The sequence below is a fragment of the Caproicibacter fermentans genome (genome assembly GCF_014303955.1).
GTDB lineage: Bacteria > Bacillota > Clostridia > Oscillospirales > Acutalibacteraceae > Caproicibacter > Caproicibacter fermentans.
Window position 1 is genome coordinate 3,726,743 of the sequence record NZ_CP060286.1, and the last position, 57,671, is coordinate 3,784,413.

55 protein-coding genes, 1 tRNA gene and 3 pseudogenes (1 of these 59 cut by a window edge) are annotated in these 57,671 nt (G+C 51.6%); 50 read left to right on the plus strand and 9 right to left on the minus strand.

Annotated features, from left to right (window positions below; genetic code table 11):
* Window positions 1-2 precede the first annotated feature (2 nt).
* Window positions 3-770: a sulfite exporter TauE/SafE family protein gene (locus HCR03_RS18480; RefSeq protein WP_187035834.1), complete on the minus strand. Its 768-nt coding sequence runs from the start codon at window positions 768-770 to the stop codon at window positions 3-5.
* Between the two features lie 527 nt (window positions 771-1,297).
* Window positions 1,298-2,248, minus strand: a complete 951-nt coding sequence (locus tag HCR03_RS18485) for a LacI family DNA-binding transcriptional regulator (RefSeq protein WP_187035836.1) — start codon at window positions 2,246-2,248, stop codon at window positions 1,298-1,300.
* Between the two features lie 176 nt (window positions 2,249-2,424).
* Here HCR03_RS18485 and HCR03_RS18490 point away from each other — a divergent pair, with 176 nt between their 5' ends.
* From HCR03_RS18490 to HCR03_RS18510, 5 genes are all read left to right on the plus strand, one after another.
* On the plus strand, window positions 2,425-3,756 hold the full coding sequence (locus HCR03_RS18490; RefSeq protein ID WP_187035838.1) for a carbohydrate ABC transporter permease: 1,332 nt from the start codon (window positions 2,425-2,427) through the stop codon (window positions 3,754-3,756).
* Window positions 3,757-3,760: 4 nt separating this feature from the next.
* Entirely contained in the window at window positions 3,761-4,588 is an 828-nt protein-coding gene (locus HCR03_RS18495; protein ID WP_187035840.1) for a sugar ABC transporter permease, read from the plus strand.
* 126 nt (window positions 4,589-4,714) lie between these two features.
* Window positions 4,715-6,007, plus strand: coding sequence for a sugar ABC transporter substrate-binding protein (locus tag HCR03_RS18500; RefSeq protein WP_187035842.1), 1,293 nt, complete (start codon window positions 4,715-4,717; stop codon window positions 6,005-6,007).
* A gap of 92 nt (window positions 6,008-6,099) precedes the next feature.
* Window positions 6,100-7,818 (plus strand): glycoside hydrolase family 13 protein, encoded by a 1,719-nt coding sequence (locus HCR03_RS18505; RefSeq protein WP_187035845.1) that lies wholly within the window; start codon window positions 6,100-6,102, stop codon window positions 7,816-7,818.
* Window positions 7,819-7,893: 75 nt separating this feature from the next.
* The gene (locus HCR03_RS18510; RefSeq protein WP_228725020.1) at window positions 7,894-9,444 is read left to right on the plus strand and encodes an alpha-amylase family glycosyl hydrolase; all 1,551 of its coding nucleotides are present in this window, start codon (window positions 7,894-7,896) and stop codon (window positions 9,442-9,444) included.
* Window positions 9,445-9,724: 280 nt separating this feature from the next.
* Here HCR03_RS18510 and HCR03_RS18515 read toward each other — a convergent pair whose 3' ends face one another.
* Entirely contained in the window at window positions 9,725-10,501 is a 777-nt protein-coding gene (locus HCR03_RS18515) for an IclR family transcriptional regulator (RefSeq protein WP_066643162.1), read from the minus strand.
* A 290-nt stretch (window positions 10,502-10,791) separates the two neighbouring features.
* Between HCR03_RS18515 and HCR03_RS18520 the strand changes: the two genes are divergently transcribed.
* The 16 genes and pseudogenes from HCR03_RS18520 to HCR03_RS18590 all read left to right on the plus strand — a co-directional run bounded on the left by HCR03_RS18520 (window position 10,792) and on the right by HCR03_RS18590 (window position 28,906).
* Window positions 10,792-11,976, plus strand: coding sequence for an acetyl-CoA C-acetyltransferase (locus HCR03_RS18520; RefSeq protein WP_187035847.1), 1,185 nt, complete (start codon window positions 10,792-10,794; stop codon window positions 11,974-11,976).
* A 256-nt stretch (window positions 11,977-12,232) separates the two neighbouring features.
* A complete protein-coding gene (locus HCR03_RS18525; RefSeq protein ID WP_187035849.1) occupies window positions 12,233-12,532 on the plus strand; it encodes an OadG family protein in 300 nt (99 codons plus the stop codon).
* Between the two features lie 52 nt (window positions 12,533-12,584).
* A complete protein-coding gene (locus HCR03_RS18530; protein WP_187035851.1) occupies window positions 12,585-12,986 on the plus strand; it encodes a biotin/lipoyl-containing protein in 402 nt (133 codons plus the stop codon).
* Window positions 12,987-12,998: 12 nt separating this feature from the next.
* Window positions 12,999-14,141 carry a sodium ion-translocating decarboxylase subunit beta gene (locus tag HCR03_RS18535; protein WP_066643154.1) on the plus strand — a complete coding sequence of 381 codons (1,143 nt, stop codon included), beginning with the start codon at window positions 12,999-13,001 and terminating at the stop codon, window positions 14,139-14,141.
* A 59-nt stretch (window positions 14,142-14,200) separates the two neighbouring features.
* Window positions 14,201-15,163, plus strand: coding sequence for a glutaconate CoA-transferase subunit A (gene gctA / locus HCR03_RS18540; protein WP_156991141.1), 963 nt, complete (start codon window positions 14,201-14,203; stop codon window positions 15,161-15,163).
* The gene (gctB, locus tag HCR03_RS18545) at window positions 15,163-15,954 is read left to right on the plus strand and encodes a glutaconate CoA-transferase subunit B (RefSeq protein WP_066643148.1); all 792 of its coding nucleotides are present in this window, start codon (window positions 15,163-15,165) and stop codon (window positions 15,952-15,954) included. The genes gctA and gctB overlap by 1 nt, the downstream gene beginning before the upstream one ends.
* 16 nt (window positions 15,955-15,970) lie before the next feature.
* Window positions 15,971-17,735, plus strand: a pseudogene (locus HCR03_RS18550) (acyl-CoA carboxylase subunit beta).
* Between the two features lie 375 nt (window positions 17,736-18,110).
* Window positions 18,111-19,361 (plus strand): sodium/glutamate symporter, encoded by a 1,251-nt coding sequence (locus HCR03_RS18555; RefSeq protein ID WP_156991143.1) that lies wholly within the window; start codon window positions 18,111-18,113, stop codon window positions 19,359-19,361.
* 222 nt (window positions 19,362-19,583) lie between these two features.
* Window positions 19,584-20,366 (plus strand): (R)-2-hydroxyglutaryl-CoA dehydratase activase HgdC, encoded by a 783-nt coding sequence (gene hgdC, locus HCR03_RS18560; protein ID WP_066643139.1) that lies wholly within the window; start codon window positions 19,584-19,586, stop codon window positions 20,364-20,366.
* Between the two features lie 184 nt (window positions 20,367-20,550).
* Complete coding sequence (locus HCR03_RS18565) at window positions 20,551-21,837, plus strand: 2-hydroxyacyl-CoA dehydratase subunit D (RefSeq protein ID WP_066643136.1); 1,287 nt, start codon at window positions 20,551-20,553, stop codon at window positions 21,835-21,837.
* Window positions 21,837-22,979 carry a (R)-2-hydroxyglutaryl-CoA dehydratase subunit beta gene (gene hgdB / locus HCR03_RS18570; RefSeq protein WP_187035853.1) on the plus strand — a complete coding sequence of 381 codons (1,143 nt, stop codon included), beginning with the start codon at window positions 21,837-21,839 and terminating at the stop codon, window positions 22,977-22,979. The genes HCR03_RS18565 and hgdB overlap by 1 nt, the downstream gene beginning before the upstream one ends.
* A 267-nt stretch (window positions 22,980-23,246) precedes the next feature.
* Complete coding sequence (locus HCR03_RS18575) at window positions 23,247-25,760, plus strand: SH3 domain-containing protein (RefSeq protein WP_187035854.1); 2,514 nt, start codon at window positions 23,247-23,249, stop codon at window positions 25,758-25,760.
* A gap of 61 nt (window positions 25,761-25,821) precedes the next feature.
* Window positions 25,822-26,736: a S66 peptidase family protein gene (locus HCR03_RS18580; protein ID WP_066643126.1), complete on the plus strand. Its 915-nt coding sequence runs from the start codon at window positions 25,822-25,824 to the stop codon at window positions 26,734-26,736.
* Window positions 26,737-26,896: 160 nt separating this feature from the next.
* Entirely contained in the window at window positions 26,897-27,718 is an 822-nt protein-coding gene (locus HCR03_RS18585; protein WP_228725021.1) for a M20 metallopeptidase family protein, read from the plus strand.
* 99 nt (window positions 27,719-27,817) lie between these two features.
* Window positions 27,818-28,093, plus strand: coding sequence for a M20/M25/M40 family metallo-hydrolase (locus HCR03_RS19935; RefSeq protein WP_267459198.1), 276 nt, complete (start codon window positions 27,818-27,820; stop codon window positions 28,091-28,093).
* A gap of 15 nt (window positions 28,094-28,108) precedes the next feature.
* On the plus strand, window positions 28,109-28,906 hold the full coding sequence (locus tag HCR03_RS18590) for a M55 family metallopeptidase (protein WP_187035856.1): 798 nt from the start codon (window positions 28,109-28,111) through the stop codon (window positions 28,904-28,906).
* 164 nt (window positions 28,907-29,070) lie between these two features.
* Here the strand turns inward: HCR03_RS18590 and HCR03_RS20395 are convergent, their stop codons facing one another.
* Window positions 29,071-29,193: a magnesium chelatase subunit ChlI family protein gene (locus HCR03_RS20395; RefSeq protein ID WP_330601194.1), complete on the minus strand. Its 123-nt coding sequence runs from the start codon at window positions 29,191-29,193 to the stop codon at window positions 29,071-29,073.
* Between the two features lie 97 nt (window positions 29,194-29,290).
* A pseudogene (locus tag HCR03_RS18595) lies at window positions 29,291-30,583 on the minus strand (YifB family Mg chelatase-like AAA ATPase); the annotation flags it as partial.
* 190 nt (window positions 30,584-30,773) lie between these two features.
* Here HCR03_RS18595 and HCR03_RS18600 point away from each other — a divergent pair.
* Both HCR03_RS18600 and HCR03_RS18605 read left to right on the plus strand, forming a co-directional pair.
* A complete protein-coding gene (locus tag HCR03_RS18600) occupies window positions 30,774-31,373 on the plus strand; it encodes a sigma-70 family RNA polymerase sigma factor (RefSeq protein WP_228725022.1) in 600 nt (199 codons plus the stop codon).
* Between the two features lie 93 nt (window positions 31,374-31,466).
* Window positions 31,467-31,751: a zinc-ribbon domain containing protein gene (locus tag HCR03_RS18605; RefSeq protein ID WP_066643116.1), complete on the plus strand. Its 285-nt coding sequence runs from the start codon at window positions 31,467-31,469 to the stop codon at window positions 31,749-31,751.
* A gap of 36 nt (window positions 31,752-31,787) precedes the next feature.
* Here HCR03_RS18605 and HCR03_RS18610 read toward each other — a convergent pair whose 3' ends face one another.
* Entirely contained in the window at window positions 31,788-32,267 is a 480-nt protein-coding gene (locus HCR03_RS18610; protein WP_066643114.1) for an acyl-CoA thioesterase, read from the minus strand.
* A 131-nt stretch (window positions 32,268-32,398) separates the two neighbouring features.
* On the opposite strand from HCR03_RS18610, the gene ispD reads away from it, so the two are divergent.
* The 8 genes from ispD (at window position 32,399) to HCR03_RS18650 (ending at window position 38,775) form a co-directional block, all read left to right on the plus strand.
* Window positions 32,399-33,112: a 2-C-methyl-D-erythritol 4-phosphate cytidylyltransferase gene (gene ispD / locus HCR03_RS18615; RefSeq protein WP_066643268.1), complete on the plus strand. Its 714-nt coding sequence runs from the start codon at window positions 32,399-32,401 to the stop codon at window positions 33,110-33,112.
* Complete coding sequence (gene ispF / locus HCR03_RS18620) at window positions 33,109-33,600, plus strand: 2-C-methyl-D-erythritol 2,4-cyclodiphosphate synthase (protein WP_187035858.1); 492 nt, start codon at window positions 33,109-33,111, stop codon at window positions 33,598-33,600. The genes ispD and ispF overlap by 4 nt, the downstream gene beginning before the upstream one ends.
* A 64-nt stretch (window positions 33,601-33,664) precedes the next feature.
* Window positions 33,665-33,895: a putative Se/S carrier-like protein gene (locus HCR03_RS18625; RefSeq protein WP_228725023.1), complete on the plus strand. Its 231-nt coding sequence runs from the start codon at window positions 33,665-33,667 to the stop codon at window positions 33,893-33,895.
* Window positions 33,892-35,028 carry an aminotransferase class V-fold PLP-dependent enzyme gene (locus HCR03_RS18630; RefSeq protein ID WP_066643112.1) on the plus strand — a complete coding sequence of 379 codons (1,137 nt, stop codon included), beginning with the start codon at window positions 33,892-33,894 and terminating at the stop codon, window positions 35,026-35,028. The genes HCR03_RS18625 and HCR03_RS18630 overlap by 4 nt, the downstream gene beginning before the upstream one ends.
* A gap of 182 nt (window positions 35,029-35,210) precedes the next feature.
* Window positions 35,211-36,104 carry a diadenylate cyclase CdaA gene (gene cdaA / locus HCR03_RS18635; RefSeq protein ID WP_066643110.1) on the plus strand — a complete coding sequence of 298 codons (894 nt, stop codon included), beginning with the start codon at window positions 35,211-35,213 and terminating at the stop codon, window positions 36,102-36,104.
* The gene (locus tag HCR03_RS18640; protein ID WP_066643108.1) at window positions 36,101-37,378 is read left to right on the plus strand and encodes a CdaR family protein; all 1,278 of its coding nucleotides are present in this window, start codon (window positions 36,101-36,103) and stop codon (window positions 37,376-37,378) included. The genes cdaA and HCR03_RS18640 overlap by 4 nt, the downstream gene beginning before the upstream one ends.
* Window positions 37,379-37,403: 25 nt before the next feature.
* A complete protein-coding gene (locus HCR03_RS18645) occupies window positions 37,404-37,742 on the plus strand; it encodes a DsrE family protein (protein ID WP_083209932.1) in 339 nt (112 codons plus the stop codon).
* Window positions 37,743-37,857: 115 nt separating this feature from the next.
* Complete coding sequence (locus tag HCR03_RS18650) at window positions 37,858-38,775, plus strand: hypothetical protein (RefSeq protein ID WP_187035861.1); 918 nt, start codon at window positions 37,858-37,860, stop codon at window positions 38,773-38,775.
* 54 nt (window positions 38,776-38,829) lie between these two features.
* Here the strand turns inward: HCR03_RS18650 and trmB are convergent.
* Window positions 38,830-39,515, minus strand: a pseudogene (gene trmB / locus HCR03_RS18655) (tRNA (guanosine(46)-N7)-methyltransferase TrmB).
* Between the two features lie 147 nt (window positions 39,516-39,662).
* Window positions 39,663-39,998, minus strand: coding sequence for a YbaK/EbsC family protein (locus HCR03_RS18660; RefSeq protein ID WP_407926823.1), 336 nt, complete (start codon window positions 39,996-39,998; stop codon window positions 39,663-39,665).
* Window positions 39,999-40,242: 244 nt separating this feature from the next.
* Between HCR03_RS18660 and HCR03_RS18665 the strand changes: the two genes are divergently transcribed.
* The 8 genes from HCR03_RS18665 (at window position 40,243) to HCR03_RS18700 (ending at window position 46,794) form a co-directional block, all read left to right on the plus strand.
* Window positions 40,243-41,292: an FAD:protein FMN transferase gene (locus tag HCR03_RS18665; RefSeq protein ID WP_187035863.1), complete on the plus strand. Its 1,050-nt coding sequence runs from the start codon at window positions 40,243-40,245 to the stop codon at window positions 41,290-41,292.
* 125 nt (window positions 41,293-41,417) lie between these two features.
* Window positions 41,418-42,758, plus strand: a complete 1,341-nt coding sequence (rsxC, locus tag HCR03_RS18670) for an electron transport complex subunit RsxC (protein WP_187035865.1) — start codon at window positions 41,418-41,420, stop codon at window positions 42,756-42,758.
* Entirely contained in the window at window positions 42,758-43,714 is a 957-nt protein-coding gene (locus tag HCR03_RS18675; protein ID WP_066643099.1) for an RnfABCDGE type electron transport complex subunit D, read from the plus strand. The genes rsxC and HCR03_RS18675 overlap by 1 nt, the downstream gene beginning before the upstream one ends.
* Window positions 43,698-44,261, plus strand: a complete 564-nt coding sequence (locus HCR03_RS18680; RefSeq protein WP_066643096.1) for an FMN-binding protein — start codon at window positions 43,698-43,700, stop codon at window positions 44,259-44,261. The genes HCR03_RS18675 and HCR03_RS18680 overlap by 17 nt, the downstream gene beginning before the upstream one ends.
* Window position 44,262: 1 nt before the next feature.
* Complete coding sequence (rsxE, locus tag HCR03_RS18685; RefSeq protein ID WP_066643093.1) at window positions 44,263-44,970, plus strand: electron transport complex subunit RsxE; 708 nt, start codon at window positions 44,263-44,265, stop codon at window positions 44,968-44,970.
* Window positions 44,967-45,578 (plus strand): electron transport complex protein RnfA, encoded by a 612-nt coding sequence (locus HCR03_RS18690; RefSeq protein ID WP_066643091.1) that lies wholly within the window; start codon window positions 44,967-44,969, stop codon window positions 45,576-45,578. The genes rsxE and HCR03_RS18690 overlap by 4 nt, the downstream gene beginning before the upstream one ends.
* Window positions 45,579-45,592: 14 nt before the next feature.
* Window positions 45,593-46,387, plus strand: coding sequence for an RnfABCDGE type electron transport complex subunit B (locus HCR03_RS18695; RefSeq protein ID WP_066643088.1), 795 nt, complete (start codon window positions 45,593-45,595; stop codon window positions 46,385-46,387).
* Window positions 46,388-46,708: 321 nt separating this feature from the next.
* Window positions 46,709-46,794: transfer RNA gene (locus tag HCR03_RS18700), tRNA-Leu, on the plus strand.
* A 27-nt stretch (window positions 46,795-46,821) separates the two neighbouring features.
* On the opposite strand, the gene HCR03_RS18705 is transcribed toward HCR03_RS18700, so the two are convergent.
* Complete coding sequence (locus HCR03_RS18705) at window positions 46,822-47,694, minus strand: tyrosine-type recombinase/integrase (protein WP_066643082.1); 873 nt, start codon at window positions 47,692-47,694, stop codon at window positions 46,822-46,824.
* 188 nt (window positions 47,695-47,882) lie between these two features.
* On the opposite strand from HCR03_RS18705, the gene HCR03_RS18710 reads away from it, so the two are divergent.
* The 11 genes from HCR03_RS18710 to HCR03_RS18755 form a co-directional block, all read left to right on the plus strand.
* Window positions 47,883-48,638, plus strand: coding sequence for an alpha/beta hydrolase family protein (locus HCR03_RS18710; RefSeq protein WP_228725024.1), 756 nt, complete (start codon window positions 47,883-47,885; stop codon window positions 48,636-48,638).
* Entirely contained in the window at window positions 48,628-48,831 is a 204-nt protein-coding gene (locus HCR03_RS19940) for a hypothetical protein (protein WP_228725025.1), read from the plus strand. The genes HCR03_RS18710 and HCR03_RS19940 overlap by 11 nt, the downstream gene beginning before the upstream one ends.
* A gap of 52 nt (window positions 48,832-48,883) precedes the next feature.
* A complete protein-coding gene (locus HCR03_RS18715) occupies window positions 48,884-49,501 on the plus strand; it encodes a TetR/AcrR family transcriptional regulator (RefSeq protein ID WP_187035868.1) in 618 nt (205 codons plus the stop codon).
* A 647-nt stretch (window positions 49,502-50,148) separates the two neighbouring features.
* Window positions 50,149-51,069, plus strand: a complete 921-nt coding sequence (gene yhfZ / locus HCR03_RS18720) for a GntR family transcriptional regulator YhfZ (protein WP_083209928.1) — start codon at window positions 50,149-50,151, stop codon at window positions 51,067-51,069.
* Window positions 51,070-51,086: 17 nt separating this feature from the next.
* Entirely contained in the window at window positions 51,087-51,458 is a 372-nt protein-coding gene (locus HCR03_RS18725; RefSeq protein ID WP_066643078.1) for a PRD domain-containing protein, read from the plus strand.
* A 21-nt stretch (window positions 51,459-51,479) separates the two neighbouring features.
* The gene (locus HCR03_RS18730) at window positions 51,480-51,845 is read left to right on the plus strand and encodes a DUF2620 family protein (protein ID WP_066643076.1); all 366 of its coding nucleotides are present in this window, start codon (window positions 51,480-51,482) and stop codon (window positions 51,843-51,845) included.
* A 27-nt stretch (window positions 51,846-51,872) separates the two neighbouring features.
* Window positions 51,873-53,177 (plus strand): YhfT family protein, encoded by a 1,305-nt coding sequence (locus HCR03_RS18735; protein ID WP_066643073.1) that lies wholly within the window; start codon window positions 51,873-51,875, stop codon window positions 53,175-53,177.
* A 98-nt stretch (window positions 53,178-53,275) separates the two neighbouring features.
* Window positions 53,276-54,178 carry a phosphotriesterase family protein gene (locus HCR03_RS18740; RefSeq protein WP_066643254.1) on the plus strand — a complete coding sequence of 301 codons (903 nt, stop codon included), beginning with the start codon at window positions 53,276-53,278 and terminating at the stop codon, window positions 54,176-54,178.
* Between the two features lie 33 nt (window positions 54,179-54,211).
* Window positions 54,212-55,318 carry an aminotransferase class V-fold PLP-dependent enzyme gene (locus tag HCR03_RS18745; RefSeq protein WP_156990975.1) on the plus strand — a complete coding sequence of 369 codons (1,107 nt, stop codon included), beginning with the start codon at window positions 54,212-54,214 and terminating at the stop codon, window positions 55,316-55,318.
* A gap of 7 nt (window positions 55,319-55,325) precedes the next feature.
* Complete coding sequence (locus tag HCR03_RS18750; protein WP_066643067.1) at window positions 55,326-56,480, plus strand: YhfX family PLP-dependent enzyme; 1,155 nt, start codon at window positions 55,326-55,328, stop codon at window positions 56,478-56,480.
* Window positions 56,481-56,498: 18 nt separating this feature from the next.
* Window positions 56,499-57,671: the 5' portion of a phosphopentomutase gene (locus HCR03_RS18755; protein WP_066643064.1), read on the plus strand. It continues 39 nt past the right edge of the window; the window shows 1,173 of its 1,212 coding nt (coding positions 1-1,173); the start codon lies at window positions 56,499-56,501; its stop codon lies beyond the right edge, outside the window.

Here is a 57,671-nt window from a genome sequence, read left to right on the forward strand (position 1 = left end):
ATTCACGCAAACATGTCGAATACGAGTTTGGAGAAGAGAAGAATCAAGACCAGTACCATGACCGGACGAATGAATTTGGCCCCCTTTTTAATCGCAAGCCCGGAGCCGATCCAGTGCCCTGCAATGGAACAGGCGGCCGCCGGAACCGCCAGATTGTATTGAATGGTGCCGGCCGCAATGAATGTGGCGAGCGCCGCCAGATTGGAGGCCAGGTTGACAACCTTGGTATTGCCGCACGCGGTTTTCATGTCGAAGCCTAGAATTGTCGTAAAGGCAAGAATCAGAAACGTACCTGTTCCCGGCCCGAAAAAACCGTCGTATGCGCCGATGACCAGACCGATCACAGCGGAAAGCAGAATGGCGCGGCGGCGCGGAATTTGGTCAAATGTGTTGCGGTCCGATCTTTGCCGCCCGCGCCAAAAAATAAATACGGCCGCGGCGGGCAGCAGAACCAGCATGGCGATACGAAGCGCGCGGTCGTCGAGAAACAGGGTCAACCTGGCTCCGAGAAAGGATCCGCCCAAAGCGGCCGCCGCGGCGACGGCCGCGGTTCTGAAATGGAAATTTCCGCTGCGAAGGAATCTGCCCGTGGAAAAAAGCGTTCCCGTGCAGGATGAAAATTTGTTGGAACCAAGGCAAAAATGAGCCGGAAGCCCCGTAAGGTAATAGGCGGGAAGCGAGATGAGTCCGCCGCCCCCGGCGATGGAGTCAACAAGGCTTGCCAAAAAAACGAGCGGGCAAACAATAGCGATCTGCTGTAAAAGCGTCATGGAATCCCCCTGTGGTGAATTTGTCAATCCTACCCATTGTGACAAATTTTCAGGCGTTTTTCAAGTACTGCGGGTAAAAAACGGCTTAACCGCGACAGGAGGTCATTACACCCCCAAAAAGCATTTGAAAATTCTGTTCTGGGTTCCCAATAGAGGTAAAAGGCCAAGAAGAAACCCTGAATTTTAAAAATCATTAATTATGAAAGACAACTTAAATCTTTTATGACGAGGTGAAAAGCCTGCGGAAAACAGCCGGTTGCCGAGATTCTCATTTCACTTAACAAAATTAATGTTAAGCGAAAATATAATACAAATTGCACAATAAAATGCAATAAATAAGTAAATTTATTGACATATATCAATAATTGTGTTACTATTATCGCAGACACAGAAGCAGCGGAAGGCTTTCAACAGAACCTCTTTTCCTGGTTGGATGATTACTGAATGGAACCGGCATCATTCTTTTTTGCCTGCTCATCCTTAATAAGAATTATTTTTAAATGCCGGAAATAAAAAACCGGAAATGTTCAGCAACATTCCGGCGATTTCTTTTTAAGCGATTCGGTTTTATCCTCACACGGAACCAATATCCGGTTGTCTTCTTCCGCTTTCCCGTAGTCCAGAGCAAGCATTTTTTGCAATGTTTCAATGGCGGTGCCGGCAATTTTTCGGTTGGGGATAAAAATAGTTTTTGTGTCGGGAAGCAATATGTTGGAATCATCAAAATTCGACACGACGACAAGATCGTGCCGATTGATATATAGTTCCGTCTCAAGCCCAAGGATATCTCCCAATATGATTCCTTTTCCCTGGCGATGCGTTTGGAGAAACAAGTTCAAATCCGAATTTGAAGAATTGATAAAAACGTCGTTGGGAGGAAATTCCCCGATGATTTGATTCTTTAAATCCTCGTTGCAGATGTCCTCCATCACGAGAAACGGCGAATTTGTATTCAGCATGGTTTTTGCCGTTCGGATTGCGCTTTTATAATCGGGGTAGATTTTGCAGAATAAGCTGTCGTTCGTGTCGCAATTTAAAAAAATTGCGGGCACATAGTAGTGCTTTGTGATTTTATCAGCAATTTTGCTGTCGATATCAATAAAAAAAGCCGCGCTGAAATTATGGCTCGAAATCGTGTCAACGTCTTTTTCAGGATCTTCCGTTTCAAGTACGATCGTTTCGAAGTCGAGAGTTTTCATTTGAGCGCTCATTTTTGACGCAAGATCATAATAAGCCATTCTTTTTCCAAGGGTATCGTGACCTTTCCAGCAGATGATGACCCCAACCAGATCGCTTTTCTGTTTTTTGACGGCATTTCGGGGCTTGTAATGTAAACGGGTTACGGCTTCCACGATCTTCAAACAGGTGTCATGCCCGATTTTTTCATTTTCAGAGTGATTCAGGACATATGAAACAGTGGCCACCGAAACATTGCACTCTTTGGCAATGTCCCGCATGGATACTTTATGCTTTGACACATAAAACGCCCCTTTGAGTTTCTTTTCGGTTCAATTTTATCATGGCTTGGCAATTTACGCAAGAATGAAGCCGCAAATATAAATATTATAATCAAGTTTCATAAAAAATTGGAAACAGACAAATCTTGGCAGTTTATTTGCTGTTTCAATCAGTCGGAATAGGGGAGGCAATTGCAATGACGAAAAAAATCAGTTCTACCATTTTATCCTGCCTTTTCTGGGGCAGCGGCCAGTTCTTTATCGGCAGGCAAAGGGCAAAGGGTATCCTGCTTTTTGCCGCCCAGGTTTTGCTGTTCGGAATAGAGTCGGTCTCCGGCTATTGGTTCAATTTTTTTGCCGGACAGATTCCGGATTTTCAAGTGCGGTTATACGGCGGTTATTTTTCACGGGGAATTTGGGGTCTGTTTACTTTAGGCGCCGTACCCGGCGAGGACCATTCGACCTATTTGATGGTCAATGGAATTATGGCCCTGATGATTCTCATGATTTTTTTAGGGATTTATCTATGGAATATCGTCGATGCCTATCGCACGGGAAAAGCGGTTGACGACACACACGCTTACTTAAGCTCGCGCGCATTCGGCAAGAAATTATATCAGAAAATGTTCCCTTATTTTGTGCTTGCGCCGATCCTTTTTCTCGTTTTGTATATCGTAGTCATGCCGATCATTTTTTCGGTTCTTACGGCTTTTACGAATTACAATGCGGATCATCTTCCTCCCGCCAATTTGGTAAAGTGGGTCGGTCTGGATAATTTTATAAAATTGATCAGCATACCGATCTGGTCTCAAACGTTCCTTGTCGTTTTGGCCTGGACCGTAATATGGGCTTTTCTTGCAACCTTCTCCACTTATTTCATGGGCCTTTTTCAGGCACTGCTGATCAACAGCGATTGTGTGAAGCACAAATCGTTTTTTCGCTCCATCTACATATTGCCGTGGGCGATTCCGGGAATGATTTCGCTTTTAATGTTCCGAAATTTATTTAACGGACAATTCGGTCCCTTGAACCAGCTGTTATTAGACTTTGGACTGATTCACAGCAGAATCCCGTTTCTGTCCGATGCTTTTACCGCGAAAGCTACGATCGTCGTGGTGAATTTGTGGATCGGTTTTCCGATGTTTATGGTTATGCTGCTCGGGGTATTGGCAAATCAGGATCCGGCCCTTTATGAGGCTGCTCAAATCGACGGGGCGAACAAACTTCAGATTTTTCGGCGGATTAAGCTGCCTTTGCTGATGAAAGCGACCGCGCCTTTGGTATTAATGAATCTGGTCGGCAATTTCAATGGATTTGGGTTTATCTATTTCCTAACAAACGGCGGACCCAATAATTCCTCGCTGCAATTCGCGGGCGACACTGATATTCTGATTTCATGGATTTATAAACTGACCCTGAATCAGAACATGTATAATCTGGCCGCTGTTTTAAATATTCTGATTTTTATATTAGTCGGTGTTGTTTCTTACTGGAATTTAAAGGGTACGACCGCTATTAAGGAGATGTAAACAAATGAAGAAAAGAATAAACTCCTTTTTCGTGCATTTAGAATTGATTACGGTAGCGCTTTTTGTTTTGATTCCGATTCTCTGGATTGTTTTGTCGTCGTTTAATCCGGGGGACAGTCTGGCTTCCTCTTCGCTTATCCCGAAACAGCTTACGCTTTATAATTACGCCAGACTTTTTAAAGAAACCAATTATCCGGTCTGGTTTAAGAATTCTTTCCTGATAGCGACCCTTAACGCGGTAGTTTCCGTCGTCCTTATTATGATAACCGCGTGGATCGTGTCACGGTTTCATTTTAAAGGCAGAAAATCGGGCTTAATCGGATTGCTGCTTCTTTCCATGTTCCCTAACTTTTTATCCATGACAGCGCTTTACACGCTGTATTTGACGCTGGGCCTTTTAAACCATCCGCTCGCACTGGTCATTATTTATTCCGCTGGCGCAATACCGTATAATGTATGGCTTGTGAAGGGCTATTTGGACGGCATTTCGAAAGAAATCGATGAGGCGGCCTATATTGACGGATGTTCCTATTTTTCCACTTTCTTAAAAATTATTTTGCCAATGTCGAAACCGATTATTACCTATTGCGCGGTGTCCCAGTTTATGCTGCCGTGGATGGACTTCATTATGCCCAGCCTGCTTTTGTCAACGGATAATGACAACACGACAGTGGCGATCGGCCTTTACAATATGATCTCCGGCAAGGAAAACGATAAATTCACCATGTTCGCGGCGGGGGCTATTCTGATCGCGGTCCCGATCACAATTTTATTTATCTTGTTTCAAAAATACCTGGTTCAGGGCGTTGCCGCCGGTGCGAACAAGGGCTGAATGGTGAATTCCGCCTTTATCGCGGCGATAAGCTCAATCCCGGTTGTTGTTAACAGATACACGTTTTAACGATGTCCCTGATCACAAATAATTTGTGCCTTGCGCACAATGAAAGGATGAGCAAGTATGAAGTTGAAAAAAATTTTAGCAGTTACCTTATGCCTGTCGGTGGCATTCCCTTTGGCAGCCTGCAAATCCAACGTGCCGGCCGATACGTCCAGATCGGAGGCGTCCGGCGGCACAGCCTCCGAAAGCGGGGAGGCGCCTGCGCCGGAAAAGGGCGCGACATTAACATTTCGCACCGGCGGCGTAGACAGCGATTTGGCGTGGGGCAAAGCGGTTGCCGAAAAGTTTAAGGAAAAGTACGGGGTTTCGGTAACCGTACAAAAAGGAACCGAGGATAATCTGAAAAAAGCGAAGCTGGAAGCTGTGGCAAAGTCGGGAGCGGACGTGTTTATGCTTGCGCATGACCTGTCCTATCAGGCGATTGTACAGGGGATACTCTTGCCTTTCGACAACAGCATAGTCCAGGGGATGAAAGATGCTGTCAGCCCCGTGGCGCTGAAAACAGTGACGAAGGACGGCAAAGTTTACGGCGCGCCGGTTTCTGTTGAAACGTCGGTACTGTTTTACAATAAGAAACTGGTGAAAACCCCCGCGACAACCTTTGAAGAGATTTTTCAGAAAGCGAAGACCTATAATGATGCAAAGCAGAATAAATTCTGGTTCCTGTTTAACGCGAATGAGGGATCACCTCTTTATCCGTTGCTCAGCACCTACGGTTATAATTTGTTCGGAGCCGACGGCACTGATGAAAATAAACCTAACTTCGATACTCCGGAATTTTTGAAAGGACTGCAGGTGATTCAAAAATTCCATCTATTGATGCCGATGAAAGCGGTAGACTCCAGCAACACGGATTTTCTCAATAAGCAATTCACCAGCGGCAAAGCGGGTTATATCATGAGCGGTCCCTGGGATGTAAAAACCTATGAAAAAGCGAACGTCGATTTCGGAGTAATTCCGATTCCAACCTATGACGGAAAACAGCCGAAGGTATTTTCCTACATTCAAAACGCGCATGTGGCGTCTTACACCAAATATCCCAAGGCCGCGCAGCTTTTTGCGCAATTCCTTGTTTCCAATGAAAGCGCGGAACTGCTTTATTCCAAAGCTGGCAAAATCACGGCCAGAAAAGATGTTTCCAAGGTCAGCGGGCTTTCAACGGATCCCATCTCCGGCGCTATTCTGGAGGCGTTCCAAAAATCCGCTCCCATGCCAAGCGTCAAGCGAATTTCTTATTTCTGGACGGTCATCGGCGAAATCGGCCCGGAAGTATTCGATGAGAAACTGTCGCCTGAAGACGCACAGAAAAAGGCAGTGTCGGAATGGAACAGCCTTATACAGACGGAATCGTAAGGCTCATTACAGCATTTCCAATTTAGATTGAAAATATGGACATGTCCCTCCCCCGTCTTCGGCGGGGGGAGGGACATGTCAGGAGGTAAAACTTGAACTTACAAGCACTTTATCATAACCCCAAAAGCAACTATGCTTTTGCTTATAGCAGTCATGAATTACATATCCGTCTGCGCACGGCAAAGGATGACTGCAAATCCGCAGTGTTAGTAATTGCAAAAAAACACGCATGGATGACAAAACAAAAATTCCAAATGGAAAAAATCGCCACCGACCGTTACTTCGATTATTATCAGTATAACTATGCAACGGACGATCCGAGGCTGGGCTATTATTTTCTAATCTCCGACGGCGAAGCGACTCTCGTTTATTCCGAATCCGGAGTAACCGAAGCTTTCAACGATCAATATGCTTATTTTCATTATTTTCAGTACCCGTTCATCAATCCGATCGACGTTCACACCGTTCCCTCCTGGGTTCATGAAGCAATTTTTTATCAGATCTTTGTGGAACGGTTTTACAATGGCGACCCCGGCAATGACCCCGGGAGTGTTTCCCCGTGGGGCGAGCTTCCAAAGCCGAAAAGCTTTTTCGGCGGTGATTTGCAGGGCATCCTTGAAAAACTTGATTACCTGAAAGAACTTGGAATCAACGGGCTGTACCTCACTCCGATCTTTGAGTCCCCCAGCAACCATAAATATGATACAACCGATTACCGTAAGGTCGACCCCGCTTTCGGGGATAAAGACCTGCTGTGTAAACTCATAAAACAGGCGCATGAAAATGGCATTCGCGTAATTCTGGATGGGGTATTCAACCACAGCGGTTACTTTTTTGCCCCGTTTCAGGACGTTCTGAAAAACGGCGGTCATTCCCAATATGCCGGCTGGTTCCATTTTACTGAGTTTCCTGAGCATGGCGGCGAACCGAAATACCGGTGCTTTGGAACAAGCCCCAACATGCCGAAGCTCAACACATCAAATCCGCAGCTCAAAAAGTATCTTTTTGATACGGTCGCTTACTGGATGGAAGAAACAGGGATCGACGGCTGGCGCCTCGATGTCTCCGATGAAATCGACCACCAGTTCTGGCGGGATTTTCGCCAACTGGTTAAAGGGATCAATCCGGAAGCCGTGATTATCGGCGAAAACTGGCATAATTCTTACCCATGGCTGATGGGCGACCAATTCGACGGGGTGATGAACTACCCTGTAACAAAATCGTGCATTCAATTTTTTGCATCAGGGGAAATCAGCGCGGAAGAATTTGCGGAGGATTTATCCGGCAGCCTGATGTGGAACTCGGATCAGGCCAATTTTTCCATGCTGAACCTTTTGGACAGCCATGATACCATGCGTTTCCTGACCTGGTGCCGGGGGGATAAAAAGAAACTGATGCTGGCCATTCTGTTTTTATTCAGTTATATTGGCGTACCTTGTACCTATTATGGAACGGAAATCGGCATGGAAGGCAACGGTGACCCGGACAGCAGGCGTACCTTTGACTGGGACGAGAACCGTTGGGACAAAGACTTACTTGCCTTTTATCAACAGATCATTTCCTTTCGCAAAAGCTGCAAACCGCTTCAGTACGGTAATATAAAAATGTGGGCCGACGACGGGGTCTTTTATCTGGAACGGGGGTATGGCGATGAAAAGGCTCTGACCGTATTAAACAACACAGGAGAAGGCAAAAACATTGTTCTTCCGGTTGGCAAAGCGATCGACTGGGTCTCCGCTGAAAAAACGGAACTCGCGGAATCGGGATTTTTACATCCGTTTGGCGGATTCTCTTTTTACTACTCCATTTGAATTAAAAATTAAGTACAATAATCAAATGTCCGATTTCCGGAGCAAAAATGATTTTTGCCGGCGCATCCAACTTGTATGATGCCCAAATGGCTTAACGACGCAGTGTTTTATGAAATATATCCGCAAAGCTTTTACGACACGAACGGCGACGGGATTGGGGACATCAACGGCGTCACCGAAAAGCTGGATTACGTAAAATCGCTTGGCTGCAATTCAATTTGGATCAATCCCTGCTTTGATTCTCCTTTTATGGATGCCGGATATGATGTTTGTGACTATAAAAAAATCGCACCCCGCTACGGTACGAACAACGATATGATACGGTGCTTTACGGAGGCGCATAAGCGCGGAATGCGTATCTTGCTCGATTTGGTTCCCGGACATACCTCCGACCGGCACCCGTGGTTTCTGGAAAGCAAAAAAGCGAAACAAAATCAATACAGCCACCGGTATATCTGGACGGATTCCGTATGGAACCGCCCGGCCGGGTTCAACTCCATGTGCGGTGTAACAGAAAGAGACGGCTGCTACCTTCTGAATTTTTTTTCGTCACAGCCATCCCTGAATTACGGTTTTAACAGGATAACCGCACCGTGGCAGAAGCATTATACAAGTCCGGACTGCGTCGCGACACGCGAAGAGATGAAAGACGTGATGCGTTTTTGGCTTGATGCAGGCTGCGATGGTTTTCGCGTCGATATGGCTGCGTCCTTGGTTAAAAATGACGACGATCACGCTGCGACCGCTGAAATCTGGAGAAATGTGCGCGAGATGCTTGACCGGGAATATCCGGAAGCTGCAATGGTATCCGAATGGTCCGATCCCGACAAGGCGATTAACAAGTCGCGGTTTCACATGGATTTTTATCTGAATCACAGGGGAAACGGTTACGATTCACTTTTTCGTAAAACGGGCAGTGACGGCGCCCCGCTCAGCTTTTTCAGCAAACAGGGCCGGGGAAACATCATGGAGTTTCTGGAGGATTATCTTCCGAAATACAATGTGTCAAAGTCAGCGGGCTATATCAGCTTTATAACCTGCAATCATGATACTCCCCGCATGACGCTCGGCTATGATAATTCGGAATGCAAAATCGCGTATTCGTTTCTTTTAACCATGCCGGGCGTTCCATTTCTCTATTACGGCGATGAAATCGGGATGCAGTATTTTAACCTGACGAGTGTGGAAGGCGGCTATCACCGAACCGGAACGCGTACGCCAATGCAGTGGACGAACGGGAAAAATTTAGGCTTCTCCAACGCAGAGAGGGAAAAGCTATATCTGCCGGTAGACGCCCGTGACTGTGCCCCCACGGTGGAAAACGAGGAAAAAGACGAAAATTCTTTGCTGAATACGGTGCGAAAAGTGCTGGCCCTGCGCCATCAAATTACTGATTTGCAGGCGGTTCCAAACTTTGAGGTGATTTATGCGGAGAAAGACTGTTATCCGTTTGTATACCGCCGTGGCAAGTACTTTATAGCGGTGAATCCTTCCTGCCGTGAAGTGGAAATTCCTTTGACGGAGAAGGGCAAACCCGTTTTTACGATAGGCCGCAGTACTTTGGAAAATGGTCGTCTTAGGATGCGCGGGCAGTCGTTTGCGATGTTTCAAAGCATCCGGAGCTGACTTCCGACAGAGCTTACCCGGCCTTTGACAGGACGGATTTTTGCCGTGTCATGGCTGCCGCAACCGGGGAACAGAAAGCAAGGGAGGCTTGCCCCGTTTTGGCGCGCTGCACTTTGCAAGCATTGTGTAGCGCGCCAAAATGATGCCCCTTTGAAATCAACAGAACAAAACTGCGATATGCTCCCCTCTGTGGGAGCATATCGCAGTTTGCTGTTATCTATCCGTTTGCGGTCTGCGTGCAGTTCCTTGTAAGCTGACAGAAATGAAAGGTCAATACCGCTTAGAATTTTCCGTAACGGTCGGCGGTGTTTTCGGCGTACCCCAGATCATAGGAAAGCTCCTGAGAGCATTGCTTTACGTCCCTTTTCAGCAGCTCGATGCGTTTTGAGTCAACGCGTGAAATCGGCGCAATCAGTCCCATGGAAGCGACAACTGACCCGTTTCTGCTGAAAACGGGCGCTCCGACTCCCATGGCGTCGCGAATATATTCCCCGCAGGAAACGGCGATTCCCTCCCTGCGGATTTTCTTCAGGTCTTCCATCAGCGTTGAAGGATTTGTGATCGTATTGTCCGCGTGCCGGCTGAGGCCGTGTTCGATAAAGTCGCGGATAAAAGAATCCGGCTGATAGGCAAGCAGGGATTTTCTGATGGCTCCGCAGTGAAGGTCGACCTCGTAGCCGAATTTTTCAATGACCTTCAGGTTGTTCGGCCCCTCCACCTTTTCCAAAACCAGGCCCTTAAAGCCCGCGAGAATCACAAGGAACGTATCCTCGCCCGTCATGGCGGAAAGCTTTCTTAAAATGGGGGGCGCCGCGTTTTGCAGCTTTACATGGTGCGTTGCGGCCATTCCAAGAGAAATCAGCGCGGGACCCAACTGATAAAGGTGCGTCCTTTCGTCCCGCGTCACGTAATTTTTGGAACAGAATGTTTGCAGAATGCGGTGGATGGTGCTGGGGGGAAGCTCCAAAGCTTCGGACAGCTCCGCAAGCGAGAATGATTTTTCCGGTTCTTTCAATGCTTCTAAAACGTTGATTGCGCGGATTAAACTTTGTATCATAATTCATTACCTTCCTGCATAATTCCTGCATGGTATTCTAAATAAAAGTATAACTCATAATTCCATATGATGCAATTCATTTAAACCCGGTTCTCAAGCCGGATTGTGACAATGAATAGAAATTGCTTGTTTTTTATTGACAGAGACGTACAACAATGCTATTATGTTTATTGAAATTCTATCATATAGAATACATTTCATAATACGAAATAGCAATTATCAAATATTTTTTTGGTATTCCTATCCTGATGAACATGACAGGGATAATTATAGAAATGGAGGAACAAAAAATGTCGAAGAAAGTGGTTCTGGCGGGTGCCGTAAGAACGGCTGTTGGAAAAATGGGAGGGTCCCTTTCCGCAGTGCCGGCTTCAACGCTCGGGTCCATCGTGATTCGGGAAGCTCTGAAAAGAGCCGGCGTTCAGCCGGAGCAGGTGGATGAAGTGCTGATGGGCTGCGTGCTGCAGGCGGGGCTTGGTCAGAATGTGGTTCGCCAGGCATCCGTCTTTGCCGGCATTCCGCAGGAAGTCCCGGCATCGACACTCAACAATGTCTGCGGTTCGGGACTGAAAAGCGTCAATCTTGCAGCGGCAATGATAGAGTCAGGCGAAGCGGACATTGTTGTGGCGGGCGGAATGGAGAATATGTCCATGGCTCCGTACTCGATCTCAAAAGCGCGCTTTGGTTACCGCATGAACAACGGAGTGCTGGAGGATCTGATGATCAAAGACGCTCTTTGGGACGCGTTCAATGATTTTCATATGGGCATCACGGCTGAAAATGTCGCGGAAAAATACGGAATTACCCGGGAAATGCAGGATGAGTTCGCTGCATTCAGCCAGCAAAAGGCGGAAAAAGCACTTGCGGAAAACCGTTTTCACGACGAAATCGTTCCCGTCGAGGTAAAACTGAAAAAACAGACCGTTCTGTTCGATACCGACGAGGGCCCCCGCGTCGGCGTGACAAAAGAGGGCCTTGCCAAACTGAAACCGGCTTTTAAACCGGACGGAACCGTAACAGCCGGCAATGCTTCCGGCATCAACGACGGTGCGGCGGCAGTGATTGTCATGAGCGAAGAAAAGGCAAAGGAGCTCGGCGTAACCCCGATGGCAACCTGGATTGCGGGGCAGTCCGCCGGCGTTGACCCGGCCTATATGGGAATCGGCCCGGCGTTCAGCACAAAGAAGATTATGGAGAAAACAGGGCTCACCGTAAATGACATGGACCTGATTGAGGCGAACGAAGCCTTTGCGGCACAGTCGCTTGCGGTTGCAAAGCTGCTGGATCTTGATCTTGCGAAAGTCAATGTCAACGGCGGGGCCATAGCCATCGGACATCCGGTCGGAGCTTCCGGCTGCCGTATCTTTGTAACCCTGCTTCACGAAATGCAGCGCCGCAACTCGAACTATGGCCTTGCAACGCTTTGCGTCGGCGGCGGGATGGGCGTTTCTGCGATTGTTCGCCGCGAACCGTAACCTTTCACAAAAGTTCTGTTTATAATTTGTTCATAATTTATTGCGAAAAAGTCTGTATTTTCTCAATTATTATGATAGCTTCGAACTGGTTTGTATATAATATAACCAGTACGAGGTGGAACTTGTTTTATCATACGGAATTCTATGTGGTGGATTCCGAATTGTGAAAGAAGTATGTGTTAAATACTATAGAATTTGTGAAATGAATTCCACAGTACGGAATGCATAAATTATGTTCTTCATGGAGGTTGGCATTATGTGGACGGAAGCGAGCATGAATCTGATTCAATCGCTGACGGTATCCGGATTGGGCTTGACCATCGTTTTTCTCACGCTGATCGCACTTGCGCTGGCCATTATGGGCTTCTCCAGAATTTTCTCCGCCGCGGGAATCGGCAAAGGGACCGGTGCGGTGAAGAAAAATTCTGCCGTGCAGCAGGCGCCGACAGGTGAAAAAGAGGAAGACGACGTTCTGGCGATTCTGATTGCGGTGATCAGCGAAGAGATGAATCTTCCGGTCGATCGCTTTCAAATTACAAAGATTCAGGAAATCTGATTGTGAACCCGGCTGATGTTCAGCTGATTTATCATTGTTAGGAGAAAAGATTATGAAATACATCGTTACTTTAAACGGCAAAAAATATGAGGTTGAAGTGGAAAAGGTGGAAACCGGATTTAAACCTCTGTCAAGGTCTGCAGCGACGGCGGCAACAAGCGCACCCGTATCTGTTCCCGCTCCTGCGCCGGCGCCTGCCCCGGCAGCCCCGAAAGCTGCTCCGGCCCCCGCGCCCGCAGGTTCTTCAAATGTGACCAGCCCGATGCCGGGCTCCGTCCTTGATATTAAGGTTTCCGTTGGAGACACTGTTAAGGCCGGTCAGGTTCTTGTTTTGCTGGAAGCCATGAAAATGGAAAACGAAATTGTCTCTCCCTGCGATGCCGTCGTCGCATCGATTCCGGTGAAGAAGGGCGATATGGTAGACACCGATCAGATACTTGTAACTTTGAAATAAGGAGGCTCCCCAATGAATTTTTTCTCTGTGATGGGGACGCTTCTTGAAGAATCCGGTTTTGCCGCGCTCACCTGGCAGAGCGGAGTGATGATTCTGGTCTCTTTTGTCCTCATGTATCTTGCAATTGCCAAAAAGTTTGAGCCGCTGCTTCTGCTGCCGATCGCTTTCGGAATGTTTCTGGCAAACCTTCCGCTCGCGGGCATGATGACGGAAGCGGACCCCTGGTATCATTCCGGCCTGATCAGTATCATCTATTACGGAATCAAAAGCGATCTGTTCCCCTGCCTGATTTTTATGGGTGTCGGCGCGATGACCGATTTCGGTCCGCTGATCGCGAACCCGGCCAGCCTGCTTCTGGGCGCGGCCGCACAGTTCGGCATTTACACGGCGTTTATTCTTGCAAACGCCACCGGATTGTTTACGCCCGCACAGGCGGCGGCAATCGGAATTATCGGCGGCGCGGACGGCCCCACTTCCATTTTTATCGCGAACAATCTTGCGCCGACTCTGGTTGCGCCGATCGCGGTGGCGGCTTATTCCTATATGGCGCTGATTCCAATGATTCAGCCGCCGATCATGAGGCTGATGACCACGAAAAAAGAGAGGTCCATCAAAATGGGGCAGCTCCGCAAGGTCAGCAAAGTGGAAAAAATTGTTTTCCCGGTATTCGTTGTTCTGCTCACCGTGCTGCTTCTCCCTTCGGTCGCTCCGCTGCTCGGTATGCTGATGCTGGGCAATCTTTTCCGCGAGTCCGGCGTGGCTTCGCGTTTGTCCGAAACCGCCCAGAACGAGCTTTGCAATATCGTGACGATTATGCTTGGCCTCAGCGTGGGGGCGACCGCAAACGGCGAACTGTTCCTGCGCACGCAGACTATGGCGATTATCGCGATGGGACTCTTTGCGTTCGGCTTTTCCACGATGGGCGGCCTGCTGTTTGGAAAGCTTCTTTGCTTCATCACGCGCGGCAAGGTCAATCCGCTCATCGGCGCCGCGGGCGTTTCGGCCGTGCCGATGGCCGCCCGTGTTGCCCAGGTGGAGGGCGCGAAGGCAAACCCGACCAACTTCCTGCTGATGCACGCGATGGGCCCCAATGTTGCGGGCGTGATCGGCTCGGCGGTTGCCGCAGGCTTTTTCATGATGGTTTTCGGGCACTGAATCAGGCATTACTACAACAGACAGGTAATTTTTATAAATTATTTTAGGAGGTCTTTCGTTTGGGAAAAATATATTCCTTGTCAGACGCGATTTCAAAGTTCGTTCATGACGGCGATCATCTGGTTTTCGGCGGTTTTACAACGAACCGCAAGCCGTATGCTGCCGTCTATGAAATCCTGCGGCAGGGGCAGAAGGATTTCATCGGAGAGAGCGGCCCTGCCGGCGGCGACTGGGATATGCTCATCGGGGAGGGCCGTGTCAAGGCGTTTAACAACTGCTACATAGCCAATTCCGGCTTTACCAACGTTTGCCGCCGCTTCCGCAAGGCGGTGGAAGCGGGCGAGCTTCTGGTGGAAGACTATTCCCAGGACGTTCTGATGCTGCAGCTTCACGCGGCGTCTCTCGGTCTTCCGTATCTTCCCGTTCGCCTGATGATGGGCTCGGACCTGGTGGACAAATGGGGCATCAGCAAAGAGGAACGCCAGAAAATCGACAAGCTGCCGAACGACAAGTTTGTGATTCAGGACGACCCCTTCCATCCCGGACATAAAGTGGTTCTCTGCCCGGTTCCGGAAATCGATACCGCAATTATCCATGTTCAAACGGCCTCTCCGGACGGAACCTGCCGCATCATCGGCGATGAATTCCATGACGTGGACATCGCGGTTGCCGCCAAGCACTGCGTTGTCACCTGTGAAGAAATCATCAGCGACGAAGAAATCCGCAAGGATCCGACGAAGAACTCGATCCCGGGCTTCTGTGTGGACGCCGTTGTCCTGGCTCCTTACGGCGCGCACCCCTCCCAGTGCTACGGGCTTTATGACTACGATAAGAAATTATTCCAGGATTACGACAAGGCCAGCAAGACGGACGAGGATTTCAAATCCTTCCTGGACGAATGGGTTTACGGCGTCAAGGATCATGAGGAATATCTGAACAAGCTCGGCGCGGTCCGGCTGAGCAAGCTGAAAGCGGTTCCCGGCTTTGGATATTCGGTCGATATGACCAAGGAGGGTAAATAATGGCTGACTATACGAATTACACCAATAAGGAAATGCAGGCGGTTGCCATTGCAAAATCCATCCGGAACGGTCAGGTCGTTATCGTTGGGACCGGGTTGCCGCTGATCGGCGCCTCGCTTGCCAAAAGAGTCTATGCCCCGAAATGCAACCTGATTGTGGAAAGCGGCCTGATGGACTGTTCGCCGATCGAAGTTCCGCGCAGCGTGGGCGATTGCCGCTTCATGGCGCATTGCTCCGTTCAATGGCCGAATGTGCGCTTCATCGGCTTTGAAGCGAACGAGTGGCTGCACGACACGGACCGCCTGATCGCCTTTATCGGCGGCGCGCAGATCGACCCGTACGGCAACGTGAATTCCACCTGCATCGGAGATTACAATCATCCGAAAACCCGCTTTACGGGCAGCGGCGGAGCAAACGGTATTTCCACATACTCCAACACGATCATCATGATGCAGCATGAAAAGCGCCGCTTCATGGATCATATCGACTACATTACCAGCCCGGGCTGGATCGACGGACCGGACGGCCGTGCAAAAAAGGGTCTTCCGACCAACCGCGGGCCGCAGATGGTGGTCACCGACCGCGGAATTCTGAAATTTGACGAACAGTCAAAACGCATGTATCTTGCCGGGTACTATCCGACTTCTTCCCCGGAGGATGTCGCTGAAAATACCGGCTTTGAAATCGATGTGTCAAGAGCTGTCGCGCTTGATGCGCCGGATCCGGAAGTCATTCGAATGATTCGCGAAGAGATTGATCCGGGTCAGGCTTTCATTAAAGTCCCGCAGTGAATAAAGGAGGTAACGAATGAGTAATCACGAATATTCCATGCCGGGCTATTTTCAGAATATGCCCGTGGCCGGGAGCCCTTTAAGCCGGCTGAATGAAGAGAATGAAGCGGAATTCAAAAAGGTGGAAGAAGAAATTCTTCAGCTTGTAAAAGAAGCGGAAGACGCGGGCCGCTCCGACGAGTCCATCAGGCAGTCCGGCCAGATGACGGCAATGGACCGCGTCCGCGCGCTGGTTGACGAGGGCACTTGGTGCCCGCTCAACAGCCTGTATAATCCTGCCGGCAACGCGAACCATTCCACCGCAATTATAAAAGGCCTTGGCCGCATTCACGGGAAATGGGCTGTCGTGGTTGCATCAGACAATAAAAAGCTGGCGGGAGCCTGGGTTCCGGGACAGTCCGAAAACCTGCTGCGCGCTTCCGATACCGCGAAATGCCTTCATATTCCGCTCGTTTACATTCTGAACTGCAGCGGGGGTGAAGCTGGATGAACAGGAGAAGGTTTATGCGAACCGCCGCGGCGGCGGAACGCCGTTTTACCGCAACGCGGAGCTGCAGCAGCTGGGCGTGCCGGTCATTGTCGGCATTTACGGCACCAATCCCGCGGGCGGCGGATACCACAGCATCAGCCCGACCGTTCTGATCGCGCACGCAAAGGCTAATATGGCCGTCGGCGGCGCGGGAATCCTGGGCGGAATGAACCCGAAGGGGTACATGGATCTGGAAGGAGCCGAGCAGCTGATCAAGGCGCAGTCGCAGGCGAAGACGGATCCGCCGGGCTCCATCGCCGTCCATTACAGCCAGACGGGATTTTTCCGCGAGGTTTACACCGAAGAACTCGGCGTCCTGGAGGCCATTAAAAAATACATGGACGATATTCCGGCCTATAACCTTGATTTCTTCCGCGTGGATGATCCGCGCGAGCCGCAGTACGACCCGAACGAGCTGTACGACGTTGTGCCGATGAACCAGAAAAAGCCCTACAATATTTATGATGTTCTCGGCCGTGTATTTGACAACAGCGAATTTTCGGAATTCAAACCCGGTTACGGCCCTGAAATCGTAACGGGTCTTGCAAAGATTGACGGTCTTCTGGTCGGCGTGGTCGCGAATATGCAGGGCCTGCTGATGCAGTATCCGGAATATAAGGAAAACGCGGTGGGCATCGGCGGCAAGCTGTACCGCCAGGGCCTGATTAAAATGAACGAGTTCGTAACGCTTTGCGCCCGTGACCGTCTGCCGGTCATTTGGATTCAGGATACGACGGGAATCGATGTCGGCGACGACGCGGAACGCGCGGAGCTCCTGGGTCTGGGCCAGTCCCTGATCTATTCCATAGAAAATTCCGGCGTTCCGCAGATGGAAATCACCCTGCGCAAGGGAAGCGCCGCCGCACACTACGTTATGGGCGGACCGCAGGGCAACAACACCAACGCGTTTTCGCTGGGCACGGCGGCGACCGAGATGTTCGTGATGAACGGCGAAACCGCCGCAGCAGCGATGTATTCCAGAAGGCTGGTAAAAGACAAGAAAGCCGGCAAAGACCTTCAGCCGACGATCGACAAGATGAACGAAATGATTCAGGAATATGTGGAAAAATCCCGTCCGAAGTTCTGTGCACAGGAAGGCTTTGTGGATGAGGTTGTCCAGCTTCCGCGGATACGCGGCTATGCAAAGGCATTTGTCAATTCCGTTTATCAGAATCCGGAATCGATCTGCGCGTTCCATCAAATGCTGCTGCCTCGCGTGCTTCGCGATTACAATACGTTCCAAAAGAAGTAAACTTGCGCGGCTCTCAGGCTGCTGCCTTCAATCAGCTTTAAATAGGGTCTGCCAAATTTATCTGTGAAAGGCGTCTGCTTTTTCCGGGAAGACAAGGGAAAGCGCGGGACGATTTCTGACGGAAAAGCTTTTCGGAATCGGAAAGGGGGAAAATAAAAACCGAAAAGCGCGGCCGGAATCAAGAGCAGCGAATGCGGAGGAATGATCTGTATTACTTGAATGCTTGATGCTTCCTTGGCAGGAACTATTGGAAACAAATAAACAAGGGGAGAAGTATTAACAATGACTCTTACGAACTGTATTCTTCGATCTGTGTTCCAAGACGGACCTTTTGCCCCGCGCTCTGCGTGCAACGAAGTAGGAGGAGAATGAATTATGGATAAAATTATGGCCTATTTCGGGACTTTCACCGCCGCAAAAGACGGTGCCGTTGCCTCTTTCAAATTCGAGTATCTGACTACACTTTTGTTCGCTGCGATTGTTATCTTTGCAGGGCAGGCCATGGTCAAACATTCCAAGCTGCTTCGCAAATATGCTATTCCGGCCCCGGTGGTATCCGGTTTGATTTTCTCTATTATTGTGTCAGTCCTCAAGGGCTCCGGAACCATTGGCTTTGAATTCGACACAAAAATCATGAAGGACTTCACGCAGAATATTTTCTTCCTGTGCGTAGGGTTCGGTTTCAGCACAAAGATGCTGAAACATGCCGGCGGAAAGCTGTGCGCCAAAATCGCATTTGCTGCTGTTTTGCTGATTACGCTGCAGGATGTGGCGGGCGTCGCGCTCGGCAAAGTAATCGGCATGGATCCGCTGCTCGCGCTGCAGTGTTCTTCCTCGGCTATGTCCGGCGGTGTTGGAACCGCATCCGCTTTCGGTCCTATTTTCAAAGGCTGGGGCGCAGACGCTGCGACAACGGTTGGCGTCGCCGCAGGTACAATGGGCAATATCATGGGCTCCGTCATCGGCGGCCCGGTCGCGGCATTCCTGATCGCCCGCTACTCGCTGAAGGCTGACCCGAATGATAAACCGGCGGAGCTGGCGACCGGAAAGGTCAATCCGCTGGAAAACCACAGTATGGTAAGAGCGTTCGCAATGCTGCTTCTGCTTGCCGGACTCGGCATGCCGATCTATTGCCTGCTTGACAATATCCCAATGATTTCCATGCCGAAATTCATCGGCTGCCTGTTTGCCGGCGCGATCGGCCGCAATGTACTGGAGGCCACTCACCAGAATACTTACGAGCCTGAAGTCAATGCCCTTGAGCACATGTTCCTGGAACTTTACCTGGCTCTGGTGCTTATGACCATCGACCTGACTAAGCTCGTTTCGGTTGCAGGCCAGATGGGCATCATCCTGCTGATGCAGGCGGTTCTGATCGCTGTGTTCGGCATCTTCATTTCGTTCAGACTCTTCGGCAAAGACTACGGCGCAGCGGTCATGACCGCCGGCAATATCGGTTGGGGCTGCGGCTCCGGTCCGAATGCGGTCGCGAACGAAAAAGCGATCATGGACGAATATGGCTGGCACAACATCGCATGGGTCCTTTATCCGTCTTTCGCTGTTATCATAGACGATATTTACAACCCGATTTTCCTTTCGGTTTTCGGCAGCCTGTTTAAGCACTAAAAAGACGACACGTATCACCTGATTTTCTGAAATCACTTGAACCCGAAGAAAGTTCGGAGTAGAGTATGATTTGGCATGACGGCCGCTGCTGCGAACGGAAACGTAACCATGCGGCGGCCGCTGCCGCGTCTTGGGGGGCCGGATCGAAACCATGCCTTCGGGGCGTCGGCCGTATGCTGGCAAAAACGTTCACGAAAATTCATCTTTCTAAGGAAGGTAATTATGAATACGCTTTATACGATGGGAATCGACATCGGCTCGACGGCCTCAAAATGCGTGATCCTGAAAGACGGAAAAGAAATCGTCAGCAAATCGCTGGTTTCCGTCGGCGCAGGTACCAGCGGGCCTTCGAGGGCGATCGCGGAGGTGCTGGAAAACGGCGGTCTGAAACGAGAGGATATGGCCTTTGTTCTGGCCACCGGATACGGCAGAAATTCCCTTGAAATCGCGGATAAGCAGATGAGTGAGCTGAGCTGCCACGCGCACGGCGCCCATTTTCTCTTTCCGAATGTGCATACGGTGATCGACATCGGCGGTCAGGACGCGAAAGTTCTTCATGTCGGCGACGACGGGAATCTGGTCAATTTTGTCATGAACGATAAATGCGCGGCCGGAACCGGAAGATTTCTGGATGTTATGGCGCGTGTTCTGGAAGTTGATGTCGGCGATCTCGCGGGGCTTGGGGCAAAGTCTCAGGTTCAGGTCGAAATCAGCTCCACCTGCACCGTGTTTGCGGAATCGGAGGTTATTTCCCAGCTGGCGAAGGGGACGGACCGCTGCGACATTATCGACGGAATCCATCGCTCGGTTGCCGGCCGGGTCGGGGGGCTGGCCCGCCGCGTCGGAGTTCAGCCGGACGTCGTCATGACGGGCGGCGTCGCAAGAAATTGCGGAGTTTTGCACGCGCTCGAAAAAGAGCTGAATACAGAAATTCAGACGTCTCCGCTAGCCCAATATAACGGCGCACTGGGCGCCGCGCTGTTTGCTTTTGAAAAATGCAGGTAAGATCCTTTTGCCTCTTACAGGGATGATTCACATAAGTCTGCACTCCAAACGTGCAGCGACCGTCATGCTGTTTTGGCAGAATCCGTATCGAAACAAAATTCACATCCGTCCGTGAAAATACTCTATATCGCTTTAGCAAAAGATTCTGCCGGCAGCGCAATAACAGTTAGGAGGAAGCTATTTAATGAACGACAAGGAGAAGGCGGAGCAGGCCCCTGTTTCGGCAGAGGCGGCTCCCGTCAAGAAGAAGAAAACTCAGTCTCCCGGTGTTTTGGCTCTGCAGAAGGTCGTCAATGATGTTTATCAGGCGGCCCGCGACGCGAAAAAGGAAGGGAAACTTGTCGGATGGTCTTCATCCAAATTCCCCTGCGAAATTGCCGAAACCTTTGATTTGAATGTCGTGTACCCCGAAAATCAGGCCGCGGGCATCGCCGCGCACCACGACGATACACGTCTCTGCACGATCGCCGAAAACGAGGGCTACGACGCCGATATCTGCTCTTACGCCCGCATCAATCTTGCCTATGCGATGGGCAACGAGACGACAAACGAGGGCAGGCGGATGCCAATGCCGGATTTCGTCCTTTGCTGCAACAACATCTGCAACTGCATGACAAAATGGTATGAGAACATCGCCCGCATCCACAATATTCCCCTGATTATGGTCGACATTCCCTATTCCAATTACCCGGAGGTCGACGACGACTTTGTTGCCTATGTTCGCGGTCAGTTCGATATCGCGATCAAACAGCTCGAGGAGCTGACGGGTAAGAAATTCGACGAGGAGAAGTTCAAACGCGTGTGCGGATACGCAAACCGCACGGCGAACGCTTGGCTGAAGGTCTGCGATTATTTGCAGTATAAGCCGTCCCCGATGTCCGGCTTTGATCTGTTCAACCACATGGCGGACGTCGTTACCGCGCGCGGGAAGAAAGAAACGGCAGAGGCGTTCGAACTGCTGGCTTCCGAGCTTGAGGAGAACCTGAAAACCGGAAAATCGACGCTGCCTTTCCCGGAACAGCACAGAATCATGATGGAAGGCATTCCACCGTGGCCGCATCTGCGCGAGCTGTTTAAGCCTTTGAAAGAGCATGGCCTGAATGTAACGGCGGTTGTTTACGCCCCTGCATTTGCGTTCCGGTTTAACGATGTGGAAGGCATGGCGCGCTCTTATGCCGTGGCCCCGAACAGCGTCTGCCTCGAAAAGGGAGTCGACTGGCGTTCGCAGCTGTGCAAGGACAATAAGGTTGACGGCGCTCTCGTTCATTACAACAGAGCCTGCAAGGCTTGGTCCGGCTATATGCCCGAAATGCAGCGCCGCTGGCAGAATGAGCTCGGAATTCCGGTTGTCGGCTATGACGGCGACCAGGCCGATTCCAGAAACTTTAACGCGGCCCAGTATGAGACCCGCGTGCAGGCTCTTGTTGAAGCGATGGAAGAAGCCGACAGGAAAAAGGAGAGTGGAAAGTAATGGCGATTGCGGAAAAATTAGCGGAATTCAGAAAAATTGCCGACAATCCGAAGACACAGCTGGAGCATTATAAGTCAAAAGGGATGAAAGCCGTCGGCGTTATGCCTTACTTTGCCCCCGAAGAACTGGTTTTCGCCGCCGGAATGTTCCCCGCGGGGATGTGGGGTTCCAACACCAAGTCGATTTCCCGCGCGAAGGAATACTGCGCAAGCTTTTACTGCTCCCTGGTGCAGCTTGACCTTGAAATGCTTCTGGACGGCACGATGGACGGTTTGGACGCGGTGATTACACCGACCTGCTGTGATACGCTCCGCCCGAATTCCCAGAACATCAAGGTCGCCATGAAAGACAAAATGAAGGTTATCTTCCTGGCGCACCCCCAGAACCGTTTCCCCGAATGCGGCGTGAAATACACGGAATCCTGCTACAACAAAATCCGTGCGGAACTGGACGAGGTTTCCGGTCATAAGACGACCGATGAAGAGATTCAGAACGCGATTAAGGTTTACAACCGTTCCCGCGCGGCCCGCCGGGAGTTCGTAAAACTGGCCGGGGCACACCCAGAGGCGGTTTCCGCGGTTATGAGGAGCGGCGTTTTAAAGGCCTCCTATTTTATGCTGAAGGATGAATACGCCGACAAGGTGGAAGCCTTGAATGCGGAATTGAAATCGCTTCCGGCTTCCGACTGGAAGGGCGTCAGGATCGTAACTTCCGGCATTATCTGCGATAATCCCACGCTCCTGAAAATCCTTGACGAGAATCAATGCGCGATTGTTGCCGACGATGTGGCTCAGGAAACGCGCTCCTTCCGCTGCGATGCTCCTGAAGATGACGCGGACCCGATCCATGCGCTGGCAATCCAGTTCAGGAATCAGGATTACGATATTCTTCTCTATGACAAGTTCTCGAGCCAGAACCGCCGCGGCGAGTACGTCGCCAAGATGTGCAAAGACAATCACGCCGACGGCTTAATCCTTTTTATGCAGCAGTTTTGCGATCCGGAGGAAATGGAGTATCCGTACCTAAAAAAAGCCCTGGATGCGGCCGGTATTCCTCATATCCGTCTGGGAATCGATCATCAGATGCGCGACTTTGGTCAGGCTCAGACTGCGATTCAGGCGTTTGCCGACGTTCTGGACTGACGATTGCTTGTTTATAACAACTTATTTTCCTGATCCATCAAAAAGGCGGTCTCTGAAAGGAGGCTGCCTTTTTGCATTCGGGAATCAAGTTTGCCCAGTATTGCCGCGTATTTTCGGCCGGGTAGAAGAGAGCTGAAAAAAGAGAGAAAGGGTTGCTTCTTGTCATATTTTAGTTTATAATCAAGACAGATTTTATAACTTTTAGTAATAACTTGGATGAGAATAATCATGACATTAGGTGAAAAGGTTCCACTTGGAGTGAATCGAATGAAGAAAAGAACCGTACTGAAAAAAACAATTTCAGCAGTCTGCGCGGGCTGCCTCGTCCTGTTTTCCTTCCCTCTGCCTTTCGGCGCGGCTTCCGCGAAGGCAAAAACGACGGATTATTTAAATCTGCGGCGAGGCGCCGGGACAAATACGAATGTTATTTTGACCATATCCAAAAATACTACGGTGACCGTTCTTGATAATTCGGATGCCCAATGGGCCAAGGTGCAGACGTCGGACGGCAAAACGGGATACTGCTTTAAGCAGTATCTCAGCTTTTCATCCGGCTCAACCACGACTTCCGGTTCAGCCGCCGTGACTGCAAAAACGACGGACAACCTGAACCTGCGGCAGGATTCTTCCCTGAGTGGAAAAATACTGATGGTTCTTGCCAAAGGGTCCTCCCTTACGGTTCTGGACAATTCCAATTCAAGCTGGGTGAAGGTTCAGACGCAGAGCGGGGCGCAGGGCTGGTGCAGCCGCGCTTATCTGACGGTTTCCGGCGCGGCCGCCCCGCCGGAAACCAACACCTCTTCTTCCGCCGCAACGGCAAAAACCACCGATTACCTGAATCTGCGTTCCGGGGCCGGCATGAGCAACAAAGTACTGCTCACGTTGAGCAAGGGAGTCAGCGTCACGGTTCTGGACAACTCAAATTCAGACTGGGTGAAGGTTCGCACGCAGAACGGCACACAGGGCTGGTGCAGCCGCAAATACCTGACCGTTACAGGCGGAACGAACACCGGAACGAATTCCTCATCCTCTACGCCGCCGTCAAGCTCATCAGCCTTATCTTCTCAGTCTTCATCTTCCCAGCCGTCGTCGTCATCTTCGTCGTCCGGCAGCAGCGGTACGGGAAATGCGGATACCGGCACGGATTCGGGAGTAACCGGAATTAAAAGCGCGACCGTAACCGCCGACGTGCTGCGTTTGCGGGAGCAGGCGAACACATCCTGCAAGGTCCTCTCCAATCTTGTCAACGGCACAAGCCTGCAGGTGCTCAGCGCGCCGGCTTCCGGATGGGTCAAGGTACAGACTCCGGACGGCAAGACCGGATATGTGAGCACGGATTATGTAAAAATCATCTATTCCGACGGCACTTCGACGGGCGGAAGCACTGATACAAATCAGGGCGGCGGAACGAACGCGTCTTCTCTTTCGCTTTCGTCCGGTTCACAGACGGTGCCGGCCGGAAAGACTTTATACCTGAAAGCTTCAACCAGCCCGAGCAATGCGGATGTCAGCTGGTCAAGCAGCAACACCTCCGTCGCAACGGTTATAAACGGGTATGTGACCGCCGTATCAAAAGGCAGCGCGGTCATCACCGCAACCTCCGGAACAGAAACCGCCACCTGCGGCGTCACGGTATCGGATGCCGAACCGGTCCGAACGGCTTATGCGTCGCCCAATATTGCAGGGCCGGGCGAAACCGTTACTTTGACTGCGATTACGGACTCCAGCCGTGACGGGGTCAGGTTTTATGTTACCAAACCGACGGGGATTACAAGTTCCATAGACGCCGTCAGCAGCACGCAGGAAACGACAAACGGCGTAACGACCAAAGTGTGGAAGGCGAGCGCTACTTTCAGTGATCCGGGCAATTATACCGTGCTTGCACAGTCGCGGGCCGGTGGGGTTTACACCACCGCGGGTTTCACCACAAGCGCGTATATCACGAAGCAGGCCGATAAATCCGTCACATCCTCCGAGGAGCGCCGTGTCAGCGACGAAATGATTCAGCTGATTTCCAAGTGGGAAGGTTACCGCGCGTGTGTTTATACGGATACCATTGCGTCCAGTCAGATCCCCACAATCGGCTACGGCTGCACATTGGCGGCAAACGCCGAGTTTTACAACGGGGTGAGCGAAACCGAAGCGTGGTCCATGATGGTCAACCGGATCAACGGCTCGTCTTATACTTCCGAGCTGAATAAGATGATTCGGAACAACGGGTTTTTAATGAACCAGTATCAGGCGGATTGTCTGATCAGTTTTGCCTACAACGTTGGTTCCGGGTATTTCAACAGTTCCACTGAGATGGATTTTATCAAAATTATGAAGAATGCGGTCCGGCCTCCGGATTTCTCCTCCGGAACCACATATGAGGCGACGGTCACGGAAAACACCCAGGTCAGGAGTAACAGCGGAATCATGTCCGCACAGAACGCGTCCGTGACGGCGGGAACGGCTGTTGTTGTTACGGGCGGTGATTTTTCCGACAAAAAGGACGGCTGGTATCAGATCAAACTGACCGACGGAACGGTCGGCTGGGTCAATTCCGGGTATGTCAGCCTCGCGAATTCCTCCAGACTTGTCCATGACCTTGCTTATACGAACGCCTATGCGATGGGGACGGAGCTGATTCGCTGGAACCAGGCGGGCGGCAAATTCTACACCGGGTTGTTCTATCGCCGTCTGGGGGAAGTCAACGTCTACAATTACGGGGATTACAGCGCGGCCCGATACAACAAGTACGGATATGGGTACCCGAGCGCCGCAGCTTCGCTTCAATAAAGTGAAATGACGGTTGCCGCGGCAGACGCACAAATGATTGATCGTGACAGGAGCTTTAAGAATGATAAATCCGAAACCGCTGTTCCCCGGGGCGAGGGTCGCGCTGATCGCGCCGTCGGGTCCGGTGCCCCCCGAACGCCTGGAGCCCGCCGTGCGGTCGGTAGAGAAACTGGGACTCGTGCCGGTCGTTTATGAAAGCTGCCGAAGTGCTCACGGATATCTCGCCGGAGAGGATCAGCTGCGGGCCGATGATCTGAATCATGCGTTTGCAGACAGAAGCATTGATGGTATCCTTTGCATTCGGGGTGGATACGGCGCTCAGCGGATATTAAAGAAACTTGATTTTTCCTGTATTCGAAAGCATCCAAAGTTTTTTTCCGGTTACAGTGATGTTACCACCCTGCATATTGCGCTGAACCAGCTCTGCGGTTTTATTACCTATCATACGCCGATGCCTTCCACGGAGCTGTACGACGGCGCCGACGAATACACCATGAAAAGCCTGAAAAGGGTGATGTTCGGCGATTCGGCCGGCACGCTGGAGAATCCCGGATCAATGGAGCCGGAAGTTCTTGTGCCCGGGTGTGCCTGCGGGCGCTTGACCGGCGGGAATTTGTCGCTGGTGGCTTCTTCCCTCGGCACGCCTTTTGAAATTGATACCCGAGGCAAAATCCTGTTTCTGGAGGACGTTGATGAGGAACCTTACCGGATCGACCGGATGCTGACACAGCTTTTGCTGGCCGGCAAACTGAACGACTGCGCGGGTCTGATGTTCGGGTACTGGACCCGCATCGAGGCCGAACAGCCTGAACGTTCCCTGACTCTCTTACAGATTTTCAGGGAACTGATTGTGCCGCAGGGGCGGCCGGCTCTGATGAATCTTGCCTGCGGGCACAGCCTGCCGTCGATGTCTCTTCCAATGGGGAAAAAATTGAAAATGGATGCTTCGGCAAAAAAGATTTCGATTCTAAGATGATTTATTATTTTATTTTTCTTGACAAATATGAAGAAAAATTTTATAGTAGTTGAGACAAAGATGCCGCAGTGATTTTCTGGGGCATCTTTTGCTTTTTTGAATATGGGACATTTTCCGAAGTTCGGCTGCATTTGTTGAAAGAAAAGTGAGGTGTCGGCAAATGGAGGTAGATTTTCTGAAGCAGGCCGCGCAGGAGATGAAACCATGGCTTTCCCGGACCAGGAGGGACTTTCACATGCATCCCGAGTTGGGAAACAAGGAATTCCGCACCAGCCGGATCATTCAGGATTCTCTGAGTGAATTCGGAATCGATTTTCAGACCTATGAAGACAGCACCGCGGTTGTCGGGCTGATTTGCGGGGCCCACGAGGGGAAAACCGTGGCGATTCGCGCGGATATGGACGCTCTTCCGATTCAGGAGGAAAACGAGGTGCCGTATCGATCACTGACTCCGGGCGTGATGCATGCCTGCGGGCACGACGCTCATACGGCTGTTCTTCTGGGAACCGCCTGTTTGTTTTCCCAGTACCGCGAACAACTGCACGGCAATATCCGTCTGTTGTTTCAGCCGGCGGAGGAAACCACCGGCGGGGCGGAGAAAATGGTAACGGCGGGCTGCATGAAAAATCCGGATACGGACTATGTCATCGGCCTTCACGTATCGAGCCATCCGGCCGGAACCGTCGAGGTCAGGAAAGGCGCCGTATACGGGGCGAGCGACCGGATTGATATCCGGGTGCTTGGCAAGCAGGCCCACGGGGCTCATCCTGATACCGGGGTAGACGCAATCGCAATTTCGGCGCAGGTTGTCACGGCTCTGCAGAACCTGGTCAGCCGGAAAATTTCACCGGTCGACTCCGCCGTTTTTACTATTGGCAAGATTCTCGGCGGAGCACAAAGGAATATCATAGCCGACGAGGTTCAGATGGAAGCGACGCTGAGGACTTTATACCCGGAGACCCGGATATTCGCAAAAGAGTAGATAACGAAAATTGCAAAGGGCGTCAGCGCCGCGCTGGGCGGCCGGGCGGAGGTTAATATCCGGGAAAGCTATCACTCCCTGTTCAATACGGACCGGGTGGTGGATGTGGTTCGCGGCGCGGCGGCGGAACTTGTCGGCAAAGAAAATTTGCTGGAGGATCCGTTCCCCAGTCTTGGAGTCGAGGATTTTTCATATTTTCTGGATGCCGCGCCGGGTGCTTTTTATTGTCTGGGCACAACCAATCCATCCAAGGAAATTACATGGCCGGCCCATTCGTCACGTTTTGACATCGATGAGGACTGCCTGCCGACCGGCGTTTTGCTGCATACTCTCACGCCGCTTCGTCTTTTAAACGGAGAAGCGGAAGAAACCTGATTTAGGAGGATTATCATGAAATTGTATCTCAGTGCGGATATTGAAGGAACCGCGGGCGTTGTTAAATGGTCGGAAACCGAACCGGAAGATCAATATTACCCGTACTTTGCAAACGAGATGACGCAGGAAGTACGCTGCGCCTGCGAAGGCGCCATGGAAGCCGGTGTCAACGAAATTCTGGTCAAGGACGCGCACCATACCGCGACCAACATTAATCCCGAAAAGCTGCCTGAAATTGTTAAGATCATGCGCGGCTGGACGCGCGGCCCGCAGGAGATGATGGCCGGTGTTGACGGCGGCTTCGACGCTGCCGCAATGGTTGGGTACCACAGCGCGAGCGGGACCAACGGGAATCCTCTGGCGCATACGATGAATACCCAGAACGAATCTGTTACCTTAAATGGGCGGCTTGCCAGCGAATTCATGATCAACGCATACACGGCGGCGTATTATAAAGTGCCTGTCGTATTTGTCAGCGGGGACCGGTCTTTGTGCGAAAGCGCGAAGAAGCTGATTCCGTCCATCACTGCCGTACCTGTCAGCGAAGGAATCGGCAATGCTTCCGTATCCCTGCATCCGGCCGCGGCGCAGGGAGCCATCCGGAAGGGCATGCTTCAGGCCATGCAGGGAAACCTTTCCGAATGCCTGTTGAAGCTTCCGGAATCCTTTGAGGTTTCGATTCTGTTTCATGTGCATGACAAGGCCTATTATGCGTCCTATTATCCGGGCGCCCGGTCGGACGGCTTGAAAACGGTCACCTTTCACGCTTCAGATTATTTTGAGGTGCTTCGTTTTCTTCTGTTTGTTCTCTAAAGATTCATACACTGAGGCCGCCGGAATCGCTTCCGGCGGCCTCAGACCATTAAGTCGCTCAGCCGTAAAATTGCGTTTTACTTGCGGCGTTGGCTGCGACCGAGAGAATGTTCCCTTCTTTGCGGTACGAAACCTTCCGGCTGTGCCGGGGTAACTCTCCTTGATCACAGTTCTTTCAGCCAGTATTTTCGGTCAAGGCTGCGGTACTGCACCGCTTCCGCCACATGGGCGGATTCGATGGCGTCGCTGCCGTCCAGGTCCGCGATCGTTCGGCAGACCTTTAAAATCCTGTCGTAAGCCCTGGCCGAAAGCCCGAGGCGGTCGAAAGCTTTTTTTCAAAAGATTGCGGCCGGGATCGCTCAGACGGCAGAATTCGTGCAGCCGGTCCGGCCTGATTCTTGCGTTGCAGGTGATGCCGGTGCCGCGAAAGCGGTCGTTCTGGATTCGGCGGGCGGCGTTTACCCGGGTCCGGATTGATTCGGAGCTTTCCTCCGTGACGCGGGAGTCCAGCTGTTCAAATTCGACGGGGGGAACTTCAATGTGCAGATCAAGGCGGTCAAGCAGAGGACCGGAAACCCGTGAAAGATAGCGGGAAACGGCCTGCGGCGAACAGGTGCACCGGCGCGTCGGGTGACCGAAATAGCCGCAGGGGCATGGATTCATTGCCGCGACAAACATGACGGAGCAGGGATAGCTGACCGTGCCGCCGACCCGTGAAATCGTTACGGTTCCGTTTTCGATCGGCTGGCGAAGAACCTCCATGGAGCTTCGTGAGAATTCAGGCAGTTCGTCAAGAAAGAGCACGCCGTTGTGCGCCAGTGAAATTTCACCGGGCTTTGGGATGCTTCCGCCGCCGGAAAGGCCCGCGGGGGACACCGTGTGGTGCGGAGAGCGAAACGGCCTGACCTGAACCAGCGAAACACCGGGTGGGAGAGTCCCCGCGATGGAATGAATCTTGGTTGTCTCGATTGTTTCCTCGAATGTCATTTCTGGAAGGATGGAAGGAATCCTGCGGGCCAGCATGCTTTTTCCGGAACCGGGCGGACCGATCAGCAGGGCGTTGTGCCCGCCCGCGGCGGCAATTTCCAGGGCCCGTTTTGCTTCTTCCTGGCCGCGGACGTCCGCGAAATCCGGGCAGTTCTGCGGATTGCCGCACTCGGCGGGAGAGGGCTGCGCGGGCGCGATCTGCTCGCCGCCGTTCAGGTGTTTGAGCAGTTGGGGAAGATCCGTGACGGGATAAACCTCGATTCCCTGGATTACCGCCCCTTCGGCGGCGTTTTGCTTCGGTACGAAAAAGCGCCTGAAACCCTCCTGCCGCGCGCGTATCGTCATGGGAAGAATACCGCGTACGGGCCTGAGCTCCCCGGTCAGGGACAGTTCCCCGATAAAAACGCTTCCCTCAAGGTCCGCGGCAAGCTGGCTGCTGGCTTTCATCAGGGCAATAAACAGCGGCAGGTCGTAAATCGGGCCTTCCTTACGCTTATCGGCCGGGGCAAGATTTACCGTTATTTTACTGACGGGAAAATCGAATCCGCAGTTTTTCATCGCGGACCTGACCCGGTCGCGGGATTCCTTGACCGCCGCATCCGGAAGTCCAACCACTTCAAAGGAGGGCAGACCCGAAGACAGGTCCGCCTCCACCTCCACAGGGAATGAATCCATGCCATACAGTCCCATGCTGTATAAATGCGAAACCACTCTGCAGCCCCCTTTTTTGACAATAACAAATTCATTATACCCATTTCGGTAAAAATCCGCAATAGAATTCTGATCCGGAACAGACGTTTCGAAGAATTACATTGACTTCTTGACCGGCGTAAGGTATGATGAGAGCATATGAAAGTGATGTATCATGAGGTGTTTTGCCTTGGCAGTTCCGAACCGTACGCCGCTAACCGATTTTTCAGACGGCCAGTTGGCCGTTCTTGTTAAGGATGGCGATTCAGACGCCTTTGCCGAACTGACGGCGCGGTATATGTCTCTCATCCGCTATAAATCCGCGCCGTTTCATTCCGCACAGCTGGAAACGGACGACCTGTGCCAGGAGGGCCTGGTTGGCCTTTACAACGCGGCGCGCACCTACAATTCCGCCAACGGAGCCGCGTTTAAGACCTACGCAGGCACTTGCATAGCAAATCGCATGATTATGGCTTACCGCTCTGCGCTGAGCAGAAAAAATGAACCGCTGAGCAATTTTGTGTCGCTCAGCGACGGCGAACATTCCGGTCTGGAACTGCCGGTCGGCGGTTGGGACCCTGAGACTCTGCTTGCCAGCAGCGAAGGCGTGGGCCAGTTGTGGGAAAAAATCAGGTCCGTCCTGTCGGAACGGGAACTCCGTGTGCTGCGCCTCTATTTGAGCGGCTACAGCTATGCCGAAATAGCGGCAAAACTGGCCATAACGGCTAAGGCGGCCGATAATGCTCTGCAGCGCGCCAGAATCAAGCTGAAAAGCCGTTTTAACGGCTGAACGATATGCCCGGGTAGCTTAAGCAGAGCGTTGATTATCAAAGGCGGCGGTTCGAATCCGTCTCAGGGCAATTTATTAAAGCGAGGTAACAACATGTACCAGGACAAAACTCTTATCTGCAAAGACTGCGGCAACGAATTCGTATTCACTGCCGGAGAACAGGAATTCTACGCATCCAAGGGCCTGATGAACGAGCCGCAGAGATGTAAAGCCTGCCGCGACGCCTACAAGAACAGACAAAAACCTGAAAGGACCATGTATACCGCCGTTTGTGCCTCCTGCGGCAAGGAATGCAAAGTTCCGTTTCAGCCGCGCGAAGACCGTCCGGTTTACTGCAGCGACTGCTTTTCCAAGAAAAGAGACCAGAGAAGATACTAAAAAAATGCAGCGGAATATCCGCTGCATTTTTTTATATCAGTAAGATTCCACTCTGCGCTGTTTTCTCAGATCGCGGCGCTTTTTCCCCGCTTCCCACTCGGCTTCCTCTTCCGGCGTGTCGCAGATCAGCCCGGGCACGGGAGTCGGTCTTCCGTTTTCATCCAGCGCCACCAGCACCAGATATGCGGTGTTGACCAGCTTGCGCTCGCCGGAAAGCTCTTCAACGTAACTGTCCACGCGGACTTCCATGGAGGTCCTGCCGACATAGGTCATCTTTCCGTGAAGGACGACGACGTTGTTCGCATAGACCGGGGATTTAAACTGCAGGCTGTCGATTTCCGCCGTCGTTACGTTTCGCGCGGAATGCCTGCGCGCGACGGCGCCCGCTACAATGTCGATCCAGGAGACGAGTTCGCCGCCGAACAGGCGTTTCTGCGAGTTTAAATGAGAATAAAAAACGGGCTGAATCTGCTCCGTTACCGAGTCCGACACATGTTTCGCATTACATTCGCCCATAGTAACTCCACCATTTCTTTTTTTATATCATATCCTGTTTCAGCTGATTTTTCAACTGCCGGCGTTTTGGTATCCCGCTTGCGGGAGGAAGAAAAAATGCTTATAATAAAATGGATTTGGGGGAATTCAATATGGCTGATCATTCAGCGGAAAAATGCTGCGCGATTATCGCGGCCGCCGGCCGGTCCACCCGAATGGGCGGCGATAGTTCCAAACAGTTTCTTCCGCTTCTGGGCGTGCCCGCCATCGTCAGAACCCTATGGGCGTTTGACCGCGCTTCTGAAGTGGGACGGGTCATTGTCGTTTGCCGCGGAGAGGACCTTGAACAGATGAAAGGCTGCATCGAGCGGTATCGGGTTCAAAAGGTGACCGCGGTTCTGCGGGGCGGCGGCACACGGCAGGAATCCGTTTCCATCGGTGTTCGGGCGGTTCCTGCGGCCGTAGGTTGTGTTGCCGTACACGACGGCGCCAGGCCGCTGATAACGCCGGATGAAATTAACGCATGCGTCGGTGACGCATTCCGGTGCGGCGCTTCCGCACTGGGTACGCCGCTGAAAGACACCGTAAAAAAAATTGATTTGTCGCAATGCGTTCTTTCCACGCCCGCAAGAGAGTGCCTTTGGGCGGTTCAGACGCCGCAGGTGTTTCATCTGGATCTTTATCGGCAGGCGCTTGCAAAAGCTCAGGCGGACGGGAAAGACTATACCGATGACTGTCAGCTGGTGGAGCAAATCGGGATCAGGGTCCATCTTTGCAGGGGCAGCTACGAAAATATCAAGCTGACGACCGAAGAGGACCTTGCGGTTGCGGAAGCAATCCTGAAAAAAAGGGAGGCGGGAATTTGAGAATCGGTCAGGGGTATGACGTCCATAGGATGGTTCAGGGGCGCCGACTGATCCTGGGCGGTGTGGAAATCCCCTGTGAAAAGGGGCTTTTCGGCCATTCCGACGCGGACGTTCTGATCCACGCCGTAATGGACGCGCTGCTCGGCGCGGCGGCGCTCGGGGATATCGGCGAGCTTTTCCCGGACAGCGACCCCGCGTTTCAAAACGCGGACAGCATCCTGCTGCTTCAAAAGGTCTGCGGATTACTGAAAGAAAAAAGATATCACATTGTGAATCTCGATTCCACCGTGATTGCGCAGGCGCCCAGACTGAGCCCCTTCGTTCCGCGGATGAGAGAACGGATCGCCGCCGCCTGTGAAATTTCGGTTGACCGCGTCAGCGTCAAGGCCACCACGGAAGAACGCCTCGGGTTTACCGGGGCGGGAGAGGGAATCGCGGCGCAGGCCGTATGCCTGATTGATTCCGCTGTTCCGAATGAAATGAGATAAAGTCAAATAATCAAACGGCTTTCCACAGCATATTCTGTTAGTAAATAACAGAGGGGTGATTGTTGTGGGCAAGCCGTTAATCATAGTTGGTTCCATCACAAATGCCATCAAAAGCCGCAACATCCTGGCGTGGATGGGGATTCGTTCCTATGTGGAAAGAACGCCCCGCAGCGGACCGAACGGCGGCTGCGGGTACAGCATATACGTTCCGGAGCGCACCGATGAGGCGGAGGATATTCTGATCCGCTACGGGATCAGGGTCGGCGGACGCGCGGAAAGAGGGGACGCATCTTGATCTATCTGGATAACGCGGCCACGACCTATCCAAAGCCGAATTCAGTCCGCAGCGCGACGGCGCTTGCTCTTCGGAAATATGGCGCGAATCCGGGCAGGGCGGGGCACGATATGTCGATTGCCGCCGCCGAAGAAATTTACCGCTGCCGTACGGCGGCGGCGGATTTTTTTCGCGCCCCCGGTCCGGAATGCGTTGCCTTTACGCTGAACTGTACGCACGCGTTAAATTATGTTCTGAAGGGGCTTTTGAAACCCGGCGACCACGCGGTTACCTCCTGCCTGGAACACAACGCGGTATCCCGACCGCTTCACGCCCTGTCAGAAACCGGGGTGGAGGTGTCCGCGGCGCAGGTCTACCCGGGGGATAACGACGCGACGGTGGACTCTTTTCGCCGGGCAATCCGGTCCAATACCCGGCTGATTGTCTGTACGCACGCTTCGAACGTATGGGGAATACGGCTTCCGGTGGAGCGCATCGCGGCGCTTGGCCACGAATACAGAATTCCCATCGCGGTGGATTGTGCTCAGTCCGCCGGCGTGCTTCCCGTCGACATGGCGGACAGCGGGATCGACTACCTTTGTATCGCCGGCCACAAGGGGCTTTACGGCCCGATGGGCACGGGCCTTTTGATCACGGCGAACGGTAGCGGGCTGTCGACGCTGATCGAAGGAGGAACGGGCACGAATTCCGCCCGGGAGGAACAGCCTGACGGCATGCCGGAACGGATGGAGAGCGGCACCCAGAATATGCCGGGCATTGCCGGTTTGCGGGCGGGGATCGAATTTGTCAAAGCACGCGGAGCCGACCGCATTTTTCAGCATGAGATGACTTTGACCCGCCTTTTATACGAGCGTTTGGCGGGGATGAAAAATATCCGCTTGTATACGGATGAACCGACTCCCCGTTATTTTGCCCCCGTGCTGTCGTTCAACGTCGGCGACCTGCCCAGCGAAATCGTTGGGAGAAAGCTGAACGAACACGGAATCGCCGTCCGAACGGGACTTCACTGCGCCCCCGCGGCCCATCGGTTTTTCGGTACTCTGGAGCAGGGCGCGGTCCGCGTATGCCCCTCCGTTTTCACCTTTAGGCAGGAAATTGACCGTCTGGTGCAGGTTTTGGCGACAATCCGTTAAAAATGCGGAAGAAAAGGATTGATTCTAAAATCATATATGATAAAATGAAGACAGGGCCGGAGAATATGGCGCCGGCCCTGTGATTGTTTTGCGCTGAAGGAAAATAGCCGTCGGCGTTTTTCAATAAGTTACGGAAGCGGAGCGCTCCGGCGCTTTGGTTCTTTCAGGAAAGGGTAAATTGTATGGAATTTATCATCGGCCTATGGAATGTTTTTCTTCAGCTGATCCATAATTTCCGGGTTGCCGACGCGCTGGATATTGTCCTTGTAACGTTTATCATCTATAACGCGATCAAACTTGTGCGCGAAACAAGAGCGGGGCAGCTGGTGCGCGGAATCATTGTTCTGATGGTCGTGTGGCTCCTTTCCTATTGGCTCAATCTTTATATGATGCAGAGCATCATCAGTTACCTGTTCCAGTTTGCGTTTATTGCGCTGCTGATTATTTTTCAGCCGGAAATCAGACGGGCCCTGGAGCAAATCGGCCGCAGCGGAATCGGGGCCGGGAAGACCTGGAATTTTGGTTTTGCTTTTGTCTCCGGCGATGCGGAAGCAAAGCTCCAGAAAAGCCGGAAGGCCGTCAACGCCGTCGTTGATGCGGCAGTCCAGATGTCCAGGCAAAAGACGGGCGCTCTGATTGTATTTGAAATCAAAACAAAACTGGGAGATATTATCGACACCGGAACCGTCGTTGAGGCGATTCCCTCCGCCCAGATTATCTGCAATATCTTTTTCAACAAAGCTCCGCTGCATGACGGCGCCATGATTGTCCGCGACGGAATGGTATATGCGGCCGGGTGTATTCTGCCGCTGACCAAAAGCGACAAAGTCAGCGTTGAACTCGGAACGCGTCACCGCGCCGCGATCGGAATGAGCGAAAATTCAGATGCGGTGATCGTTGTTGTCTCGGAGGAAACCGGCCAGATTTCCGTTGTGACAAACGGAACCATTACGCGGAATTATACCAGGGAAACGCTGAACAGCGAGCTTGAGAATCTGGTGCTGTCGGAAACCGCTGAGCCTGATGAGAAAAAGCAGAGCTGGATTTCTTCCTTTCGGAGGACCAAAAAGCAATGAAGATAAAAAAACTCTCACTGAATCATTTGTTTTACAATAATAAATTCGTGCTGTTTTTCTCCCTTGTGATTTCCGTCTTCCTGTGGCTGTTCATTTCATCGGCGGATACGGAGGATCATCCGCGCGCGATTACCAGCGTGCCGATAGAAGTTACGCTGTCCGACGCCGCGCAGGCGGACGGCCTCAAGGTGTTCAGCCCCGTGAATAAAACGGCAACGGTATATATTAAGGGAAACAGCCTGGTGGTCAACCAGGTCAGTGCCGACGACCTCAAGGTGGTCGCCCTTTCGGCTTCCTCCATTACTTCGCCCAATACCTATACGCTCCCTCTGACCGCGCAGAAAACGGAAAAACGGAATCTGACGGATTTCAGCGTTTCGTACGTATCACCGGAACAGGCCATTGTCATTGTGGACCGCTATAAGGAAAAAACGTTCAACATACAAAGCGCGATCAAATATCCGACGGATTACAAGTCGGATCCGGCGTATTTTGTGGGGCAGGAGACGCTCAACAACGATACGGTTACGGTCTCCGGGCCTGAAAAGCAGGTGCAGGAAGTGAACCGGGTTGCCTTTGAATATCAGGTGACGGACACGCTGAGGGAAACAAAGAACTTTACGGCGGATCTTGTGATGTACGACGCAAACGACAACAAGATCACGGACAGCAGTCTGACGCTTAATCCAAAGCAGGTCGAGGTGACCATTCCGGTTCTGCCGAGGGAGGTCCTGCCGCTGGACGCCGTATTCACCAACAAGCCGGCCGGCCTGCTGCTTGGCAGCGGAAAAATAGCAATCGAACCGAAGACGATCGAAGTCGCGGGGCCTGCGGATGTGCTGACAAATCTGTCTGAAGTCAGTCTGGCGCCGATCGATTTTTCAAAGGTAAGTCCAAGCACCAATTCTTTTGACGTGGATGTCAGCCTGCCCGCCACATGCAAAAACCTGAGTAATATTCCGACCGCAAAAGTTACGCTGGACCTGAGCGGCCTTTCCACAAGGAGCATTACCGTGACAAATTTCAACGTGGAAAACCTGAGCTCCGGCAAGTCGGCGGAGGTCAACACAAAAACGCTGAATGTCACGGTTGTCGGGCCGGAGGATGAAATCTCGAAACTGACGGGAAATAATGTTGTTGCAAAAATCAATATGTCCGGGAACGAGAACTTTACCGGTCATACGGAAATGCCCGTGACCTTCAGCATCAGCAGTGCCCCAAGCTCCTGGGTGTACGGAAGTTATATGGTGAACCTCAGCGTCAGCAGCAGTTAAATCAAAACTGAAATGAGGAGAAATCTTGAAAGATCAGTTGTATATTCTCTGGACGAACGCCGATCCGATTACTTCGCAGAAAATGGTTCTCATGTATGCGACCAACAGCATGCTGAATTCCTGGTGGAAGAGCGTAACGGTCATTTTGTGGGGCGCGCCGGCCGGTCTTGCGGCGGAAAATGCCTCCGTACAGGAAAGAATCAAGATCGCGCGGCAGGCGGGCGTCCGGTTTTCCGCCTGCAAGGCCTGCGCGGATCAGCTGAATGTAACGGATCAGCTTTTGAATTTGGGAATTGAGGTTGAGTATTGGGGAGAACGGTTAACTGAAATTTTGAAAGAGGATCAAAAAATTATCACCATCTGACGGCAAAAAGCTTTGGCATGGGAAGAAACATGCCGGAGCTTTTTGTGTTCTCAGGGAATGATCGGAAAAAGGCGCGCATATTTTGTACAGGAACCGAAAAAGGGGGGGGATCGGGATGAAAAAGCTTGGCAGCCTGTTTCTGATTTTAATTTTGTGTCTGCCGGCCGCCGGATGCCGAGCCGGGTTCCAGCAGCAGAATTCGTCCGGTCAGTCTGTCGAAACCCGGGAGACAGCCGTCAGGAATCTTGTCACGGAGTTCGGTAAACAGCTGCAGAATGTTTCTCTGACGGCATCAAAGGAAAAGGTTGCCGAGGACATGCAAAAGTATTACGGGGATTACGTTACCCCGTCGCTGCTGGAGGAATGGCAGACCGACCCTTCATCCGCTCCGGGCCGGACCGTCTCAAGCCCGTGGCCGGACAGAATCGCCATTCTCTCCGTTCAGCGCCTGGCTGACGACGCTTACGACGTCACGGGAGAAATCATAGAAGCGACCTCCGCGGATGAATCCGGAGGCCAGCCGGCGGGCAAACAGGGAATCCGGCTTTCCGTGAGAAACATCGGAGGGCTCTGGCTGATTGACGACGTCACGGTGGATCAGCAGACGCTTTCAGCAGCTATAGTTTATGAGAACACGCAATACGGCTTTACCGTAAGCCTTCCGTCCAGCTGGAAAGGTTATACCGTTCGAACCGAGGATTGGCAGGGTTATTCGCTGGTTCCGGGCCAGGAGGGAAAAATTACGGAAACCGGCCCCGAAATATTTGTTCGCCACCCGGAGTGGACCAAGGAAACGCCGCGGCAGGATATTCCGATTTTGATTTTTACCCTTGATCAGTGGAACGCGATTCAGAAGGACCAGTTCCATATCGGTGCGGCGCCCATCGGTCCGAGCGAGCTTGCCCGCAATTCAAAATATGTGGCTGCTCTGCCTGCGCGGTATAATTTTGCATTTTTGCCCGGTTATGAAGAGGTCGATACCCTGATGCGAGGCGGTGCGGTGAAGGCAACCGAAGAGTTTGGCGGCAGCTGAGACCATGGACGCAATGGCGCGAAAAGGGCCGGGCATTCAAGGCCCGGTCCTCTCTCATGACGGTTGAGGTTCGCAGTCCGGATCGCTTAACATTCGGGCGGTCAGGGCTTTGATTCGGATTCCCTGCTGCAGAAACATTTTTTCATGCTCTGTTTGGATATTATCCGCCGGCGGATCGGCATAAAGGTCTTCCGTCTGCGTCAGAATTTCAAATCCGCAGGATTCAAGATATTCCTTGGTGTCTTCGTAAAGCTCGTCGTCATCGGTTTTGAAATGCAGTTCGCCGCCGGGAACAAGAAGCTGCCGATAATGGACCAGCTGCCGCGGGTGGGTCAGACGCCGCTTCTTATGCTTCTTGCGCGGCCAGGGATTGCAGAAATGAATATAAATCCTGCTGACCTGATCCTGCGGCCCCATCGCGTTCTGGATCTGTTCGATATTCAGCGCCGTCAGGATCACATTATCCACGGGCCGGCCGGCTTCCCGAAACGCCTGTTCGATGTTTCTGCGCGCGGGCCCCAAAACGGCGTCCTTTAAATCGATTCCGAGATAGTTGATCTGCGGATTCCGGGGGCGGCGCCGGCCAGAAACAGACCCTTGCCGCAGCCCAGCTCCAGATAAACCGGCTGCCGTCGGGCAAAAAGGCTGTGCCACCGACCCAGATACTGCTCCGGCTTTCGGTAAAAATAAGGGCAGGCATTCAGCTCCGGCGCCGCCCAGTGCTTTGTTCTCATTCTCATCGCGGTCATGCACCTTCCCGTTTTTTACATACGTCCACCCATTGCTTGCTTTTGGACAGATGGAAGAGTTCGTCACAGGAAAGCCTTACGCAGGAACTTTCGCTGCCGCCCGCCGGGTAGACAGAATCAAAGCGCTTTAAAGAATTATCACAGTAAACCCGGGCGTCCGGCGGGGTTGTCGAACGGGCAGACGCCGCCGATCCGGTATCCGGTCAGGGGTTCCACATCTTCTGCGTTCAGCATTTTCGCTTTGATACCGAACTGCGCCTTGAATTTTGCGTTATCTATTTTGGTGTCTCCGGCAGTTACAATTAAGATGCAGCCTGCTTCGCAGTATAGAGAAATTGTTTTTGCGATTCTTCCCGGTTCCACCCCAAGCGCATTTGCCGCAAGCTCCACCGTGGCACTGGAAACCAGGAACTCCTGCAGGCGGTCCTGCATGGAAAAACGGGACAAATATTGTTTTACCCTGTCAACCGACATGATTTTCATCCTCCTGTTCTGATCGAGTCAATTATAGCATAAAAAAGAAAAAGTTTGGCAGTCGTTTTATTTCATTTTATAAGAAAAATCCCCCAAATTCCATATGATAAGATGAATTTCGAACTAAATTAACAATAAATGTATAAAAACATGAATAAACCTCGCACACTTTGCTTGTTTTACTGGACTTTCGGTGAAAAGGTGTTATAATTTAACATAGATTTGCTTTTTTAGGGGGAAGCTGATGCTCAATCAAAAAAGAATCATTTTGGCGCTGGTCATTTTGCTTTGCGCGGCAGTTTCCGTCACCGGATATTTCTGGGTGAAAACCAGAAAACCCGCTTCCTACGAAAGTGCCGACTTTGCGATGGGCACGTACATTCAGCAGACCGTATATGGAAAAAACGGCGAGGCTGCGGCAAAATCGGCGCTGAGTAAAATAACAGAGCTGGAAAACCGGATTTCATGGCGGATTGACAGTTCCGATGTTGCACGTCTGAACGCCGCCGCCGGGACCGACTGGATCGCCATAGATCCGAAGACCGCTTCCATCCTTGCAGCAAGTCTGGACGTGGCGCAGAAATCGGACGGAGCGTACGACCCGACGATTTTACCGGTATCGTCACTCTGGGATTTCGGCGGAGAAAACCAACATGTTCCGCCAAAGTCGGATCTGCAGAAGTATATCAAATATGTTGATTACCAAAACCTTCGGGTGGATCAAAAAAATTCCAAGGCGTCGCTGAAACTGCATTATATGGCGATTGACCTGGGCGGAATTGGAAAAGGCGCCGCGTGCGACGACGCGGTTGCCGCTTACCGCAGCGCCGGCGCCGATTACGGAATCATCGCTGTGGGCGGAAGCATCGGGGTTTACGGCACTAAGCCGGACGGGTCCGCCTGGCATATCGCAATCCGCGACCCCGCGACAAAGGATGAAAACGCCGATTCCATGGGGCAGATCGACCTGACCTCCGGATTCATCTCCACATCCGGAACCTATGAGAAGACTTTTACCCAAAACGGCGTTACTTATCATCATCTGCTGAATCCGAAAACGGGATATCCGGAGAACAACGGGCTGGTTTCCGTTACGGTGAAAGCGAATAACGGCGCCGTCAGCGACGCGCTTTCGACCGCCTGCTTCGTTCTCGGCCGTGAAAAGGGAGAAAAGCTTCTTTCCGAGTATCACGCGGACGGCGTGTTTATCGATTCCAGCAACAGGGTGTATGTTACCGCCGGGCTGAAAAGCGGTTTTCAGATTACGGGCGGCAAGTACGTCCTCGCGGGCTGATTTTCTGATTCAAGATTCACTTCGGCTCCGGTTCGGGAGAAAAACTCAAGAATCAGCTGCCGTGACTGAATATGTTTTTTCATTATTTCATTAGTGTAGTTTAGTATGTATTGGAGGATTTAAACATGGAATTGACTTTTCCAACAAAGCCATTCAAAACGCATGGCGGTGCGGCAGTTCCTCACAGGAAAAATACCGCACAGATGGAATCTGTCATGCTGCCGCCTCCTGAGCAGGTAGTCTTGCCCATGCAGCAGCACGTAGGTCCGCCCTGCGCTCCAACGGTAAAGGTTGGGGATGCCGTTTTGATTGGACAAAAAATCGCCGACAGTTCCGCGTTTGTCAGCGCGCCGATTCATGCGACTGTTTCCGGTACGGTCAGCGCCATAAAAAAGGTGACGCTGTCCGGGGGTCAGTTCATGGATGCGGTTGTAATTGATTCGGACGGTAAAATGGAGGTTTCGCCCGACGTGAAGCCTCCCGTCATCAACAGCCTTGCAGAGTTTCTCAGCGCGGTGCATGAATCCGGGCTGGTTGGTCTGGGCGGCGCGGGCTTCCCTGCGCATGTCAAGCTGAAGGTGCCGGACGATAAAAACGTGGACACGCTGATTATCAACGTCGCGGAGTGCGAGCCTTACATTACCTCCGACAACCGGTGCGCCGTGGAAGACGCCGACGACATTTTTGCCGGAGTCCGCGCCGTCAAGCACTGGCTGGGACTGCATCGCGTGATTCTCGCGGTGGAAGGAAACAAACCGGATGTCATTGCAAAATTCAACTCCTTCCTTGGCGACAGCAAGGAAGAGTCCGACCGGGAAATCAAGGTTCTCGAGCTGCGCTCCAGTTACCCGCAGGGCGCTGAAAAGGTGCTTATCCAGTCCTGTACGGGCCGCCGGGTTCCCATGGGCAAGCTGCCGGCCGATGCGGGCTGCATTGTCATGAACGTCACCTCCTGCGCTCATTTGGGTGAATTCCTGAGAACGGGGATGCCGCTTGTCAGCAAACGTCTGACGATCGACGGTTCCGCCGTCAACGACCCGAAAAATGTGATTGTTCCGATCGGAACAAACATTAAAACGATTATTGATTTCTGCGGCGGTTACAAGGCGACGCCGAAAAAGATCCTGATGGGCGGCCCGATGATGGGCGTTTCCATCGCGAGCGACAATCTGCCCGTCATCAAGCAAAACAATGCGGTCATCTGTCTGGATGAAAAGGAAGCACATAAGCTGGAGCCCTCCGCCTGCATTCGCTGCGGACGCTGTGTTTCCGGCTGCCCGATGCACCTGATGCCGACGCTTCTGGAACAGAACGCGATTGCCAAGCGTGTGGAGCAGCTGAAAGAACTGGACGTTATGGACTGCATGGAGTGCGGCTGCTGCTCGTTCAACTGCCCGGCGGGCCGTCCTCTGGTTCAGGCGATCCGCCTTGGCAAGTCACTGGTTAGAGCGGAGGGGAAGAAATAATGGAAGAGAAATTAGTCGTATCATCCTCGCCTCACATCAGAAGCGGGGCAACCACTCGGAAAATCATGCTGGATGTGATTCTGGCGCTTGTACCGGCCGCCATCGCGGCGGTCATCGTGTTCGGGCCCCGTACCCTGCTGATCATCGGCGTTACCATCGCTTCCTGCGTACTCAGCGAATACATATGCCGCAGAGTGATGAAACGGGAGAACACCATTGGCGATTTAAGCGCGGTTGTAACCGGCCTTCTTCTCGCTTTTAACCTGCCCGTTTCCATTAATCCCCTCATGGCCGCTTTCGGCGGAATGGTCGCGATTGTCGTAATTAAGCAGATGTTCGGCGGCATCGGGCAGAATTTTGTCAACCCGGCGCTGACGGCCCGTATCATCATGCTGAACTCCTTCCCGACGCAGATGACAACCTGGGTTCAGCCTCATTCCTATCTTGGCGATGCGGTGACCACCGCTTCGCCGCTCGGCCTCTTAAAAGAGGGCGGATCTCTGGACCAGATGCCCAGTCTGATGAGCATGTTCGTCGGCAACACCGCGGGCTGCATCGGTGAAACCTGCGCGCTGGCATTGATCCTCGGCGGAATTTACCTTGTGGTCCGCAAGGTCATTTCCCCGGTGATTCCGCTGTGCTACATCGGTACCGCGGCGGTTCTTTCCGCGGTGATGGGCCGGAACGTGATGATCGACCTGCTTTCTGGCGGCCTGATGCTCGGCGCAATTTTCATGGCGACCGACTATGCAACCTCCCCGATCACGGTCAAGGGACAGGTCATATTTGCGATCGGATGCGGCGTGATCACGATGCTGATCCGCAATTTCGGCAGCCTTCCGGAAGGTGTTTCCTACTCCATTGTTCTGATGAATATTATTGTGCCGCTGATTGACTCCGCAACGCGTCCTGTGGCATTCGGAAAGGAGCCTGTAAAAGATGAAGTTCAGCGCTAAAGAGGTTCTGAAACCGACTTTGGTCCTTGTGCTGATCTGCCTTGTCATGACAGCTTTTCTGGCGGGCACGAATCTGCTGACAAAGGACGCCATTGTTGCGCAGAAGGCAAAAGTGGCGGAAGAGTCCCGCATGGTTGCTTTGCCCACGGCCGACTCTTTTGACAAGTCCACGAAAAGCGATATCTGCTATGTCGGCAAAAAGGGAAGCGATATCGCAGGGTATGTCTTTACCACCGAAGCCGGTAGCTACGGCGGAAAGATTCAGGTCATGACCGGTATCGACAAAGACGGAAAGGTGACGGGCGTCATTCTTCTGAGCACAAACGACACGCCCGGTCTCGGACTGAATGCGAAGAAAGAATCCTTCCGTAAACAGTATCAACAAAAAGCTCCGGACAACGGATTTGAAGTTGTCAAGGGAGACGGCGCAAAGGAAGGGCAAGGGCAGATCAACGCCATGACAGGCGCTACGATTTCGAGTAAAGCCGTCACAACCGCCGTCAATGAAGCGATCAAGGAATATCAGAAAGTTAAGGGTGGTGAGTGAGATGGCTAAAAACAGTCTGGCACGTGAGTTTACAAAAGGTATTATCAAGGAAAACCCCGTTCTGCGGCTTGTATTGGGCTGCTGCGCGACCTTGGCCGTTACAACCGCCGCAAGCAACGCAATCGGGATGGGGCTTGCCACAACCTTTGTTCTGGTTTGTTCCAATGCGGTTATTTCCCTGCTGCGCAATGTGATTCCGGATAAGGTCCGCATTCCAAGCTACATTGTTGTCATCGCGGGTTTCGTGACGATTGTGCAGATGCTGGTGGAGGCTTTTTCGCCTGCGCTGAGCGATGCTCTCGGCATTTATCTTCCGCTGATTGTCGTTAACTGCATTATTTTCGGCCGTGCGGAAATGTTCGCAAGCAAAAATAAAGTTCTGCCGTCCATTTTCGACGGACTCGGCATGGGAATCGGTTTTACCGCAACCCTTCTTGCGATGGGAATTATCCGCGAGTTATTTGGCAGCGGCTCCGTCTTCGGCGTATCCATCCTCTCCGGCTTCATGCCGCCGATCATCGTTTTCCTGCTCCCTCCGGGGGGATTCTTTGTCTTCGGTATCCTGATCGCGATCGCGAACAGGCTTTCCGGTGAAGGCAAAAAAGTGGAAGAGATCGGCTGCGGCGGTTTTACCGGCTGCGCGGGATGCGCTCTCTCGTCAAATTGCTCCCTTATCGACAGTAAAGACAAGGAGGCCGAAACGAAATGATTAAATCGCTTTTCGCCATCATTCTGACGGCTATTCTGACAGAAAATTACATCCTGGATAAATTCCTTGGTATCTGCCCGTTTTTGGGCGTTTCCAAAAACCGCAGCAGCGCGACCGGTATGAGCATTGCAGTTACCGTCGTTATGGTGATTGCAACCGCGGTAACATGGCCGATTTATTACGGAATTCTGGTTCCGAAGGATCTTGCTTATCTGGAAACGATCGTTTTCATTCTGGTGATTGCGGTGCTGGTCCAGTTGATTGAAATCATCCTGAGAAAATACATTCCGTCCTTGTACAATGCGCTGGGTGTTTACCTGCCGCTGATTACGACGAATTGTGCGGTGCTTGGCGTAACCATGCTGGTGCTCGACAAACATACGGCGGATCCGTCCGCATACGGTTACCTGCAGGCACTGGTCAATGCGTTCGGCGCCGGTATCGGTTTCCTTGTTGCTCTGGTGATGTTCTCCGGCGTACGTGAAAGAATGGAACTGAACGATGTGCCGAAATTTATGAAGGGTCTGCCGATTACTCTGGTTGCCGCGTCTCTGGTATCCCTGTCGTTTCTCGGGTTCTCAGGCCTTGTCAACGGCATGCTGGGTTAAGGAGATGATATAAAATGAACGATATTTTGATTCCAATCTTGATTTTGGTTGTAATCGGTCTTCTGTCCGGCTTAATCCTGGCGGTTGCGTCCATCGTGATGGCCGTTCCGAAGGATCAGAAGACGGAGGACATCCGCGCGATGCTTCCGGGCGCAAACTGCGGCGCCTGCGGCTATTCCGGCTGCGACGGCTATGCGAAAGCCCTGGCGACAGGGGAGGCCCAGCCCGGGCTTTGCACGGTTGGCGGCAGTGATGTTTCCAATTCCATTGCGGCTTATCTTGGAGTTGCGGCGACTTCTGTGGAGCCGCACATGTCGGTTGTCCGCTGCCTTGGCAGCCATGACAATACGACGGACCGCGTTGAGTACGAAGGTATCACGAGCTGTGCTGCGGCCGTTGCGGTCGCGGGTGGGCCGACCAGCTGTACCTTTGGCTGCATCGGCTTGGGGGACTGCGTAAACGCCTGTAACTATAACGCGCTCAGCGTACGCAACGGTGTGGCAATGGTGGAACCGAAGAACTGCGTTGCCTGCGGACTGTGCCTGAAAGCATGCCCGCGGAATCTGCTGACGCTAACTCCGGTTAAAAAGCAGGCCATTGTTTTGTGCAGCAACTGTGACAAAGGCAACCTTGTCAATAAAGTCTGCAAGGTTGGCTGCATTGGCTGCATGCGCTGTGAAAAAACATGCAAATACGACGCGATCCACGTAAAGAATTTCCTGGCGACCGTTGATCCCGAGAAATGCGTGGGATGCGGCGAATGCGTCGATATTTGCCCAAGGCACATTATCGGTCTTTACAACGCTTAAGACTGTTTTTACAGAACCGGAATATCCATTGCGGATATTCCGGTTTTTTCTGATAACAGCCTTGATTTCTTGATGAATTTATTATATAATATGCAAAGTTGTCATTGAAGAAAAGTGAATAGCCTGCGTGTTGGAATTGGCAGACGAGACAGACTCAAAATCTGTTGTCCCTATTCTTTCCGAAAGTAGATTGATACGCTACGAACCCGCATGATTCCTGATTTTCTAAAAAGTGAATAAACCATCTTGCTTTCAACATCCCTTACTTTCATCCCTTAATTATCTGAGGGCTGGAATTTAAAGAGATTTGAAAATAGATTTGCCGGTGTGATGGAATTGGCAGACGTGCGGCACTCAAAATGCCGTGTCCTTTGGACGTGTCGGTTCGAATCCGACCACCGGCACCATTTTAAAGACTCCTCAGATCCGTTTTTTTAGCGGATTTGGGGATTCTTTTTATTTTCGCTGGGATTTTTATTACATGGGCCAATTGATTTAAAACTTTGCGATGAATCAGATGCATGAGAAGCTGTCGGAAAAACATTCAGGATTGCGTTGGCGGAGGAAACCTTTGAATTAAAACTCAGGTGCGTATAAATATTGCTGGTTGTACTGATGTCACTGTGTCCCAACCACTCCTGCATCTCTTTGAGGCTCACTCCGTGAGCAAACAGCAGGCTTGCGCAACTGTGCCGAAGATCGTGAAAACGAATCTTACGCAGGTGATTGTGTTCCAAAACGAGAGGGAAATGCGATGAAATGTAATTCGGCTTGATCCGTTCTCCTATCTCATTCACATAAATGTAGTCCAGGTATTTTTTGCAGTACGAGTTGCCACATAGCCTTCGATTTTCTTCCTGCCGTTGTTTCAAATCAAGAAGCACTTTCTCAAAAGGAGCAACAAGCGGGAGCGTTCTGCAACTGGATTTCGTTTTGGTTCGGTCGCGTGCCACTGTTAATTCTTTACCGTCAATACACACCTGCGTGACAGTATGACGAATTGTAAAGGTTTTTTGAAAGAAATCAATGGAGTCCCATTTCAGCCCTACAATTTCGCTCCTGCACAAGCCGTAGAATGCGCCTAACAATACCGCCAGTTCAATCGGTGTCCCTTTTACAACCTGAAAAAGTCTTTCCAATTCCTCTTCGTTATAGATACTTCCTTCGAAAGGCTGCTTCTTAGGGCGCTGAACACGGTCGGCGGGATTGGAAGGAATCAAGCCTGTTATGAACGCATACTGCAAGGCTTTCCGGACATTGGCATGATGGTGAATAACCGTGTTAGCCGAAATCCCATCAACATTCAACTCATGTTGATAAAATTCCTGAATATCCTTTGGCGCTACATCGCGAAGCAGAAGTTTTTTGCCTTAAAAGTAGGGAACAATTCTGCTTTTGATTGAATAACTGTGTTTGTCAACCAGAAAGTAGACCGGGCGCTGACTTAAAAGTATACCACCTACCGCCAACCAGAAAGTAGGCCACCTGTTTAAGAATGATGTGCCTTCAGGGTCTGGTCGAGACGGTAGGAATCGCCGTTCATGTCGAGGACGTAAGACTAAGTACGAAGTGTTTTAATCTTGCAATTCAATATGGACTGTTTCATATTAAACCAGTTGAGATTCCGTTTGAAGGCGTATCTCTTCCGGGGCATTTTTATTATGCCGATACAGGGAAAGCAGCTCCCACCATCATAGCAATATCGGGCAACGATGGGACAAAAGAGGAACTATATGCAATTGGAATTGGCGCCATCAAGCGCGGAATGAATTGCCTTGCTTTTGATGGGCCGGGTCAGGGTGAAACAATTCGCCAACGCAATATCCCGTTTCGATATGATTATGAAACAGCGGTTTCTCTGGCAGTTGATTTTGCCCTTCACGACCCTTCCGTCGATCCTGATAAAATTATCCTTTGGGGCGAAAGCCTCGGCGGTTATTTTGCGCCTCGGGCAGCCGCTTTTGAGAACAGGATATCCGCGTGTGTGGCAAACGGCGGTTTATACGACTGCCTGAGTTTGAATCCGGAAAAACGTGATTCTATTCTTCAAGGCATACGGAAACATGCGGCAGTTTTCAATCGTTTGGCTCGGTTATTCATGAAAATGAGTGTCGCCTTTGATTGGAGATGCAGGCACGGCTTTTTGACGTTTGGCGTTGATACTCCGTCTGAATATATGCTGAAATACGAGCCATTTTATCTAAAAGGTGGTTACCTCAAAAATAACATGCCCAGTTCTTGTGATTGGTAACGAAGATGATAAAAAGAATTGGCGCAATCAGGCGGTTCTTCTATACGATGCCTTAAAATGTCCAAAAGAATATATGTATTTTACCAATAAGGAAGGTGCGGGTGCGCATTGTCAGGCAGGGTGCCGAGTTTATGCGAATGACCGGATATTTAACTGGATTGAAAAGATTCTGGTTCGTAAAGAGGAAAAATAATTGCTTGTATCCCCCGGTTCTTTATTTTAAAATAATAGGTGGAGTGATATAAGTGAAACAGGATCAATCCATTCATGAGCCCAAGCAAAAAAGAAGCGCGCTGACTCGGGAAAAAATTGTAGATACTTCGCGGGAACTGTTTTGTAAAAAGGGCTACTACCAAGTCAGTACGAATGAAATTGCACGCGCAGCCAATATCTCAATCGGTAACCTCTATTTTTATTTTCCGAACAAAGAAACGATTTTCCTGGAAATTCTGGATCGATACCATCAGTCCTTTCTGAAGATTCATGAGGGCTTTTTACGCGACGCTGAAAATTCGAGCAAAGACCTCAAGCATTTCCTGCGCGGATTGATGGAAATGATCATAGAAAATCATGAGAATTCACGCGAACTTAACCGGGAGATTCAAATTTTAAGTCTTTCAGATCCTGCTGTTGCAGCTTTATTGGAAAAACAGCAGGAACAAACAGAAGTCACGGTATTTCGTTACTTTGAAAAATACAGAGACCAATTGCAGGTACAAGACCTTGAGGCGGCTGCGGCAATTACCTTTTCATTGATTAACTCGGTCGTCGACCAGATTGCCTTTTCAAAAAACAAAATTAACCGTAAGAGGCTACTTACAGAAACTGTTAATGCCGTAGAAATTTATCTTCTAGGAAAATAATCAAAATGAAGGAGAAGAACTTTTATTTCGATAGCGAGATGAAAGTCACAAATTAAGCAAAATGGGAAACTGATGTACTGTGTCAGCTTCCCATTGCTTTTTTCATCGTCTATAACTACGACGTTGGGTACTCACGAAGCGCCCACACGCAGCGGAACGTGTTGCCACAGATAAAATGGTCGGTCTGGAATTTGATCACCGAAGGTGAGATTATCCAGTGCCTGCCTTTGTGCAGCCATTTTTTTAAATTGATTTTGCAAAATAATTGATCTGTTTTTTTCCGCATTACAGAGAGAATTTCGCAGCAGCGAAAAGCATCGTTTTCATGGTTCGGCAGACTCTTCTTGAATATACGAAAATTTTGTATACAACGAAAAAATTGAATTGCCATCCTGTTTTAACGTACTCCAACGTACGAAATAAAATATTTTGTTATTTAAAAAGTCTTGATTAAAAACATTTAAAGTGACAAATTTAGATGGTAATCTTACAATAATTTAAAAATAATGCACAAAAACAGCGTCCTTTTTTCTGTTCTTTGTCAATAGATATTTTTTTAAGCTCATGCTAGAATGTCATCAATGTACGAAATTTCGTACATTTAATGACCTTTCAAATTGATACCCTGTGGAAAGGAGGAAAAGAGTTTGCTGCCTGGAAAGCTGATGCAAAAAGTTGGCATCATCGTACAAATCCTTGCCGGCAGGTTCATTTCCGTGCAGATCGGCGAACGCATTCCCACGGTGGAAGAGTTTACCCGGGAATACGAGGTTTCAAGAGGAACTATTCAAACGGCGCTGACGCTTCTGCAGGAAGACCGTGCGATATCCTTTCAGCCTCGGGGACACATGGGAACCTTTGTAAAAGCGATCAATCGGCCGAAGCTTCTGGAGCTTTCCGGAATTAAAACTGTGGTGGGCGTCATGCCGCTCCCCTACTCCAAAAAGTATGAGGGGCTGGCGACCGGTCTGTATACCGCGCTGCAGGAAAAGGGTCTGAGTGCGGCGCTGGCCTTCATGCACGGTTCCAATTACCGGCTAAACGGTCTTCTGGAGGATCGTTATGATTTTGCGGTAATGTCCTTTTTGACGGCAAAATATTACATTGACAGGGGAGAGCCGATAGAAATTCTGGAAAACTTCGGCCGGTACACCTATGTCGGAAAGCATGTCCTGCTGCTGCGGGATGACTTTCAAGGGGATTACGAAAACTGCCGTGTGGGAATCGACCATTCCTCGGTGGACCAGAAGACTCTGACACAACAGTTCTTCGCGGAAAAAAATGTGGAATATGTTCCGCTGATCTACAGCCAGATCGTTCCGTTTCTTTCCATTGGGAAAATAGATGCCGCTGTATGGAATCTCGACGACATCGACCTCGCGGGGAATCATTTACGTTATGAGCCCCTGGACGAAAAAGGGATCAACATTGTCGATACGGAGGCGGTTCTTGTCTGTAAAAAAGATAATCTGAGGATTTCACAAATTATCCAGGAGCTTCTGGAGAAGGACCGTGTCCTGGAGATTCAGAAGGACGTCATTGACGGGAAAGTACTGCCAAAATACTGAACAAAGGATTTGTAGCGATGGATATTATGGATCGGATCAACCTGATGAAAGAATGCTCGCTCGTTGACGATGCGGCATACGCCGACCTTGTAAGCATTGTGAAAGTATTTCGGGAAGATTTTCGGTTTGACCTGACCGAAGAAAACGGCGGTGTCATGATTACCCATATCGGCGCGGCGATCAAGCGCCTGAAAGCCGGCGAAAAAGTTAATCCTCTGGACCGGGAGGTTCTGAGCCAGGCAGCGGAAGAGTCGGTCTACCCCACCGCACAGAAGATTCTGGACAGAATCCGGGAAAAGATTGCCAGAAGGCTTCCCTCTGCGGAAGAGGAGTTTCTGCTGGTGCATATCTGCAACACCCTCGAAACCAATCCCAACGGTTCCAACTAACAAAAAGAAAGGATGGTCAGAATGAAAATCGCGATTGGCGGCCTCAGTAAAAACGTGGTGGCAGCCGCAGTGGAAAAGGCTTCCGGAGGGAAGATTGAAACAGTTGTCACAACAGACATCGGCGCGGTATCCCTGCTTAAGAAAAAGGAGGTGGATTATTACTTCGGCGCGTGCGAAAGCGGCGGCGGCGCGGCCATTTCGATTCTGATCGGAATGATCGGCTACTCCAATTGCTGCACGGTCACGAAAAACGGACAAACTGTGAAAAAGGAAAACGTTGAGAAGTTTGTCAACGAGGGTAAAATCGCGTTTGGGATGTCTGTGGAAAGCATTGAAAAAACGGTGCCGTTATTAGTCGAAGCTCTGCTTGAGAAAAACGCAAACTGAGAGGTATAAGATTAAGGAGGAAGCATTATGACGGGAGATTTATCCGTACTCAATTATGCAGTAGTCATTGTTCTATGTGCTTTTACAGCTTTCCTTTCCCACATGGGCATGGCGGTGTTCCACGACGGCCTGCGGCCCGTTGTCCCGGAATACATTGAAGGCAGGATGAAACGCTCCGAACTTGGAACCATCGCCTTTGGCCTCAGTGTTGGCTTCATAGCATCCGTCGGTATCGCGCACACGGTCGCAACCGGTCTTTTGAACCCGTGGCTGTTGTTCCTGACCACGGACATTCTGGGCGTAATCTCCCCCAAAAAGTGGGTGGCCCCCATTCTGGGCGGCATCTGGGGCGCCCTGACACTTTCGGCGCTCGGCCTGATTAATACCGTGCTGACCGGCCTTCCGGTGAATTTCATCGGAGCCATGGGTGAAATCAGCAACCCGGTGGTCTCCTGCTTTGCGCTGTTCCCGCTGGTCGCGATTTTCATGCAATTCCATGCGAAAAAGGGAATTGCCGCAACAATCGTCACCTTTGCGATCCGCATTTTGCTGGTTCGGTTCACCACTCTTTCGGCAGACGCCATGGAAATGTTTGTCGGCATCGTTTTCCTGGTGGCCTTTGCCGTGGCGGAAGACAGAAAACGCGGCAAAACCATGGATGAAGATGAACAAAACGTTTTCTCCGAGCGTACCGCACGCATCCGCAAGAACGTTGTATTCCTGATGATCGGCGGAGCGCTCATCGCTGTGGCATGTAACATTCACGTTTTCGGTGGGTCCGAGGTTTCCATCTACACCCTGGCAAAAGCATATACATCGACCGACGCCGCAACCGCTTCCGGGCTGATTCATCAGGCCGCCCTCGCGGAGTTCATGAGGGCTCTCGGCTTTATTCCGCTGATTGCGACGACCGCTATTACAACAGGTGTCTACGGCGTGGCCGGCTTTACCTTCGTCTACTGCGTCGGCTATCTGATGCCGAATCCGGTTTTTGCCGCGATCGGCGGTGCGGCGGTCATCCTTGTGGAAGTTCTGCTACTGGGTCTGGTCGGCAAATTCCTCGGTAAATTCCCGTCTATCCGCGACGCTTCCGACAACATCCGTACGGCAATGACAACTGTGATGGAATTTGCCCTGATTATCGGCTCCATCAACGCAGTGGTTAAAATGGGCGGCTACACCGGATTCTTTATCGCTGCCATGATCTATTTCATCAACGAAATGACGGGCAAGCGCATCATGAAGATGGCGATCGGCCCGGTTGCGGCGATTGCAACCGGCGTAATTTTGAACATTCTCTATTACGTAGGGCTGTTTGTCCCAGTAAAATAAAGCGGGTCTTATTTCGGAATATCCAGCAGAACCGGCCTGGGCGGAACCGCGGGATTCCCCGCTGTTTCGCCGGGTTGTGTTGCAGAAAGGGCATGAAAATGATACAAACAGTATGCGGTGCGGTCCCAAAAGATGCTTTGGGCGTCACACTGAGCCATGAGCACCTGCTTGCGGACCTGAGAAGAGTCCGTCACGACGAGGCCTCCGTTCTGAATGATCTCGATATGATTTCAGAAGAACTAAAGCCGGCCGTGAAACTCGGGTGCCGTTCAATTGTTGAAGTCACAACCGTCGATATGGGACGGGATGTGACAGGACTTCGGAAACTGTCCGGAATGACGGGACTGAACATCGTTGCGTCGACCGGCTTCTATCTGAAGGAATACCACAGCGGCCGTTTGCAAAAGGCAACGGTTGACGATGTGGAAGAGTTTTTTGTGAAAGAAGTCAATGTTGGCATAGATGGAACCGATATCAAATCCGGAGCAATCGGAGAAGTTGCTTCCTCCGAGAAAATCTACCCGAGCGAAGAAAAGGTTCTGACGGCGGCGTCCAGGGCATCCAAGCGGACCGGCACGGCGGTGTTTACCCACTGTGACATGGGCCGTCTCGGTCTGGAACAGATTTCTCTGATGCTGGGGCAGGGAATGACGCCGGATAAACTCGTCATCGGCCACACCGACCTTACCGCCGATGCGGACTACCAAATCAAAATGCTGAAATTTGGAGTAAACCTGGCCTTTGACACGATTGGGAAAAGCAACTATCTTTCGGACGAAACGCGTGCGGAGGTACTGATCAAACTGCTGGAGGGCGGCTGGGAAGACCATCTGCTTCTCTCGGAGGACGTTTCCAAGCAGTCCTACCTGATCCGCTGTGGCGGAAAGGGATATACTGCTGTTTTGGGAAGTTTTCTTCCGCTTCTGCGTTCAAAACGCGTTCCAGAGGAACAGCTTCACAAACTCCTAGTGGAAAATCCTGCGAGGATTCTGGACCGGTGAACTCCGGCAACAAATCAGAAGGAGTAGATGTTCATGATCACGTATCCTCTGCCTTCCCTGTCTTTGGAACAGGCCAAAGAGCTGCAGTTTCGCATTGTCGATCTCACCACACGTTATTTTGACGGCTACGAGGTATTATCGGAAGGCGATTTGGGCGTTGTGAAGGGAAAGAACAAACCCTCCTACACAAGGAAAGTGGAGCGGGTTCTCGCGGACCTGTTTCAGACGGAAGACGCAACTTTAGTCCGGGGTGCCGGAACGGGGGCAATCCGCTGGGGATTGACATCCATTCTGAAAGGCGACGGAAAACTTTTGGTGCATTCCGCGCCGGTGTATCCCACCACGCAGGTCACTTTGGACACAATGCGTGTGAAACCGCTTCGGGCGGACTTTAACAATCAGGAAGATATTGTTCGCGTATTGGATCAGAATCCGGACGTCACAGCGGTTCTGATCCAGCTGACGCGGCAGAAACCAGACGACCGTTACCGCTGTAACGAAGTAATTCGGACGATCCGGTCCATAAGACCGTCCGTGCAGATTTTAACGGATGACAATTACGCCGTGCTGAAGGTTCCGAACATCGGAGCCCAGTGCGGAGCCGACCTGTCTAGTTTTTCCTGTTTCAAGCTGCTGGGACCCGCCGGAGTGGGGGCACTGGCCGGAAAAGGAAGCCTGATCCGAGCGATTTCCGACTGCAACTATTCGGGCGGCAGTCAGGTTCAGGGTTACGAGGCAATGGCGGTTCTGCGCGGGCTGATTTACGCGCCAATGGCCCTCGCCGTTCAGGCGCAGGTCGGCGAAGAACTGGTTCAGCGGCTTTGCTCGGGAGAGATTCCCGAGGTAAAAAATGCCTTTCTTGCAAACGCGCAGTCCAAGGTGCTACTGGTGGAATTCTGGGATGAGATTGCGGACCGGGTGCTCGAATTCACGGCGAAAAACGGAGCCGCGGCTTACCCCGTAGGGTGTGAATCCAAATTCGAGTTTGTCCCGATGATCTACCGCATTTCGGGAACCTTTCGCCGGCAGGACCCCTCTTTGGAGAAGCGCATGATCCGCATCAATCCGATGCGGGGCGGCGCGGAAACCGTCATGCGCATCCTGAAAAAATCTTTGCAGGAAGTGAAAAACGAAAGGTGAAACAGAAATGTTTTTAGAAAAAACGTGGGAAAGAAATTACCCGCTGATTGAAGCAGCGGTTTCCTTTCATAAATCGGGTGTCCTATGGCCGGACACCTATCTCATCGATGTGGATACGCTGCGGCAGAACGCTTCCCGCATTCGGGAAACAGCGGATCATAACGGACTCCACTTGTACTTTATGCTCAAGCAGCTCGGCAGGAACCCGGCCATTGCCCAGGAACTGATGCGTCTGGGCTACGACGGGGCTGTCGTGGTGGACTTCCGCGAAGCGGAGACAATGATCGATTCGGGAATTCCGATTGGGAACGTCGGTCATCTGGTACAGATTCCGAAAGCGGCTTTAAAAAAAATTCTGAGCGCGAAACCCGATTACGTGACGGTTTATTCCCTGGAAAAGGCATGTGAAATTGACGCCGTATGCGCGGAACTAAGTTTGGAGCAGAAACTGATGCTCCGCGTTCTGGGGGAAACGGATCTTCTGTATTCCGGCCAGTACGGCGGCTTTCCTCTTTCGGGGCTGGAAGGCGCGGCGCGGGAATTCAAAAAGCTCGGGCACATACGCGTGGCCGGCCTGACCTCTTTCCCCTGCTTTCTGTTTGACGAGAACTCGGGGAAGGTGGAGCCCACGCCCAATATCGGGACCCTGCAAAAAGCGAAAGAGCTCCTGACAGCAATGGGATTTTCCATTGACCAGATGAACATGCCGAGCGCAACCTGCTGCGCCAGTCTTCCGCTGATCCGACAGGCAGGCGGAACCCACGGGGAACCGGGCCACGGACTGACCGGGACGACGCCGCTGCACGCGGTAAGCAACTGTGAAGAGATTCCGGCGATCGTCTACCTGAGTGAAGTCTCCCACCTGTGCGGTGACACCTCTTACTGCTACGGCGGAGGACACTACCGGCGTTCCCATGTGAAGCAGGCGCTGGTCGGCTCCCCGGAAGAACACAGGTTTCTGGACGTGATTCCTCCCACCGACGAAAGCATTGATTACCATTTCGGCCTGAACGGCCCCGTGCGGATCTCGGAAAGTGTCGTAATGGCATTCCGCACGCAGATCTTTGTCACGCGAAGCCATGTGGCGCTGATTGGCGGGATATCGGAAGGAAAACCTCAGGTTCTCGGCATTTATACCTCCGAGGGAATGAGGATTCAATAGACAGGAAGGAGAGATTCATTGAAGAAATTTATTATTGTCGTGCTGGACGGCTTCGGGGTCGGCCAGATGGAGGATGTTCCCCAGGCGCGGCCTCAGGATACAGGAGCCAATACCTGGCTGCATATTCTGGAAAATAAACCGGAGCTCAGGCTACCCGTGTTGGAAAAGCTGGGTCTGATGAATATTATTGGGACAGAATCATCCCGGATGAAGTTCAGTTCCACGGCAACCTTCGGCAAAGCCGGACTGATGCATTCCGGAGCCGATACTTTCTTCGGTCATCAGGAAATCGTCGGTACCAAGCCGCAGAAACCGTTTGGGGAACCGATTAAAAACCGGATTGAACTCATTCACGACACGCTGGTTCAAAACGGATATCACGCGGAGTACTATCAGGGAGAATCCGAGCGGATGCTTGTGGTGGAAAACGCCTTGACGGTTGCCGACAATGTGGAGTGCGACCCGGGTCAGGCGTTTAACGTCACGGCCGCGATCGACACACTCGATTTCGACGAAGTTTTGAAAATCGGCAAGCTTGTGCGTTCCGTTTCCAAGGTGCCGCGCGTCATCACCTTCGGCGGCCGGGGAGTGACCATTCAGGATATTCTCGCTGCGGTGGAAGAGCATGACGGCGGCTATATCGGCGTAAATGCCCCAAAGTCCGGTGTTTACAACCGTGATTACCACTGCATCCACCTCGGCTACGGAGTGGACCCGGAAGTACAGGTTCCCACAATTCTGGGCCGTGCCGGATACGGCGTCACCCTGCTCGGGAAAGCGGCCGACGTCATCCAAAATCCGTTCGGAAAGAGCTGCTCCATAGTTGAGACCTCAAAAGTCCTTGGAAAATTGATTGAACTGTCAAAAGAAACGGAATGCGGTTTCTTCTGCTGTAATGTGCAGGAAACCGACCTGGCCGGGCACCAGGAGAGCGTGGAGAAATATGCGCATATTCTGGAAATTGCCGATCCTCTGCTCGGCCAACTGATGGACAGCATGGGAGACGAAGACCTGCTGGTTGTGATGGCGGACCACGGGAACGACCCGACCATTGGACATCCGCACCACACCCGGGAGCATGTTCCGCTGATGATCTACGGGCGCGGAATCCGTCCGGGGAACCTCGGCATCCGAGGCACCCTGTCCGATGTTGGAGCGACAGCGACCGATTATTTCGGGGAGCATCCGCCC

What these genes read in the sequence shown, in the direction of transcription:
- HCR03_RS18480 (WP_187035834.1), bottom strand. Translation starts at nt 770, where the DNA reads ATGACGCTTTTACAGCAGATCGCTATTGTTTGCCCGCTCGTTTTTTTG.
- HCR03_RS18490 (WP_187035838.1), top strand. Translation starts at nt 2,425, where the DNA reads ATGACGAAAAAAATCAGTTCTACCATTTTATCCTGCCTTTTCTGGGGC.
- HCR03_RS18495 (WP_187035840.1), top strand. Translation starts at nt 3,761, where the DNA reads ATGAAGAAAAGAATAAACTCCTTTTTCGTGCATTTAGAATTGATTACG.
- HCR03_RS18500 (WP_187035842.1), top strand. Translation starts at nt 4,715, where the DNA reads ATGAAGTTGAAAAAAATTTTAGCAGTTACCTTATGCCTGTCGGTGGCA.
- HCR03_RS18510 (WP_228725020.1), top strand. Translation starts at nt 7,894, where the DNA reads ATGATGCCCAAATGGCTTAACGACGCAGTGTTTTATGAAATATATCCG.
- HCR03_RS18515 (WP_066643162.1), bottom strand. Translation starts at nt 10,501, where the DNA reads ATGATACAAAGTTTAATCCGCGCAATCAACGTTTTAGAAGCATTGAAA.
- HCR03_RS18520 (WP_187035847.1), top strand. Translation starts at nt 10,792, where the DNA reads ATGTCGAAGAAAGTGGTTCTGGCGGGTGCCGTAAGAACGGCTGTTGGA.
- HCR03_RS18525 (WP_187035849.1), top strand. Translation starts at nt 12,233, where the DNA reads ATGTGGACGGAAGCGAGCATGAATCTGATTCAATCGCTGACGGTATCC.
- HCR03_RS18530 (WP_187035851.1), top strand. Translation starts at nt 12,585, where the DNA reads ATGAAATACATCGTTACTTTAAACGGCAAAAAATATGAGGTTGAAGTG.
- HCR03_RS18535 (WP_066643154.1), top strand. Translation starts at nt 12,999, where the DNA reads ATGAATTTTTTCTCTGTGATGGGGACGCTTCTTGAAGAATCCGGTTTT.
- gctB (WP_066643148.1), top strand. Translation starts at nt 15,163, where the DNA reads ATGGCTGACTATACGAATTACACCAATAAGGAAATGCAGGCGGTTGCC.
- HCR03_RS18555 (WP_156991143.1), top strand. Translation starts at nt 18,111, where the DNA reads ATGGATAAAATTATGGCCTATTTCGGGACTTTCACCGCCGCAAAAGAC.
- hgdC (WP_066643139.1), top strand. Translation starts at nt 19,584, where the DNA reads ATGAATACGCTTTATACGATGGGAATCGACATCGGCTCGACGGCCTCA.
- HCR03_RS18565 (WP_066643136.1), top strand. Translation starts at nt 20,551, where the DNA reads ATGAACGACAAGGAGAAGGCGGAGCAGGCCCCTGTTTCGGCAGAGGCG.
- hgdB (WP_187035853.1), top strand. Translation starts at nt 21,837, where the DNA reads ATGGCGATTGCGGAAAAATTAGCGGAATTCAGAAAAATTGCCGACAAT.
- HCR03_RS18575 (WP_187035854.1), top strand. Translation starts at nt 23,247, where the DNA reads ATGAAGAAAAGAACCGTACTGAAAAAAACAATTTCAGCAGTCTGCGCG.
- HCR03_RS18580 (WP_066643126.1), top strand. Translation starts at nt 25,822, where the DNA reads ATGATAAATCCGAAACCGCTGTTCCCCGGGGCGAGGGTCGCGCTGATC.
- HCR03_RS18585 (WP_228725021.1), top strand. Translation starts at nt 26,897, where the DNA reads ATGGAGGTAGATTTTCTGAAGCAGGCCGCGCAGGAGATGAAACCATGG.
- HCR03_RS18590 (WP_187035856.1), top strand. Translation starts at nt 28,109, where the DNA reads ATGAAATTGTATCTCAGTGCGGATATTGAAGGAACCGCGGGCGTTGTT.
- HCR03_RS18605 (WP_066643116.1), top strand. Translation starts at nt 31,467, where the DNA reads ATGTACCAGGACAAAACTCTTATCTGCAAAGACTGCGGCAACGAATTC.
- HCR03_RS18610 (WP_066643114.1), bottom strand. Translation starts at nt 32,267, where the DNA reads ATGGGCGAATGTAATGCGAAACATGTGTCGGACTCGGTAACGGAGCAG.
- ispD (WP_066643268.1), top strand. Translation starts at nt 32,399, where the DNA reads ATGGCTGATCATTCAGCGGAAAAATGCTGCGCGATTATCGCGGCCGCC.
- cdaA (WP_066643110.1), top strand. Translation starts at nt 35,211, where the DNA reads ATGGAATTTATCATCGGCCTATGGAATGTTTTTCTTCAGCTGATCCAT.
- HCR03_RS18640 (WP_066643108.1), top strand. Translation starts at nt 36,101, where the DNA reads ATGAAGATAAAAAAACTCTCACTGAATCATTTGTTTTACAATAATAAA.
- HCR03_RS18650 (WP_187035861.1), top strand. Translation starts at nt 37,858, where the DNA reads ATGAAAAAGCTTGGCAGCCTGTTTCTGATTTTAATTTTGTGTCTGCCG.
- HCR03_RS18660 (WP_407926823.1), bottom strand. Translation starts at nt 39,998, where the DNA reads ATGTCGGTTGACAGGGTAAAACAATATTTGTCCCGTTTTTCCATGCAG.
- HCR03_RS18665 (WP_187035863.1), top strand. Translation starts at nt 40,243, where the DNA reads ATGCTCAATCAAAAAAGAATCATTTTGGCGCTGGTCATTTTGCTTTGC.
- rsxC (WP_187035865.1), top strand. Translation starts at nt 41,418, where the DNA reads ATGGAATTGACTTTTCCAACAAAGCCATTCAAAACGCATGGCGGTGCG.
- HCR03_RS18675 (WP_066643099.1), top strand. Translation starts at nt 42,758, where the DNA reads ATGGAAGAGAAATTAGTCGTATCATCCTCGCCTCACATCAGAAGCGGG.
- HCR03_RS18680 (WP_066643096.1), top strand. Translation starts at nt 43,698, where the DNA reads ATGAAGTTCAGCGCTAAAGAGGTTCTGAAACCGACTTTGGTCCTTGTG.
- rsxE (WP_066643093.1), top strand. Translation starts at nt 44,263, where the DNA reads ATGGCTAAAAACAGTCTGGCACGTGAGTTTACAAAAGGTATTATCAAG.
- HCR03_RS18690 (WP_066643091.1), top strand. Translation starts at nt 44,967, where the DNA reads ATGATTAAATCGCTTTTCGCCATCATTCTGACGGCTATTCTGACAGAA.
- HCR03_RS18695 (WP_066643088.1), top strand. Translation starts at nt 45,593, where the DNA reads ATGAACGATATTTTGATTCCAATCTTGATTTTGGTTGTAATCGGTCTT.
- HCR03_RS18710 (WP_228725024.1), top strand. Translation starts at nt 47,883, where the DNA reads ATGATGTGCCTTCAGGGTCTGGTCGAGACGGTAGGAATCGCCGTTCAT.
- HCR03_RS18725 (WP_066643078.1), top strand. Translation starts at nt 51,087, where the DNA reads ATGGATATTATGGATCGGATCAACCTGATGAAAGAATGCTCGCTCGTT.
- HCR03_RS18730 (WP_066643076.1), top strand. Translation starts at nt 51,480, where the DNA reads ATGAAAATCGCGATTGGCGGCCTCAGTAAAAACGTGGTGGCAGCCGCA.
- HCR03_RS18735 (WP_066643073.1), top strand. Translation starts at nt 51,873, where the DNA reads ATGACGGGAGATTTATCCGTACTCAATTATGCAGTAGTCATTGTTCTA.
- HCR03_RS18740 (WP_066643254.1), top strand. Translation starts at nt 53,276, where the DNA reads ATGATACAAACAGTATGCGGTGCGGTCCCAAAAGATGCTTTGGGCGTC.
- HCR03_RS18745 (WP_156990975.1), top strand. Translation starts at nt 54,212, where the DNA reads ATGATCACGTATCCTCTGCCTTCCCTGTCTTTGGAACAGGCCAAAGAG.
- HCR03_RS18750 (WP_066643067.1), top strand. Translation starts at nt 55,326, where the DNA reads ATGTTTTTAGAAAAAACGTGGGAAAGAAATTACCCGCTGATTGAAGCA.